Genomic DNA, 45,662 nt, shown 5'->3' with positions numbered 1-45,662 from the left:
GCTATAATCACGTTGTGTACGTTTAACTCGTTGTTCTCGTGCATGTTCCATAAAATAAGTCTCTTAAGGTGTAAACTTATTTCAGGACGGGACAAAGTACTATTAAAAAAAGCCGATGCATATACATCGGCTTTTTTCACTTTATCGGTAAATTTACAGATTTAGTTTTGACTTAGATCGCTTCAAGTGCAGCGTTCAAAGTCTCACTTGGACGCATTACAGCATTTACTTTAGCTGTATCTACAGCATAGTAGCCACCGATGTCAGCAGCTTGACCTTGAACTTGAGCAAGTTCAGCAATGATCTTGCCTTCGTTTTCAGCAAGCGCTTTCGCAAGTGGAGCAAACTTCGCTTTCAACTCAACATCTTCATCTTGTGCAGTAAGCGCTTCAGCCCAGAACTTCGCTAAATAGAAGTGGCTGCCACGGTTATCTAACTCGCCAGTACGACGTGATGGAGACTTGTCGTTATCAAGTAATTTACCAGTGGCTTGGTCTAAAGTCTTCGCAAGAAGTTTCGCCTGAGCGTTATCTTCTTTAATGCCTAGCTCTTCTAAAGAAACAGCAAGCGCCAAGAACTCACCTAAAGAATCCCAACGTAAGTGGTTTTCTTCGACAAGCTGTTGTACGTGTTTAGGCGCTGAACCACCCGCACCAGTCTCGTACATACCACCGCCCGCCATTAACGGAACGATAGACAACATTTTCGCTGAAGTACCCAATTCCATAATTGGGAACAAGTCAGTCAGGTAGTCACGTAGGATGTTACCCGTTACAGAAATCGTATCTAGGCCACGCGCTACACGTTCAAGTGTATAACGCATTGCACGTACTTGAGACATGATCTGAATGTCTAAACCAGCCGTGTCGTGGTCTTTCAAGTATTTTTGTACTTTCTTGATCACTTCATTTTCGTGCGGACGGTATGGGTCTAACCAGAAGATTGCTGGCATACCCGAGTTACGAGCACGGTTTACTGCAAGTTTTACCCAATCTTGAATAGGTGCATCTTTCACCTGACACATACGCCAGATGTCACCCTCTTCCACGTTCTGAGACATCAACACTTCGCCAGTTTCTAAGTCAGTGATGTTTGCAACACCCGCTTCAGGAATTTCGAAAGTCTTGTCGTGTGAACCGTATTCTTCAGCTTTTTGCGCCATCAAACCAACGTTCGGCACTGTACCCATCGTACGTGGGTCAAAGTTACCATTCCACTTACAGAAATTAATCATTTCTTGGTAGATACGTGCGAAAGTTGACTCAGGCATGACTGCTTTACAGTCATAAGGTTTGCCGTCAGCGCCCCACATTTTACCGCCACCACGAATCATTGCAGGCATTGAAGCATCTACAATTACGTCGTTTGGTGAATGGAAGTTTGTGATGCCTTTCGCCGAATCAACCATTGCAAGTGCAGGACGGTGTTCTTGGCAAGCATGTAAGTCTTCGATGATTTCTTCACGTAAAGATGTCGGTAAAGTTGCAATCTTCTCGTAAAGACCAGCCATACCGTTGTTTACGTTAATGCCTAGCTCATCGAACAATTTAGCGTGTTTTTCAAAAGCATCTTTGTAGTAAATTTTCACACAGTGACCGAAAACAATCGGGTGTGAAACTTTCATCATGGTTGCTTTCACGTGTAAAGAGAACAAAATGCCCGCTTCTTTACAATCATCAAGTTCTTTTTCATAGAAATCGCAAAGCGCTTTCTTGCTCATGAACATTGAGTCGATGATTTCGCCGTCTTGAAGCACAACTCTTGGCTTAAGAACGATGGTTTCACCAGACTTTGTCACGAGTTCCATTTTCACATTACGTGCACGGTCTAAAGTCATTGATTTTTCACCATGGTAGAAGTCACCTTCATCCATGTGAGAAACGTGAGTTTGAGACCATTGCTTCCACTCGCTCATAGAGTGCGGGTGTTTTTTCGCATAGTTCTTAACAGCAGCAGGCGCACGACGGTCAGAGTTACCTTCACGTAATACTGGGTTCACTGCTGAACCAAGACATTTACCATAGCGTGCTTTAAGCGCTTTTTCGTCTTCAGTAGTAGGGTTTTCTGGGTAATCAGGAATCGCGTAGCCTTTTGATTGAAGCTCTTTGATACATGCTGTTAACTGAGCAACAGAGGCACTAATATTCGGGAGTTTGATGATATTAGTATCTGGATCTTGGGTAAGACGACCTAGTTCTGCAAGATTGTCTGGGACTTTTTGCTCTTCTTTTAGGTATTCAGAGAATTCTGCGAGAACACGTGCCGCAACAGAGATATCAGTTTTAACGATCTCTACACCAGCAGGTTTAGTAAAGGTCTCAATGATCGGCAGTAGCGAATAAGTCGCTAGCAATGGCGCCTCGTCGGTCAGTGTGTAAATGATGGTTGACTTTCCACCAGCCATATATAGCCCCTTGCGTTAGATTGAGTTTTTTAGGGTGATGAGCTTCTGGCTCAATCCCTGCGAACCGATGTGCTTGAATAAAACCCTGAAAGTATCGTCCCTCAGGGCTTTACAGTCAACGTAATATCCAGTGATAACGACATTTCGCCAGAAAATACCACTACAGCCTTCGTTTTTCAAAATCACGCCTTTCCACAAGGCTTTATCTCTTGCTTAGAAAATATACAATTTTTTTAGCGACATGTGTTATTGACCTCATTTAAGCCACAACAACAGATATTTTTCATATAATACAGTCTTCAAATCGTTTTACAGTCTTGTAGCCCTACATGCATAAGCATGACTTTTCTCAGCGCTAAATTTAAATCGGCAGAGCCATTCAACATGCTGCAGCTTAAATATTGATAGATAAACCCTCTATGCGTACTCCTCAATTTTTACATTTTTAAACCTATGTTTTTTATAGGGTTGGTTAAACTGAATCTTTTTTCTGCAACAGTCAGGGGCAATTCAATGCTAAAAATGCTGCTTCCGCTCATTGGACTTGGTTTTTCTTCTTGGTGTTTTGCTCAAAATCCATTGAGCGTACATGTGCTGAATTTGGAAAATGGTCTCCCTTCTACCAATGTCAAAGTGACACTTGAAGCCCAACAAAATGATAAATGGACAGAAATCAGCTCAAGCATGACCGATGACCAAGGCCGAATCAATGATTTATATCCCAAAGATACAGCCTTACAAAAAGGTGTATACAAAGTTACCTTTAAAACGGGTGATTGGTTTCGCCAAAAAAATCAGCGCTCATTCTTTCCTGAAGTGCCCGTGGTATTCATAATTGATGGTTCATTGGATCATTACCATATTCCTCTATTAATTAGCCGATATGGCTATTCCACTTATCGTGGTAGTTAATGCACATAAATAAGCGCATAAAAAACCGATGCCTAAGCATCGGTTTTTGTCTGTACAGAATCAAATAAAGTAGCTTAGGGACTAAGCCTTGAACCACTTCTCTGCTTTCGCTTGATCTTCGACTTTCAATTCAACTTCGGTCAGTGCTGAACCAGCAGCTTTTACATCAAAGCTCAGCAACTCATCACGGCGGAATGCCAGAATGCTATAGGTATCGTCTTGCTTGGCATATTTTTCTACCAATTTCACCGTTGCTTTGAGACCATCAATCGCAATGATCACATCATGGGCAGAAAGGCCAGCTTGAGCCGCAGCGCCATCACGACGTGCGCTTTGCACCAATACACCTTCTGGCTTATCTACAAGCTTTAAACCTAACGGTAATGACTTGTCATTTTTCAGGCTATAACTTAAACCAAATTCAGGGAAAAGTTGATCCAGCGGCAACTCATCTGTGGTGTTAATGAGGTGATTGACTTGCTCAATCCAGTTATCACCCGTCAGCTCATTACACAACTCAACAATCCTACGCTCATGTACTTGTATGCCCTTTTGCGCATTTTCATAAAGTTTACGCATAAGTGCATCTAGACTTGAACCACGTAAGCGCAAACCTAAGTCTAAGCATAGGGCAACCAAACAGCCTTTATTGTAATAGCTGGTGCCTGCATTGTTCGAGTTTTCATCCTGACGGTAAAATTTCACCCATGCATCAAAGCTAGACTCAGACACAGACTGAACAAAACGACCCGGATTTTGCAAATAGCGATCAATCTGAGTTTTGAGCAGTTTGATATATGAGGCTTGGGAAATAACACCACTACGCAGCAAAATCAGGTCATCATAATAAGACGTGAAACCTTCAAAAATCCAAAGCAAAGAGGTATAGCCTTCTTTGTTGAGATCATAATTGATAAAGTTTTCAGGACGAATGAATTTGACCAACCATGAGTGGAAATATTCATGGCTACATAAACCTAAGAAACGTTGATAGTCTTCAGACGGCTCTTCAGGCTCGTTAGCTCTTGGTAAGTCTTCGCGTGGACTAATCAAGCTGGTTGAATTTTGATGCTCCAAACCACCATAACTATTTGCTGTTGCCATCGTCATAAAGGTGTAGTTTGAAAATGGCGCTGAACCGAACATTGAAATTTCTGTTGCACAGATTTTTTCAATGTCTTGCTGCATACGTGCAGCATTCATGGCATGTTTACCTGACACCACAAACTCGTGCGGAATACCATTAGCTTCAAAACCAAAACGCGTCTGTTCGGCCAACTCAAATGGTGCATCAATCAGCTCGGCATAGTTTTTGGCTTTTAAAGTAAAACGACCTTTAACGAGGCTTTTTGAAGTCATACCAGTAGCCAATTGGAAGTGTTTCAGCTCATCAGGAAGGAACAGTTCAACTTCAACTGCTTTGTCTTCTTGACCCTCCAAACCTAAGCAAGCACATGCGGGGTTTACATATAAACGGGTTTGATCTACATACGCACCGCGCACCGACAGATCATAGGCATAGACATCATACTCAACCGTAATCAGTTCATGGTCAGTATTAAAAAGACGCCATTTATTCTTTTCAAATTTTTGAATTTCTAACAAACGCCCTTCTTCATCATAAGCACGAACCGATTCTATATGCTTTGAAAACTCGCGAATGAGGTAACTACCCGGAATCCAAGTCGGTAATGAAAGTACCTGTGTTGGGTCTGCTACAAAACGTAAAGTCACGTGTATAAGGTGCTGACGATAATCGTCAAATTCGATCTGATAGTGCAACATAATGGGCGATACAAAATAAAATGAAATGAGTTATAACTTAGCTTAGCATTATTTACGCCAGTTTTGCGTCACAGTCACATTTGTCTGCATTTTTGACTGGTCATTAAGGAAAAAAAGGCATAGCATTTGCAGCTGTTTTAGGTTTAAAAGTCACGGAATGGCTTGGTTAGGGAATTTCATTGAAAGCTGTCATCTACTTCATCGCTACACTCTTCGCCTTATGTTCAAGTTTCACTCAAGCGGCATTGCTTAATATTGCTCCTGAAACAGTTGAAGCTCAAGCTTGGACAGTTTTTGACAGCCAATCGGGGCAAGTCATTGCAGAGCATAATAGTCATGTTCAACGTGCACCCGCTTCGCTCACCAAAATGATGGTGGCGTATATTGCACTCAAAGAAATCAATAAAGGAAAGCTCAATAAGAGCGAAATTCTTACCGCAACACCTGTGGTCAGTACGGTGATGTGGGATGAGTCCCAAATGTACTTAAAACAAGGCGAACAGATTTCGGTGGATCAGCTTCTAGCGGGTTTAGTGGTCATGTCGGCCAATGATGCAGCGGTGACTTTGGCAGAACGTATTTCTGGTGATATTCCTCACTTTGTGGCACGAATGAACCAAGAAGCCAAAGCGCTGGGAATGACTGAAACTCATTTTCAAAACCCTGCGGGTATCACCATGCCAGAGCACTATTCGACTGCACATGATTTAGCGCTCTTAGGCCAAGCCTTGGTGAATGAAACGCCAGACTATTTATACTATTCAAAACAACAAAGTTTTAGCTATAACCAACGCTTTCACCGTGCAACCAATGTTCTGTTAAAACAAGACCCGACAGTAGATGGCTTAAAAACAGGTTATACCAAAGCAGCAGGATACAATTTAGCTCTGACGGCAAACCGCCCGACCATGAATCTAAATAATACAAACCGTCGTTTGGTGGTCATCGTTTTGGGCACAGAAAGCGCAGCAAAGCGTGCTGAAGTTGCACACAACCTCATGAATTTGTCTTATACCTATACTCGCAATGAAGTTGCATTAAAAGATAAGCAAATTATCGCTGAACTGCCTGTCGTCAAATCCACATTGAAAATGTTCAAAGTGGAAAGTAAGCAACCGAAAATTGTGACCACATCGTTGTACGATCAACCGTATGCCATTGACTTACATGCCTTCGACCAGACCAACCAACGCATTATGCTTAATACAGGCAATGGCACTATTCAACGCATTGATCCATTAGAGTCTACAAAAACGCATTTCAACATTGAAGTGTTGCAAAACAAGCTGACCGCTCCGCTGGCTGAAGTCATGCAACTGGCAAAAGTTCAGGTTTATCAAAACAATCAGCTCATTCAAACGTTTACCATTGAAGAAGATGTACAAATTGAAGAAGCCAATATTTTCCAGCGTCTAATGTTTTGGTTCAAAAGCTTGTTTCCATTTTTATCAAGCGATGAACCTAAAGTAAAAACCTATACACTCGGTTAAGTTCGAGCAGTATCCCGAGTTTTATACTTTATGTAAATTGTAAGACAATCTAATTATCAATAAATCAAGAAGATGGCATATTCAATGCCATCTTCTTTTTTAATAATAAATAGGTTGCTTCATATGGTTATACAAACAGAACAAGTGCCACACCATATTGTTATTATTGGCGGTGGTGCTGGCGGTCTAGAGTTAGCAACGCAACTCGGTGACAGCTTCGCAAAATCCAAGTGGGTTAAAATTACCCTCGTCGATCAAAACCTCACCCACATCTGGAAACCCTTACTCCACGAAATTGCGGCAGGTACACTCAACCCAAGTGTTGAAGAAATTAATTATTTTGCACATGCTTCTAAGCATCACTATGAGTTTGTTTTGGGTCGTTTTGTCGGGTTAGATCAAGAACATAAACAAGTAAAACTTGAAGCACGCCAATATGCCAAACAAAGCACTGAAACCACACAGTTTGAACTCAACTATCACACCTTAGTCCTAGCCGTCGGTTCGACCTCTAACGACTTTGCGACCGAAGGCGCTAAACATTACTGCCACTTCCTCGACAGTCGTCAGCAAGCTGAAATTTTCCAGCAAGACCTTCTACATTTGTATTTGGATGCACAAAACCGCCCCGAAACACGCGCACTCAATATTGCTATTATTGGTGCAGGTGCCACAGGTGTTGAGCTTGCAGCCGAATTAATCCATGCGAAAAGTACCTTTTTTAAATACGGTCTCAATAAAATTGACCCAAACAAAGTCAAAGTGACCTTGATTGAGGCAGCGGATCGTATTCTTCCCACCCTATCCACCAAAATGGCCACGCACACACATACTCAATTGGAAAAGCTTGGCGTTGAAGTCCTCACCCATCACCGTGTTGCCAAGTTAGACAAAGACCATGTCTATTTTGCCGACGGCTCACACATCGATGCCGATCTAAAAGTTTGGGCAGCGGGCATCAAAGCACCTTTCGTTTTAAATGCGCTTGAAGGCTTTGAAAAAGATGCGATTGGACGTCTTAAAGTCTATGCAACTTTGCAAACCCGTTCCGACCCCGACATTTTTGCTTTTGGCGATTGTGCTCATTGCCAGCCCGAGGCCGATGAACCAGTCCTTGGCCCACGCGCTCAAGTGGCGAGCCAACAAGCTGCCTTTTTGGTTCGTGCGCTTAAAGCACGCATTCGTGGTCAGTCTTTGCCGATGTTTAAATTTTCTGACAAAGGTTCTTTGGTTTCCCTCAGTCAATATAAAGCTGTGGGCGAGCTACTGGGCCAAGTTAATGTGCAAGGCGTGCTGGCAAAAACCATGTATGTTTCTTTATATCGCCTTCATCAGGCCACCTTACATGGCTATAGCCAAGCTGGGTTAATGACCGCAAAAGACCTGATGAATAAAAAAGTCGGTCCGAAAATAAAATTACATTGAAATCTGAAAATGCGTCCCCACTAATAAAAAAACGCCATAAAAACGTGGAAAATGCAGTTTTTTTGCTAAATTTAGTCTACAAAAGCTGCTTTTCACTTTATGATATACCCCTTAAATTCTAAATGAATGGACGAAAAACATGACTGCTATCGCAAATGATCACGTGGTTTCTTTCAACTACAAATTGACTAACGCTGAAGGCGAAACGCTAGACCAATCACAAGGTGAACCACTTGCATATTTGCACGGCGCAGGTAACATCATCCCAGGTTTAGAAAATGCATTGCTAGGCAAAACTGTAGGTGAAAAATTCACTGTTACTGTTCCTGCTGCTGAAGGTTATGGCGAATACAATCCTGAACTCGTTCAAGAAGTTCCAGCGCAAATGTTCCAAGGCGTAGACAACATCCAAGCGGGTATGCAGTTCCAAGCTCAAACTGATGATGGCGTTCAAATCGTAACTGTAAAAGCAGTTGAAGGCGAAAACGTAATTGTTGATGCGAACTTCCCACTTGCTGGTCAAGACTTAACTTTCGAAGTTGAAATCGTAGAAATCCGCGATGCAACTGAAGACGAATTACAGCACGGCCATGCACACGGTGCTGGTGGTCACCACCACTAAGATTTAACATCTTAGAAAAAAGGGCGAAAGTTTAACTTTCGCCCTTTTTTATTTTGAATACTTAGTCATTCGCGACGTATTTGAAAATCTGTAAAGGTTTGCTGTTTTGAAACCAATTCTACGATGACCACATCCGTGACTACCGCATGAGTTGGCCCGACTTTAGCATGATTCACCAGTTCGGCAACCATACCATCATTTCCAAAAAGCAACGCTTCAACTGCACCTGAAGCCAGATTCTGTACATAACCCTTTAAACCTAAAGCAACAGCATATTGTGCAAACCAGCGTCGATATCCAACACCCTGAACTTTTCCCGATATGGTCAGTTTTACTGCTTTCATACTGTATGCTCTCGGTTCACGACCTTATAAATAGCCTGACTCATTTGCTGTGCTTGTAAACCACGCTCACCTTGTTGAGCCAAAAGATCGCCTGCTTGGGCATGTAAGGTCACAATTTGATGTAACGCAATGTCATCTTTCAACTGTGCTTTTAAACTGGCAATCATGCCTGCCAATACATCTCCCATACCACCTGTACCCATCCCTGGATTACCTGCGGTACAAATCCAAAGTTGCGTATCTAAAATCAAGCTTCCTGAACCTTTCAGCACCCATTGTCCTGCATATTTTTTTTGTAAAGCATAAATAGCTGCAATGCGGTCAGACTCCACCGCTGAGGTACTGATACCGAGCAAAGTCGCTGCCTCGCCAGGATGCGGTGTTGCGTAGATCTGCTCACCGAGTTTTACAGGTCTTGAGGCTAAGAACCATAAAGCATCCGCATCCAACACCACCTGTAAAGCACTGGTCTGAATGAGTGGAAACCATGCATCAAACTGCTGCTGAGCCCACGAGTCTCTCCCCAAGCCCATACCAAAACTGACTGCATCCACATGTGCCACCAACGCTTCACGCTCTTGGAGCGACATTTGGTTAATATCGCGCAGCATAATATTGGGTGCACGGGCTAAAATCGCAGTATGGTGTTTTGCATCACATACCACCGTCACCTTGCCTGCACCAGCATGAAAGGCAGCTTCTGCAGCTAACATCACCGCACCACCCATCTGCGCATGCCCCCCAATCACCAGTACATGACCATAACTTCCTTTATGTCCAAAGGCTTGACGTGGTACAAGTTGCACATACTGTGGAGCAAGTGAAGCTAAAGGTTTTAAAGCACTGTCTACAGGAAGTAGCGAAATAAGTTCAACAACTCCTGCATAAGCTTTACCCTGCCCAGTAAATAAACCCGCCTTTAAGCCCAGAGCCGTAAAGGTATAATCGGCGACAACTGCACAAGGTAAAGCTTGCCCCGTGTTGGCCTGCAAACCACTTGGAATATCAACCGCAATTTTTAAACTTGTTTGTCTATTGATCTGCTGAATCACTGTCTGCCAGTCTGAACTGAGTTCACGGTTTAACCCAATGCCAAACAAAGCATCAATATAGGCATCATATGAATGTTGAAAAGCAAAACCGCTATGAATCATTATCCCATGTTGCACAGCTGCTGCATGTGCTTGTTGCAGTGAAGTAGACTCTCCCAAAGCTGCTGCATAAATTTCAACATCATAGCCTTGCGCGGCTAGATACGATGCAATCAAGTAACCATCACCTGCATTGTTGCCTTGACCACAACACACCGCAACGCTTTTGATCTGCTGCTGTTTAAGCCTAGGCAGCATATGTTCAGTTGTTGCCCATGCGACTTGTTGCATCAGCCCATAAGCACTATTTTGCTGCGCGAACCAACGTCCTTCCCATGCTTGAATCTCACTGCTGTGGTACACTTGCTGATGCATGATTTTTCCTTTGTTCTTGGTTATGACAACATCCACATCTTCCTCAAAAATCCCTGTAGATCAATATGATCCAGAGCAGCTTAAGGCTTGGATTAAAGCTGAAGCACTGGCTTTAGGATTTTCTGATTGTGTCATCGCCAAACCAGATGCTCAAGCTGAATTGCCGCGTTTTAAAAAATATTTAGAACTTGGTTATCATGGTGACATGCATTTTCTTGCTGAAAACTTAGAAAAACGCGCAGATCCAACACTGCTTGTTCCGGGCACCAAAAGTATTATTTGTGTGCGTATGGATTATTTGGTAGCCGTTCCTGAACCACGTCTTGTGCCTTTTGCACCAAATAGCGCCATCATTGCGCGTTATGCACGCGGACGTGACTATCACAAAGTCATGCGTGGGCGTTTAAAGACCCTTTCTCAGAAAATCAAAGCCAAAGTTGGCGATTTTGAATCTCGCCCCTTTGCAGACTCAGCACCCATTTTTGAAAAATCATTGGCTGAAAATGCGGGCATGGGCTGGGTCGGTAAACACACCTTACTCATTCATAAAACATCAGGCTCATTTTTTGTTTTGGGTGAGCTCTTTACCTCTTTAGAGCTACCTTTTGACCAAGCCACCACCAAACACTGTGGTTCATGTAGCGCTTGTATTGATATTTGTCCGACCCAAGCCATTGTTGAGCCTTATTTATTAGATGCACGTAAATGCATTGCCTATTTAACTATTGAGTTTCAAGGCATTATTCCTGAAGAACTACGCCGCGGTATTGGTAACCGTGTGTTTGGTTGCGATGACTGCCAGCTCATTTGCCCGTGGAATAGCTTTGCCAAAACCACACCAATTGATGATTTTAACCCGCGTCATGGCTTGGATGACATTCAACTAATTGACCTTTGGCAATGGGATGAAAACACCTTTATGACAAATACAGAAGGGAGTCCCCTACGTCGTACAGGCTACCAAAGCTTTATGCGTAACGTCGCGATTGGTTTAGGTAATGCACCATTTTCAGATGAAATATTGCAGCAATTACAAGCTTCTCGCCCAGAGCTAAACGATATTGTGCAAGTCCATATTGACTGGGCCATCCAAGAGCAACTGATGAAAAAGCACTAAAACTTGCTTCAAACAGACTCAATCAATAAAAGTTCAATCAAATAGCCATTTGCTTGCATAATTTTATTTATTTTATCTATTTAGCTGCATTTTCAGTGTAACTCAAAATCCAAATAAATAGAATTTTGCGGCCAAATTTCCGAAAAAACGCTCAACTTTGCAACTATTTTTACAATCTCATAAAAAGATAAAATTAAAAACATAATCGGGAGATACTATTAAAACTGAGCAATAATGCCTTTTAAGTTGGCACGTTAAATGTATGATGTATACAAGTTAGAATTAAAAATGGATCGCCATTATGAACCTACGCAATGATTGGACGCGTGAAGAAATCGAAGCTTTGTATGATCAGCCCTTTCTTGATCTCGTCTTTCAAGCGCAGACCGTACATCGCCAACATTTCCAAGCCAACACCATTCAAGTCAGTACTTTACTGTCGATTAAAACAGGAAAATGTCCTGAAGACTGTAAGTACTGTTCTCAGTCAGCACGTTATGACTCAAAACTTGAAGCCGAAAAGCGAATTGCTGTAGACAAAGTTATTTCAGAAGCCAAAGAAGCTTTAGCCTCAGGCTCATCTCGTTTTTGCATGGGCGCAGCTTGGCGTAACCCACATGAACGTGACATGCCTTATGTACTAGAAATGGTTAAAGAGGTAAAAGCACTTGGTTTAGAGACTTGCATGACTTTAGGAATGCTGAATGAGTCTCAAGCTGGGCGTTTAAAAGATGCAGGTTTAGATTATTACAACCATAACCTCGACACTTCACGCGAGTATTATTCACATATTATTAGTACACGTACCTTTGACGACCGTTTAAATACCTTAGAATATGTCCGTCAAGCAGGCATGAAAGTGTGTAGCGGTGGTATAGTGGGTCTAGGTGAAAAGAAAGAAGACCGTATTGGTTTATTGCAAGAACTTGCAACGATGCCAATTCACCCAGAATCTGTGCCAATCAACATGTTGGTTCCAATTGAAGGCACGCCACTGGCAGATGTTGAAAAACTCGATGTGACGGAATGGATTCGTACCATTGCTGTTGCGCGCATTATCATGCCGCACAGCTATATCCGCCTATCTGCAGGTCGTGAAGCACTTTCCGACTCAGACCAAGCACTTGCATTTATGGCGGGTGCAAATTCGTTGTTCTCAGGTGAGAAACTACTGACCACGCCAAATGCAGGCGAAGGTAAAGATCGTCAACTGTTCACCAAATTAGGTTTAGTGGCAGAAAAGCCAAAACCAACAGTGGCAGACCTTAGCCTAGATGCCATGGCAAGCTAATTCCCAAGATTTGCTAAACACAAAAAAGCCCCTTATTCAGTATGGGGCTTTTTTAATGTCTATATATTTAACCTTCAGGCTATTTAACGTTCGGGCGACTGAGCAAAATTATGTGCCGTAATTAAAATACCATAACTGGCATTCAGATAATCACCTTGGAAGATCTCATCTTCACCATTGGCATGGCGTACGGTTAAGGTTTGTCGAATCGCGTCATAGTGAAAAGAATCAAAACACTCTTGATGCTGACACAGCCAGCTTAAGGTATCACTCAAATTATCATCAACAATATAAGTCTGTGCTTGAAAATTTTTAGTCATCATTGGAATACGCTAACAATGTTATGTGGCTATTGTAAGCCGTTCTGCGTCAATTCAGTCGAACTAAGCCATAAAAAAATACAGGCATTAAAAAGTGAGCCTACGCTCACTTTTCCTTAAGATGATTAGTCGGTTTTAGAATCACCGCACTTTCGGCATTCCATATGCTCCCCTATTTCAGTCATTTGTTCATATTCATAAACGTGGATGCAAAATAATTTTTTAAACAACTGAAGCATTTTTAACTCCTGTAAATGATTTTTTAAAAATTCGCTTCTTAAAATAGGTATATCTTCCTGAAATACCCACAACTCATATCTCATGAGCTATACACAGTTTTAAACATACTTTTTATAAATTTCAAGTGCCTTTTGTCGAATAACAACATAAAGTGATAAATGGTCATTTACTTTTTTAAATGATGCTTTTTATTTACTTGCCGTTCTACCTCACATCGCTGTTACAAATGGGGCTGAGAATGAAACAATGCTTGATTTAAATTTGGATCAAGCTAGGATAAAAATACAATCAATGCTTAAAACAGATGTTTCGAGCAACCAATAAAGAATTTGATAAAAAAGCAACGATAAGGATATTTATACATGCTTGGACGTATGATGTTTCAACCGCTATTAATTAGCAATCTTATTGATCACGCAGAACGCTACCATGCCGATACAGCCATTATTTCTAAAAATACAGACGGAAGTATTACTGAAACCAACTGGGCCAAAGTCGCAGCCAACTCTAAGCGATTTGCCAATGTACTCAAAGGCTTAGGACTTTCACAAAGTGACCGTGTGGCGACCATCGCATGGAACAATCATCGGCACCTAGAATCTTGGTATGCGATCTCTGGCAGTGGCTATATTTGCCATACCATCAACCCACGTTTATTTCCAGAACAACTGATTTTTATTATCAATGATGCCCAAGACCGTGTGGTGTTATTTGATAAAACCTTTGCGCCACTTATTGCTGCAGTAAAAGCACATTTACCCCATGTAGAGCACTTTATCTGCTTAGATGCCGCAGATGATGCTATTACAGAAAAAATTGCCGATGTGAAATTTTATGATGACTTGGTCAGTAAAGAGTCTGAACAGTTTACATGGCCAAGCTTTGATGAACAAACTGCAAGCTCTTTGTGCTATACCTCAGGCACAACGGGAAATCCAAAAGGTGTGCTATATAGCCACCGCTCTACCATTTTGCATAGTTTTGCCATCAGCCTACCCGATTCTCTTAATTTGTCTGCAAATGACATCATGTTACCCGTAGTGCCAATGTTCCATGTTAATGCTTGGGGTACACCTTATGCAGCAGCTATGGTCGGTTGTACGGTTGTATTGCCAGGGCCAGGCTTAGATGGGCCAAGTTTAGTGAATATGATTGACACATATAAAGTCACTGTGGCTTTGGGTGTACCCACCATTTGGCAAGGTTTACTGGCAGCAGCCAAACAAACAGGCAGCCAACTGGCAAGTATGAATCGTAACGTTGTCGGGGGTTCTGCATGTCCACCATCCATGTTAGCAGCCTTTAAAAATGACTATAACTGTGACACCATCCATGCATGGGGCATGACCGAAACCAGCCCACTCGGTTCTGCCAACCAGCTTAAAGCCAAACATCAACAGCTTTCTGAACAAGAGCGTTTCCAGCTGCGACTTTCTCAAGGCCGTCCGCCTTTTGGCGTGGATTTACGTCTTACCGATGAAGAAAAAGGCAGCCATGAAATTGCCCGCGATGGTGAGCAGATTGGAAATCTACAAATTAAGGGCCACTGGATTATTGACAGTTACTTTGGTAAAGATGTCTCTGCACTCACGACCGATGGCTGGTTTGACACAGGTGATATTGCAACCTTAGATGAAGATGGCTTCTTATGCATCAGTGACCGCTCTAAAGATTTAATTAAGTCTGGCGGCGAATGGATTTCATCAGTTGAACTTGAAAACCTTGCGATGGGACATTCAGATATTCTTATGGCAGCCGTTATTGCGGCCGAACATCCAAAATGGGATGAGCGTCCTATTGTCATCGCTGTGAAGAAACCCGATAGCACGGTCACTGAACAAGGTGTCTTAGACTACTATACGGACAAAATTGCGAAATGGCAGATCCCTGACCGTGTGATTTTTGTCGACAGCATTCCACTGAGTGGTACGGGTAAAATGCTAAAACGTGAACTCCGCGCCCAATATGGTCAAGTACTACTAGAACAAAATCCTGTTTAACGTTGTTGAGAATAAAAGCCTGATCATATGGTCAGGCTTTTATTTATGTTCGGATAATTTAAATACCATCAATACAATTTATTTAAAAGCACATCCAATAAAGACGCTTTAAACACCTCACCATGCTTTAGATTTGGATAGATTAAAAATTTAGACTCTATGCCCTGTTGATCGAATATAGACAAAATTTCTCTATTTTTATTGATGCCATTTGCATCAAAATTAGCGCTTTGCTGTGTTCCAGTATGTGTTAAAAGATCACCTTCCATCAGCCATACATGTTTTTGTGGCTCTTTGACTAATTTTACGGCTCTAATTTTTTGCATCATGCGCTCATCAGCCCAAGAAAGTGATGGACTTGCAGCAAAGAAATAGCTGAAATAACGACCATCGAGCAAGCTATCCAGCACAAAAAGCCCTCCATAGGAATGCCCCCATAACGCTCTTTTTTGCGCATCCAGCTTTACATTCTGCTCAACCCAAGGGGCGATATCCTTCAAAATTACATTTCTAAAATCAGCACTCCCCCCGCTCATCCGCTCTGGATTTCTTGGGTCTTGGGCTGGTTTTCCCGTTAATAAGTCTGCTGGAGTATAGTCAAGTGAACGAAAAGCTGTGGCAAATGGCAAATTGGTTTTATAACCAATGGCAACCAATACAGGGGAATCATTTGCATACAAAGACTTGAGTATTTCTTCATTCAGATGGGACATCACAGCGTTTCCATCCAGCATAAAGACCGATGCATACGCGTTCTGCGTCTTCTGTACTGTCTTTGGAATACCTAACCAAACGCGATAAGTTTTATTTTGATCTGTAGTTGCAAATTCTTTGACTTTAAAGCTGTAATAAGCCGAGCCGATTTCTGCAATATTGGCAGGTAAAGATTTCATTTCAGGTTTCGCATAAGCACTTAAGCTAGTACCCAAGATCAACAACGAACCAAAAATTCGCAAAAGCACAGTAGTAAAAATCTTTCTATAAAGATGAGTCATTTTTCGTATACACAGCCATGAGATACTGAAGCTTAGCATACAATAATAGTTATCATTATCAATTAAATAATTCTTAATCATCTCTCTTTATGGTATAGGCAACGTTTTCTTTGACCACACACTCTGAAAGATGATTTTTCCTTTTTATACGTATTCAACAAGTCTAGCAAATACCGTTCCAGCTTTTTTATCCATAAAAAAGCCACCGCACTATGAAAGTGCAATGACTCTATCGACACAATCAAAAGACTTAAAGCTTTTTCCATGTCATATTGCTCAAACCTTTCCCATCTTTTGCTGAGGCTTGTACCTTCATCTGATCTTTACCTGCATTGAGCAGCGCAGTATTGATGTTATACACACGGCCATCTTGAGGATTCAACCATTGACCTTTTACGAATTTTTGACCTGTTGCATCCCCCACTAAGCCATTCAGCACTTGCATACCAAAAATCGGTTTATCCTTAAGCCCACCCTGACACTTACTGCATACATCAATCACACGCGCTCCAGCCAAAGGATAGTACTTGGTCACCACTGCGCTATATTGTGATGTTTTAGAATTCTTACGAATCACAATATCTGAAATATAATATCCTGTCCGATCATCAATCACTTTCCATGTTCCAATAAGCGGGTCAAATGGCATGGCGAAAGCAGAATGAGACAACCCCAAAAACAGTGCTGATACACACAAAAACTTATGTTTCATAAAATAAATTACAATAAAAAATGAAGAAATAAACGGTCGCGATTATAGCAATTTTATTCTTTTTATTATCTATTATTTCATTAAAATTAAATATTTATATAAATTAATCCGTGAGAAAAATCAACAAAAAATTGCATATAAAAAAAGCCTCCCAAGAGGCTTTTTTTATAATGTATCAGAACTTCATATTAAGCCGCTGAACGCTCCTCAATCGGTACTACTTTACGCAGCTCAGGCCCAGTATAGTCCGCACTTGGGCGAATAATACGGTTGTCTGCACGTTGTTCCATCACATGCGCTGCCCAACCTGTCACACGGCTCATCACGAAGATTGGTGTGAATAATTTGGTCGCAATACCCATGAAGTGGTATGCCGATGCATGGAAGAAGTCTGCGTTACAAAATAATTTCTTTTCACGCCACATCACTTCTTCACAACGGACTGAAACTGGGTACAGTACCGTGTCACCGACATCTTTGGCTAAGCGCTCTGACCAAATTTTGATGATGCCATTACGTGGATCATTGTCTTTGTAGATTGCATGACCAAAGCCCATGATCTTTTCTTTACGTTCCAATTTGCCCAGCATTTCTCGCTCAGCCTCTTCAGGTGACGTCCAGTTTTCAATCATTTCCATCGCTGCTTCGTTTGCTCCACCATGTAGTGGACCACGCAGTGAACCAATTGCACCGGTAATGCATGAATGCATATCAGATAAGGTAGAAGCGCATACACGTGCAGTGAAAGTCGATGCGTTGAATTCATGCTCTGCATAGAGGATCAGTGAGACATTCATCACTTGTTCATGCAGTTCATTTGGTTTTTCACCACGTAGTAGGTGTAGGAATTGAGCACCGATTGAATCGTCATCGGTATTCTCTTCAATACGTACGCCATCATGACTAAAACGGTACCAGTAGCAAATGATCGCTGGAAGCGTTGCGAGAATGCGGTCTGCAACATCTTGTTGCTGTTCAAATGACTGTTCGGTTTCTAGGTTACCTAGCATTGAAACGCCTGTGCGCATCACATCCATAGGGTGTGAATCCGCAGGAATACGCTCTAGCACTTCTTTCAGTGCTTGTGGCAAGGTACGTAAAGATTTCAATTTTGCTTTATAAGCAGCCAATTGCTCTGAAGTCGGCAATTCACCAAAGAAAATCAGGTATGCAACTTCTTCAAACTGGCAGTTTTCAGCCAAGTCTTGAACGTCATAACCACGGTAGGTTAAACCTGCCCCGCTTTTGCCTACGGTTGATAGTGCTGTCTTTCCTGCGACTTGTCCGCGCAATCCTGCGCCTGTGAGGACTTTTCCTTCAGCCATTTTTAATTCTCCTGTTTAAACAGCTTGTCTAATGTGTTTTCAAAGGTGTGGTAATCCAGAAATTCGTAGAGTTCTTTGCGCTGTTGCATTTTGTCGAGGACGTTGACTTGGGTTCCGTCGTTACGGATGGCATGCATGACTTCAAGTGCTGCCTTTTGCATGGCACGTGTCGGTGACAGTGGGTACAGCACCATCGAGATGCCTTGTTCTGCCAGTTGTTCTTTGGTGTAATATGGGGTATCGCCAAATTCGGTAATGTTCGCCAGTACAGGGACACCGACTGCATCACAGACGGTTTTGTACATGGTAATGTCAGTCATTGCTTCAGCAAAGATCGCATCGGCACCGGCTTCTACACAAGCACAAGCACGGTCAATCACCGCTTGTAGACCTTCTTTTTGTAGGGCATCGGTACGTGCCATCACCACAAAGTTTGTATCGGTTTTAGCATCAACTGCGGCTTTTACGCGGTCGACCATTTCTTGTTGGGTGACGATTTCTTTATTTGGGCGGTGGCCACAACGTTTTTGGGCCACTTGGTCTTCGATGTGCACTGCGGCTGCACCTGCGGCAATCATTTGTTTCACAGTGCGGGCAATGTTAAATGCCCCACCCCAACCGGTGTCGATATCGACCAGTAACGGGGTATCTACACGTTCGGTAATGCGGCGTACATCTTCCAAAACATTATCCAGACTGGTCATGCCTAAGTCAGGCAATCCATAAGAGTAGTTGGCTACACCAGCACCCGAAAGGTAGATGGCCTTGTAGCCCACCTGTTTCGCCATCATTGCTGCATAAGCATTGACTGTACCGATAATTTGTAATGGTTTTTCCACTTCTAGTGCTTGTCTAAATCTTAAGCCTGCAGATTTTTGTTCTGTCATCGTCCTTTCCACGGCATTTACTTTAATTTTCGAGTTTTGAGTATAGCCATAATGACTGAATTGGCTATGACATTTTAGAATGAAAACTCTAAAACTTTAGTCCCATGGTTCACGCTTTTATTGTGTAATTTTCTTCCACGCACTGAGGTTTAGTGATAAACAGATAAGCCTCAAAACAACAATGTGTACATATTTTTGCTATGATAGCAACTAGAGATCTACATTTATTAGGCTGTTGTTAGTTATATGCACGACTCAGTTCAACTAGAACCCCTTACACGTGACATACCTCACACAAAACGAGGTCATGAACGCTGTCTTGCATTTTTATTAAGTGCAAACGAGTTGTTTTTGCAACATGGCTACGATGCTGTTTCACTTGATGATATTGTCAATCATGCGGGTGGTTCAAAAGCATCCATTTACAAATATTTTGGCAATAAAGACGGTCTTTTTACGGCAATTTGCGACTACCGTCGTGAGCTGTTTTTTAAAGATATTTGTATGCCTTTTGATTTCGCTAAGGACAATTTGCGCGTTTATTTAATACAAACCATTTTAAATATTCAAACGCATCTTGCACTTCCAGAAAATGCTTCTTTTTTAAGACTCATTATGGAACAAGTACAGCGTAATCCGCAGTTGGCCTTTCATATTCACAAACAAGGACCTAAACATATTGAAGATGCCGTGGCTTGCATTTTAAGCAAAGCAGATGAAATAGGCATTATTCGATGTGAACATCCAAATTATTCTGCCCAGCTTTTTTTTGGCATTGTGCGCGAGTTAGAGTGGCGAGTACTCATGAACATCTATGTTGAAGAAAATGAACAAGAAAATCTAGAATATGTTCATTATTGTGTAGATCGTTTCTTAGCAGGTCATCAAAAAGTCTAGTTTTTTTGCAATTTCCTTTGCATATAGTATATTAATCGACTCTCTTTTTTCTTTTCACCAACCAACAACTAATTGTTGTTCTATACCTATTTCGGTTTTCAGCAATTATTGTGGAGTAACAATGGCTCTACGTCACTTTCTTACCTTACGCGATTTATCTACTTTAGAACTGAACCAAGTTGTGCAACGCGGTATCGAACTAAAGCGTAAACAGCACAACAGCGAAGTCTTCCAACCGTTTGTTGGTAAAGTCATGGGTATGATTTTTGAAAAATCGAGCACCCGTACCCGTGTATCGTTCGAAGCAGGCATGAGCCAGTTTGGTGGCAGTGCAATTTTCCTCTCTCCACGAGACACCCAATTGGGCCGTGGTGAACCGATTGAAGATTCAGCACGCGTGATTTCAAGCATGTTGGATATTGTGATGATCCGTACTTTTGGACATGACATTGTAGAACGCTTTGCTTCTTACTCTAAAGTTCCTGTTATCAATGCTTTAACTGACGATCACCACCCTTGCCAACTCCTTGCAGACATGCAAACCTATGTGGAACACCGTGGTTCAATTGAAGGTAAAACTGTGGCATGGATTGGTGATGGCAACAACATGTGTAATTCATATATCGAAGCTGCGCATATGTGGGGCTTTAAGTTAAAAATTGCTGCGCCTAAAGGTTATGAACCCAAAGTAGAATTTTTAAATGAATTTGCGCATTGTGCTGAACTAGTTAACTCAGCTGAAGATGCTGCCGTAAATGCAGACCTTATCGTGACCGATGTATGGGCAAGCATGGGCCAAGAAGAAGAGCAAAAAATTCGTGAAGCTGCGTTTGCAGACTATCAAGTAAATGAACGTCTTATGGATCTTGCTCATCCTGATTGTTTATTTATGCATTGTTTACCAGCACATCGCGGCGAAGAAATTTCCGAAAAGATGCTCGACCATAAAAATTCCGTGGTTTGGGATGAGGCTGAAAACCGCTTACATGCACAAAAAGCATTGATTGAGTTTTTAATCAATGAAAATACCAAGAAAGATTAATTAATTTTCCCAACGAAAAGCACCTAAGGGTGCTTTTTTTATACTGGCAAAGCTATAATCAGAACATAATTTTTATAAGCGACACTTTCCATGCATTTCAAAAAAACTGGCCTGTGCCTTGCTACAATCCTAAGCTCTACTTTTTTTCAGGTTCAAGCCTCAGAATTTGATGACTACTTACAGTCCAAACAAATTATTGATGCAAATTTTAAAATTAAACAGCCTGAAACTCTGAACGAGATTTTAACTGTATTAACCGCAGAAGACTCACGAACTCTCCCAATTGAAATTGATAACAACACCATCATTGAACAATTTAATTTATATGCAGACCATACCGAGCTTAAAGGCTTGATCATTACCCCTGATTTTGCGCAGTTTGAACAGGATTTGGGTGCGAAAGAAGTTCAAAAAGTGATTAAAAAGAATGTTGTGCAAAACTGCAATATTTTCTTCGAGCATCAATATCAACGTCATAACCCCTACATTGTAAAATTACAGCTCAGCTCTGAGAAAAATAGCTATGATTTAGAATTAAAGCAAAAAGATTGTGGTATCAAATAGTACCTTTCTAGCGATTGGTTCTCTACTTTAGCGAACCAATCCTTGCGGTTGTAAGATAATCATGGCCGCACCAATTAATACCACTGCCCCACCCATTATGTCCCAACGGGATAAATAAACTTGATCGACATAACGCAACCATAGCAATGCGGTAAAAATATAAATGCCACCATAAGCTGCATAAATTCGCCCCGATGCCGCAGGATGTAAAGTCAATAACCAGACAAAAAAAGCTAAGGCTAAAACAGTTGGCAACCATAACCACTGTGATTTTCCCTGATTTAAAATCAAATAAGGAAAATAACAACCCAATATTTCCATCACTGCTGTTATAAAAAACAAAAGTACGGTACTGGCAATTTTTGTGATCTGAATATCCATAAGTGACTTTACTTAAAAGAGGAATACACAAAAAATAACCCATGTTCAACATGGGCTATTTTCATTCATGATGCAATATAAAAATTAAGCAGGTTCAGCAGTTTGATCTTCAAAGACTTCAAGTTTCAAACCAACCGCTTTACCATTCTCTTTCTTAACAGAAACAGCGACATTTCCACCCTGTTCAGCTAATTCACCGAATAAAATCATTTCTGCCAATGGCTTTTTCAAGTGTTCCTGAATCAGGCGTTGCATTGGACGGGCGCCCATCAGACGATCATATCCATGCTCAGCCATCCATTCACGCGCATCTTGATCAACCTCAAGAATCACTTTTTTATCATCCAATTGAGCTTGTAATTCAGTCAAGAACTTATCTACTACATTTTCAATCACGGTAGTAGGTAGAGACTTAAATTGAATCACACCATCTAAACGGTTACGGAATTCTGGCGAGAAGGCTTTTTTCATTGCTTCCTGGTTATCATTACTGTTGTCTTGATCCATGAAACCAATGCTGACTCGTGAAATACTTTCCGCACCAATATTGGTAGTCAGTACTAAAATCACATTACGGAAATCTGACGTACGACCATTATTGTCTGTCAATGAGCCATGATCCATAATTTGCAGCAATAAGTTAAATACGTCAGGATGTGCTTTTTCAATCTCATCTAGCAACAACACACAATGCGGGTTTTTATGAATCGCATCGGTAAGTAAGCCACCCTGATCAAAACCGACATAACCCGGAGGCGCGCCAATTAAACGTGAAACTGCATGACGCTCCATATACTCAGACATATCAAAGCGTACTAATTCCACACCTAACAATTTTGCCAACTGCTTGGTAACTTCAGTTTTACCCACGCCTGTAGGGCCAGCAAATACAAAACTACCCACTGGTTTGTCTGGTGTTTTTAAGCCAGCGCGTGACAGTTTAATTGCAGATGCCAAAGCTTCAATGGCTTCATCTTGCCCAAACACTACGCGTTTTAAATCACGCTCTAAATGTTCAAGTACGCTCTTGTCATCTTTCGATACTGTTTTTGGTGGAATACGTGCAATTTTAGAGACGATATCTTCAATGTTTTCCACTGTGATTAAAGTATCATCTTGCTCAGCTCTTAAACGGCGCTGCGCACCCGCTTCATCAATCACATCAATGGCTTTGTCTGGCAAGAAACGGTCATTAATAAATTTAGCCGATAGCTCTACCGCAGACACCAATGCTTTATCGTCATATTTCACATGGTGAAATTCTTCAAATTTCGATCTTAGTCCACGTAAAATATCAATTGTTTCAGAAATTGAAGGCTCATTGACATCAATCTTTTGGAAACGGCGTGAAAGTGCATGGTCTTTTTCAAATACCTGACGATACTCTTGAAAAGTGGTCGAGCCAATGCAGCGCAAAGTACCATTTGCCAATGCAGGTTTAATTAAATTCGATGCATCCATAGTGCTGCCCATGCTTGAGCCTGCACCAATAATCATGTGTATTTCATCGATAAATAAAATGGCATCAGGTTTCTTTTTTAAGGCATTTAATAGTTGTTTTAAACGCTTTTCAAAGTCACCACGGTATTTCGTACCCGCGACCAATGCACCGATATCCAAACTATACACTTCAGCATTTGCCAATGGTTTCGGTGCTTTACCATTAACAATGAGCCAAGCTAAGCCTTCAGCAATCGATGTTTTACCGACACCAGGATCACCGACCAATAATGGGTTATTTTTACGACGACGGCATAGAATTTGTGCTGCACGCTCAATTTCTTTTTCACGACCAATTAAAGGATCCGTTTTACCCTTTTGTGCCTCAATATTTAAGTTGCTTGTATACAGCTCTAAAGGGCCTGCGTTGCTTGAACTAGCAGATTCACCATCGAGATCTTCAATTTCTTCTTCCACTTGCACTTCGTCTTTACGTGTGCCGTGTGCCAAGTATTGTGTCAGTGTTAAACGGTTAATTTGATGACGTTTCAAGAGGTAGACTGCAAAAGAGTCACGTTCAGAGTACATCGCCACTAAAATATCTGCGCCTTCAACTGTACGATCACCACCACTTGATTGCACATGGAAAATTGCACGTTGTAAAATACGGTCAAAACTTTCAGTTGGATGCGGAGCTTGGTCACTGTTTTCGCCCAGTTTAGGGGTGTGCTGCTCTACATATTCTTCAAGCTCTTTGCGAAGCACAATAATATCTGCACCACAGGCTTTCAATGCATTTACGGCCGAATCATTATCGAGTAAAGCCAATAATAAATGTTCAACGGTTAGGAATTCATGTCTCTTTTGTCGAGCCATACTAACAGCCAAACGTAAGGATACTTCTAATTGACGACTGAGCATGGAACCCCCTTAATCTTTCGGCTCAATCTGACAAAGTAAAGGATGACCTTGAGACCGAGCGTAATTATTGACTTGGTTTGCTTTTGTTTCCGCGATGTCTCTCGGGTAAACGCCTGCAACACCTTTTCCTTCATAATGTACAGTTAGCATTACTTGAGTGGCTTGGTCAAGATTCAAAGCAAAGTATTGTTGTAAAATTTCAATAACAAAGTCCATTGGGGTGTAGTCATCGTTCATTAAAACGACAGCATAGAGTGGCGGGCGCTTAAGTTCTGGTGGCGCAGTTTGGACAGCGACATCCCCATTTTCTTCTTCATGCGGTTCATCATTGCTCAAGCGCGGGCTGATATGCCAATCGACATAGCCAGATTCATGAAAAGACTGCTTGATTTCATTTAAACACGTTGAACGCTTAGAGATACCCATAAACTTACAATTCACAATTATTGTGCATTCGCCTCAGCCTGAGGAATTTCAGAGACAAATGCTGATTGACTTTCTACGGCTTCACCACGTGACCAACTAAAGCGTCGTGTCACTGGTGTGCTACCTGTTAAACGGACTTCGATAAACTGTGGCGTAAAGCCTTTAGGCATCGTCCAACGCCCTGTTAAACGCTCATAGTTTTCAAAGTTAAAGTTTTTGTCTTCTAGAGGTACAACTAAAACCTCAGTACCACGAATGAGTCGAAGTTCAACGGTACCTGAAGCTGCACGTTTAGATGGACTAACTTGAACCAAGTCAAGTTGATATTCAAATGCATTTTCAGGCAAAGGTTTAATGGCAATATGCTGCACAGCCAGTGGAATACCACCGCGTTGACGCAAAACCTCACGATAAATCACAGCTGTGGTTTCAGATTGCGCTTGTTGATCCAGAGCTTTTTGCAATGACAAATACAGCTCATTTGAATTGGTTACAGCAACGTCACGCTCCTGAACAGCAGCATTATAGTTTTTATTTAAAGCATCCAAACTGGTCTTTTGCTTTTGTACCACTTCAACCAGTTGCTCAGCATCTGCATCAAAACCTACCACCGTTAACCCCTGACGATGTCCAACGGTATAGCCCAATAGTCCACTTGCAACCATCAATATTGCAGCACCAATTGCCAAGGGCTTATTGGTCTTTAAAAACGACTTTGCAGGTTCAGGCTGTTGTGACGTCATATTTGTGTCAGTGTTCGGCATCGTCATCTCTTATTTTGATTCAATTCAAAACACACATTTAAATCGAAATCTAAATGTGTGTGAAGTTTTAAAACGTTTTTTATGGTAATAAACCAATTCCTTCTAGGCCTGCAGTTTCAGCAAACCCAAACATTAAGTTCATGTTTTGAACGGCCTGACCTGCTGCCCCTTTAACTAAATTGTCTTGTACAGAAATGACCACCAACTTTTTCGGTTGTGGTTTATACAGCGCAATACGTAGTTGATTTGCACCCCGCACAGAACGTGTCTCTGGTGAACTTCCCGCAGGCATCACATCGACAAAAGCTTCATTGGCATAAAACTGTTCATATAAACTTTGCACATCAGCAGCTTCACCCGCATCGGTTAAGTCCACATAAATCGTGCTCAGCATGCCACGAATCATTGGCACCAAATGCGGAACAAACAAAATGTGGTTAAACACCTCTTTTAAGCCTGAAATATTTTCCAACGCTTCCACAATTTCAGGATGATGACGGTGACCTGCAACGCCATAGGCTTTAAAATTATCAGCATTTTCAGAATAGATCATACCAAGGCTGGTTTTACGGCCTGCACCAGACACACCGGATTTTGCATCAATAATAATACTTTCAGGTTTAACTAATGTGTCATTTTGCTTAAATAACGGCGCTAAACCCAGTTGTACTGTGGTTGGATAACAACCAGGATTACCAATGACATTGGCTTGTTTAATCTGCTCACGATTTAATTCAGACAAACCATAAACCGAGTCTTTCAACAGTTCAGGACACGCATGCTGCATACCATACCATTTTTCAAACTGTTCTAAGTTTTGTAAACGGAAGTCTGCGGCAAGGTCAATCACTTTAGTATTTGCAGCCACAAACTCTTCGGCATGCTTCATGGCAACGCCATGCGGTGTCGCAAAGAACACCACATCACATTTTTTCAGTTCATCAATATTCAAATCTGAATATTTAAGTTCGGTATGTCCACGTAGGCTTGGGAACATATCATCTACACGGCGACCGTCTTCTGTACGCGATGTTAGTACGCTTACTTGGACATTTGGGTGTCGTAGTAAGAGACGCAACAATTCAACGCCTGTATAACCTGTACCACCGACAATACCAACTGAAATCACGTGTATTACCTCAAACTTAAACTGTCCATTTCGTAACTGCCTAGTATGACAGGAAGTTTCTGCTTTCTAAACTGTTTTACTTAGAATTTCTGCGTTTTTAGTGCTATCGACAACTAATGAGGCACATCCAATATACTCTGTGCTGGCTCAAAACCAATCTGATTTCGTCCCGCATGTTTCGCCTGATATAACAATTGATCGGCAGCATGTATGGAGTATTTTAAGTTGGGTTGATGTACCGCAGCCAGTCCAAAACTTGCTGTCACGGCAATATTTTTTGAGGATAATCGTACATCGGCAATACCTAAACGAATACGATTAGCAATATTATAAGCCAGCGTGGGGTCATCAATTTGCAATAAGACAATGAACTCTTCCCCGCCAAAACGCCCCACTATAGCTGAATACTTAATTTATTATCACACCTAAAACCATAGGAAATGAGGTTTTACAGATGTTTCCATGTGCTAGTGTTTTTAGAATTAGCTATAAGTCATGATCACGGACGTTTTGCCCAATAATTTCACCGACTTGTTGTAAAATTTGATCACCCACCAAATGCCCATAGGTGTCATTAATTTTCATAAAATGATCAATATCACACATGAGCAAGAAATAAGGCTGTTTAGAGAGTTGATGCAACTTTCGTTTAGCGGCTTCGTTAAAGCCTCGTCGATTGAATAAATGCGTTAGCGGATCTCTTAGTCGCTCATCATTGAGTTGATGGATAATATCGCGCACCAAGGTTCCGAGCAGCACTATTGCAAACCACATACTTAAGATAATGCTCGCAGCAAGCATCATCAGCCACCAGACTGAGTTTGCTAGCATGTCTGCTTCAATATTTCTTAAAAAGAGAAAAATAATGATTCCGCGAACAAAGGTATACAGCACAATAAACAAGTAGGAAAAGTCGACTATTTTATTGAGCAAATCAATCCCTTGATAATGTTTAAACATTGAACACAAAATCAAAGACTCAACCAATGCAATTGAAATGTTCAGAATCAGCATTCTGATCCACAGTTGATCATCTACGTAGGAATAATAACTGAGTGAAAGTAAAGCCATCACGACCAAGGCAAGACACCAATATGGACGTGCATTGGCATTCTTTCTTAAGCCCATGGCATAAGCGCTGGCCCATGCACCAAACAAATACATACTGCCTAAAATGGGTGCCGACAAAGCCAACTGCTTATTCGACATAAAACTTTGTGCCGCCACAGAAAACGAAGGCACAATATATCCAAGCCCGAGCCACAATAAATATGAGGGGGCTCTAAAAACAAAATGACATATTGAAAGTAAGCTTCCCATTAAAATCAGGCAAGCTGGAACGATTAATATAAGATAGTGGATATCTGTAAAATTCACATTTGAGGTCTTTGGACTGAAATTGAGGAATGTTTACCTTAGATCATGAAGTTTAGAGCATTTTTTGACTCACGCTCAATCAATCAGAAGAAAATATTTTAACATTCTGCACGTAAAATTAACTTTAAACGCTTGCCCACCAATACGGCAATGCGGTTGTTTTTAAGGTTTTTCGATGCTGTTGAAAAGCGGCATCATATTTAGCAACTTCCGCCCAGAAACGTGCACTATGATCAAAATGTTGCGTATGTGCGAGTTCATGCACACAGACATAACGGGTAATGGCTTCAGGAAACAACACTAAAGCACTGTTAAGCATGATGTCGTGTTTTGCAGTACAACTCCCCCAGCGTGTTTTGGGCTGACGAATTGAACATTGTGCAAATTTTAAACCAGTTTCACGACTAATCTGTTGCAAATAAACAGGCAAGTGCTGTTTGGCATATGCAATTACAAAAGATTTTAAATAACTTTCAGGCTGACGGTCACTGATCCAAAGCTGGTGATTATCCTCATCCCAAATATATGCATTTTTTTGTGTTTTATAGCTCACCGTTAAAGCATTTTGACGATTAAATAACCGCAACTCTAAGGGAAGGGTTCGGTTTATCTGTACCAAACTGGCTTGTTGCTTCTGCCAAGTTTCAACTATCCACTGTTCAGATTGATTTAAAAAATCCTGAATTTGCCGTTTGCTACAAAACTTAGGCACGGTTAAACGAATTTGAGTCGGTTCAATACGAAGTCGTAACCGGGTCGCACGTGCATGATGGGTGATTTGAATTTCTGGTAGGTCTGCTAAGGTCATTAATATTATTCTTTTATTGAATCATCCTCCCCGGCCCTCCTTTTGAAAGGAGGGAGAAAAACATAAGATAAAAATGTTTTTGCTTTTAGCCCCTCTTTTTCAAAGAAGGGCTTAGGGAAGATATTTAAAATTAAACAGCGGTACGTTCTTCAATCCCGCTGTCTGTTGCAACAACTGCCACATCTGCTTTATTGATTGCAAAAATACCATTACACACCACACCTGGAATGTCGTTAATGGTTTTTTCAAGCTCAAGCGCATTTAAGATATTTAAGTTATAAACGTCTAAAATCACGTTACCGTTATCCGTGACCACACCTTCTCGGTAAGCAGGATCACCACCAAGCGCTACAATTTTACGTGCCACAGCTGAACGAGCCATTGGAATCACTTCAATCGGAAGTGGGAAGTCACGCCCCAATTGATCAACCCACTTAGAGTCATCAACGATACAAACAAATTTTCTCGCAATTGAAGCCACGATTTTCTCGCGAGTAAGTGCAGCCCCACCACCTTTGATCATATGCATATGACGGTCAATTTCGTCTGCACCATCTACATAGGCATCTAAACCGCCTACAGAGTTCATATCAACCACTTCAATGCCTAATTTCTTTAAGCGCTCAGCCGTTGCTTCTGAACTTGCCACAGCCGCTTCAAGCTGAAGTTCTGGTAAAAGTTCAATTAAGAAATTCACGGTGCTGCCTGTACCTACCCCTAATATGCCACCTTTAGGTAAGTGCTTTAAGGCAGCTTTTGCAGCAGCTTGCTTTTTTTCATCTTGGGTAGCATACAGACTCATAATTTGGCTCAACTATTTTTTGACATTTGTTGCTGATTTTACAGCCCAAATGTACAGGGGTTTGTTACAATGATCCTCTATTTTAAACTGTTAAATGGGAAATTAACATGCTGTCTCGTTTGGTTCGACAAATATTACAAGCAACAGTCTACGATGTTGCAATCGAAACTCCACTCGAAGCGGCACCTCGAATTAGTGAGAAACTCAATAACAACATTCGTTTTAAACGTGAAGACTTACAACCCGTCTTTTCATTTAAGCTACGCGGTGCCTATAACCGCATTAGCCAACTTCCTAGAGCTCAACTTGAGCGTGGCGTGATTACTGCATCTGCTGGTAACCATGCCCAAGGCGTAGCACTGTCAGGTAAAAAACTCGGGATTCGTGCCATTATTGTGATGCCGAAAACCACCCCTGATATTAAAGTTCAGGCAGTCAAACGCTTAGGTGGTGAAGTAGTTCTCCACGGCGACTCTTTTGATGTTGCAAACAAATATGCAATTCAACGTGCCGCAGAAGACGGTATGAGCTTTATCCCACCCTATGACGATGAACTGGTCATGGCAGGTCAAGGTACGATTGGCAATGAAATTTTGCGTCAATGGCGCGATGTAGACTACGTTTTCGTCGCTGTTGGCGGCGGCGGTTTAATTGCTGGTGTAGCAGCCTACTTAGGCGATGTTGCACCACATGTCAAAGTCATTCCTGTTGAATATGACGAATCTGCTTGTTTAAAAGCCGCATTTGAAGCTGGTGAACGTGTTGTACTTCCTCAAGTCGGTCTATTTGCTGATGGCACAGCTGTGGCGCAGATTGGTGAAAAACCATTTGAAGTAATTCAACTACAAAAGTCGGATAACTCAGGTCCGATCGTTGAGCGTGAAGTGGTTTTAGTCAATACCGATGAAATTTGTGCTGCAATTAAAGACACCTATGATGAATGTCGTAGCATCGTTGAACCATCAGGTGCAATGGCCTTGGCAGGGATTAAAAAATATGTTGAAAAACACGAGCTGATTGGGCAAAACATCGTCTCAATTGTATGTGGTGCAAACATGAACTTTGACCGTTTACGTTATATTGCAGAACGTACCGAATTGGGTGAACGCAAAGAAGCTATTTTTGCTGTGACAATTCCAGAGAAAAAAGGTTCATTCCTGAATTTCTGCCGAGCGCTACAGGGTCGTAATATCACCGAGTTTAACTACCGTGCGAGCGATGCCAGTGCAGCGCAAGTCTTTGTCGGGATTAGCTTAAAAGGCGGTGAAAAAGAGCGTCACGATATTTTTGAAGCACTCAAAACTCAGTTCGATGTCGATGACTTGTCTGATGATGAAGTGGCAAAACTGCATATTCGCTACCTGATTGGTGGTCATGCAGACCTTGAAAATGAACGTTTGTTCCGTGTTGAGTTCCCTGAACGTCCAGGCGCACTGTTAATGTTCCTCGAGCGCCTTGGCCCTACGCATAACATTACCCTATTCCACTACCGTAACCATGGTGCGGCGGAAGGTCGTGTCCTTGTTGGTTTAGAAGCAAGTGATGCGAAACAAAACCCAGATGGTTTGATTGAAACATTAGAAAGTATTTCGTATCCATATGAAGAAATTACCAATAACCTAGGTTATCAACGTTTCTTAAAATAAAAGATTCAATACATACATAAAACCGCCCTTCAAGGCGGTTTTATTCTATGAGCTGCATCGGCTCTTCATCACCAAATGTGTGGTTATACGTAACAATAATTCTATCGATCAGCTCATCATTATGCGGTACTAACAGCCAATAGGGATTTTCCCGCTCAATAACCAGTAAACTGAGTTCATAAGGCTCAATAAAAATTTTAATGTGGTTAAAAATAACATCAAAACTAAATTCAAAATCATAACCATGCATGTCTGAGGTTTCTTCTTCCTCACTGTCATACATTTGATAAAAAGACGCCATATCATCATTAATTTGGTTTTTCAGCTCATCTAAGTCAATACCCAACTGTTGGAGTCGATGGCATTCATCAATACCATTTTGTTGAAAATCATCGAGTTCTATTTTTTGAATGTTTGAATAATAGCTATTCAACCAACGTACAAAGTGCTCGAACTCATCTTGTTCTTCTGGAATTGCGGTATCATTCAATTCTGGAAACGCGAACCTCAGGGATTCATACAGTGTTTTCCGCATTTATATACTCCTTTGGATGAGTGATATATTGGTATAAGGCAAAGCGCGGTTGATCGAAAATAGCGTGTCTGTATAAAGATGACATCTTGTGAAATTTGGCACAACATTTGTTAACAATCGACGTATAAAAAAATTTAAAGGAAAGATGACATGGCACAATTTGCAGTGATTGGTTTAGGAAGCTTTGGAGCCACAGTTGCAACTCAACTCATTGAACTGGGACATGATGTCATTGGTATCGATAGTGAAAAAAAATATGTTGAAAATATTTCTGAGCGGGTGACCCATGCTGTCATCGCCGACGCAACAGATGAGCATGTCCTCGATGAGTTAAATATTAAAAACTGCGATGCCGTGGTGGTCGCAATTGGTGAAAATATTGAAGCCAGTATTTTATGTGTCCTGCACCTCAAAAATATTGGGGTTGAAAAAATTTGGGTCAAAGCCAAATCAAAGTCGCACCATATGATTTTAAGCCATTTAGGGATCAGTAAAATTATTCACCCTGAAGAGGACATGGGCGTGCGGATTGCGCAGTCTTTATGCTACCCCATGGTCAGTCGTTATATGGCACTTGAAGATAACCACTATATTGTCAAAATTGAAATTGATGAAAAACTACAAGGGACTCGCTTCCGCCAACTAATGGATCAAGCACCTGATTTGAAAACATTACTCCATAAACGTGGCAAAGACATTTTGTACAGCATTGACCCCAATTTAATTTTACAAGTGGGTGATATTCTTGTTGTTGAAGGTTTAGTTGAAACATTACGTCGTCTTTCAGCACGGTTCAAATCATGAAAAAAGTCAAAGAATGGCAAACCCCAAAAAACAGCACCATTAATTTAAGCCCGCCCAGCCTGCTGGCTTTGGGTTTTTTGAGCTTTATTATTATTGGAACTCTATTATTAAAGTTACCCATTTCACATCACGGTGAACTCAGTTGGATTCACTCTTTGTTCACCGCCAGCTCAGCAGTCACCATTACTGGACTCTCTGTGGTGAATGTCGGTGAAACTTTTACCGTAACAGGTAAAATCATCATTATGCTGCTGATTCAAATTGGTGGCTTAGGCTTTATGACTTTCGCAATTTTAGCCGCACTGAGTCTGTCGACCAAACTCGGTTTAAAGCAACAAATCATGGCGCAAGAGACCATTGGTCAAACCAGCTTATCCAAAGTATCCTTCACCATTAAAGGGGTACTGCTGTATTCCTTATTTTTTGAGGCGATCGGCACGGTTATTTTGACCATTGCATGGTTAGAAGATTACAACTTCAATCAAGCTCTGTTTTATGCGGCTTTTTATAGTGTATCTGCATTTAACAATGGTGGCTTTTCACTGTTTCCCAACAGTCTAATGAGCTTCTCGGGCCAGTATCTCATTACCTTTACCATCAGTATGCTATACATCATTGGTGGGACAGGTTTTGTGGTGTTAATGGACATTAAACGCAGCAAACGTTGGAAAGGCTTAAGTACCAATAGCAAACTGATTTTATCCACCATTGCAGGCTTGAACCTGATTGCTTTTGTTCTTTTATGGGCAATTGAATCGAACAATCCCCTCACTTTAGCGCCAATGAGCTTAGGTGACCAAGCTTTAAATGCATGGTTCCATGCCACCGTACCTCGTTCATCGGGTTTTAACAGCCTTGATTTAGCACAAATGAAAGATGCCTCGACCCTCGTGACCATGTTACTGATGTTCATTGGGGGCGGCTCGATGAGCACCGCAGGCGGGATTAAAGTAGGTACTTTTATTATTGTTTTACTTAGTGTAATTAGTTTTCTTCGACGTGAAGATGAAACTCGTGTGTTCAATCACTCTGTTTCTCAAAAAACCTCTTTTAAGGCAATGGCTGTTGTCTCTATTACTTCGGCACTTATTTTCTTAGGCATCTTTAGTTTATCTTTAATCGAACCTAATCATCAGTTTATGGATTTGTTATTTGAAGCCATTTCCGCTGCTTGTACTGTCGGTTTGTCACGCGGCATCACGGGTGAACTTCAACCTGCAAGTTTATTTATTCTGATGCTCTTGATGTTTGCAGGTCGTTTAGGTCCTTTAACACTAGCCTACCTGATTGCGACGCCAAAAAAGAGCCGTTTAAAACATCCAACTGCCGATATTCAAATTGGTTAAAACACTTAACACTTAACACTTAAACATAAAAAAACCACGTATCAAACGTGGTATTTTTATGTCTCTAAATTAGTACCAATTCATTAAGGACACACCCAAGCCGACATAAGTCGCTCGGTGGTTATAATCAATTAAGCTTTCGCCATAACCATCAAACAACTGGAAATGGCCACGCAATTTCCCTGAAATAGGAAAAGCCCAGTCAAACTGTGCAGCACCGCGCGAGTCATCGCCACCTTTTAAACTATGGCGTAGCATGAGTGAAAAATCATGTTCATTCCAACGGTAGAATGCTGTTAAATCACCCCGTCCGACATAATCCTTAATATCAGGGTTATTATCATCACCTGCATCTTCGTCTAGACGGTACCAAGGGCGCAGCATGAGCGCAAAGTTGTCTCTTTCAAAACCCACATTCAACATGATACGGTTCCAACTACGCGACAGCGGATCGGAACGACCATTAGACTGGTGGTTGAAAGTTAATCCTAATAAGCGCCCATTTAAACCCAACAGTTCATAATTGGTACGGAAAACCAAACTGGCTTCAGGCTCATAGTTGGTTTCACGGAACGGACGTGATTCTTCACCGTTATACACCTGCCAACGAGAAGACTGGGTATACCCCAACCAAACATCGCCATTGTCTCCAAATAGGTTTTCAACAGCTTTAGTTTTTAAAGACAGTTGAAATTTCGCTTCCATTGACTTTAGGTTCTGATCTTCATCTACCGTATTGGTCGGATTTGGACTTTGTGGATATTCATTTTTATCTGTCGTCCAAAAACCAGGCATTAAATACACAGGTTGATAAGCACGAATATTCCAAGTCCCTAATTTACTTTCGGGTGAAAGCTCCCAACGGCTATCCATTAAAGATAAATTTGGGGATATTTTAGGACCTTCAGAAGCGAAAACAGAGCTCACACCTTGTGCAATCTTCCCTGTGATATTTTCAGGTTCTGGCGCAATTTCCATGGCTGCACGTTGCTCAGAAACAATGCGTGGCTTTACTGCTTCAGGAATTTTGAATAATGCATCATAACAAGCCAAACGGTCTGCATTCGATGCTAATGCAACACATGCCTCGGCTGTTGCAGGAGTTGCAGGTACTTCGGAAATTTGTGCATGTGTTTTAGCGACACCCAAAGTACTGAGCACAGTTATGCTCAGTACTAAAGTTGAACGCTCAAATGATTTGAACGCCATACGACCCTCTTATTGTTTTACTGAACTTGTTGAATACTAAAACCTAACTCAATTAAAGTATCACGCTTCGCCATAGGTGCAACCACGGCTTTCGTTGGTTTTTGTTCAAGCAAGTATTGTACCGCCACACGTTGCAAATCCTCTAAACTCACAGCCAAAAGACGGCTACGTAACTGCTTACGGAAGGCTGGTGTACGTGCATGTAAAAGTGCATAACATGCCGTAATCGCTTCACCCGCTGGTGAACCTGGTTTGTCCATACCCGCAATCAAACCTAAAATTGCTTCTTCAAGCTGATGTGGTTTTTGCTCAGTATTGAGTAACCATTGCACACTGGCTTCAAAGTCATTAAAAGTTTCAGCCAAACGCGGATCACGGTAGCTATAGAAGCGGAATGAACATGCATTGCCGTCATAACTTGCACCACCACCATAAGCCCCACCTTTTTCACGAATTGCACTGTGTAAGAAACCATTACGCAAGTACGCTGCCAGTACCATTAGCGGTGCAGCATCTGGATGTGACACCTCAACAGCTTGATAAGCCGATGAACAGAATTGAACATTGGCTTGAATTAACCACGCCTCATCTGCATCGGTATCGATCTGCTCAGTAGCTTTTAAAGTCACAATTTGCTCTGGAATGGCTAACTTGTCCCACACATTTTGAACTTCTTCAACCAAGCGGTCTGACTGATGTTCTTCACACACCAGTAAGAACTGTTTTGGCGCTTGTAAAAGTTTTAAATGAATCGCTTTTAATTCATTGATCAAATCATCATAAGCTGCTGCATCTTTTTCAATACGGCTGACTAAATCGCCTAACCAGTTTAATGCACCCAAGCCTGTGTTGTGATAATCACGTTTTGCCAAAGCACTGTGGTTACGTCCTGCAATTTGCATGGCATAACTGTGTCCTGAACCTGACAGACGAGATGCCCAACGCGTTTTACGTTGTTGCAATAACTCAACAATGCGATCTTTTTCATCAAAACGCAGCTCTTCAAATGCCAACTTCAACAAAGCAATACTGTCAAAATTACTCACCAACGATTTTGTGGTCAGCGTTAACCATGCACTGATTTGATTTTTGTCATTCACTTGAGAACGTAAAGAGGCGCCCATCCCTAAACCACCACTCACCGCAGTTTGTAGTTGTTGTAGTTCAAGATAGTCATACTGACCTGCACCAACTTCACCCATCAAAATGGACAGCAAGTTAAAGTAAGGTGACTGCACTACATCTTGCGGAATCTGAATCAGTACTTGGTTGTAGTAAATACCGTTCGTACCTGCATGATAAAGATTCAACGGATAATCGATACGATTTGAGATAATCTCGCGCAACTGCCCTTGTACAATTTGCAGTTCAGCAGGCACATCTTCCAAGCCCACTTTCGGCAAAAGATTAAGGTCATCTGGGGTATCTTGACGGACTTTAAGTGCTTCAGTTTGTGCTTCAATTTCTGCTTTTTCAGCGTTTGTTAGCTGCGCACCAATTTCGGCTAAACGTGCTTTTTCTGCCGCTGCTTCCACTGCAGACTTATTAGCATCAGGCACCAAAGTCATTTGTACACGGTGTGGGTTATCAATCAAATAAGTTTTGATTAAGTTTGACAACCACATTGGATCTTTCAGTTCTTCTTTCACCGCAGCAATCGCTGAGTCCACATCCCATACAGTGACTGGGTCGCTGTGGTGAATCGCACTGCCCAAACCATTTAAAATCAGGCTTAGACCGTAAGGCATGCCATCACCATTGATTTCACGTTGGTGCAATTCAATTTGATGTAAAATCGCATCCACCATGTTTTGATCGACAGGTTTTGAAGCGACGTCTTCTAAAACCTTAAACACACCTGCTTTAAACTCTGACGCATGCTCAGGGTTTGAACCTTGTACACCACAGTAGAATGTCATTTCATAGTTAGAGTCATCTACACCTATAATCGGGCCAGTAGACTGTGCATAACCACAGGTCTCAAGGTAATGACGTAATGGAGAAGCCGAATCTTCTAACAATACACCTTCGACAAGGCGCATACCTAAGCGTAGTTTGATCTCACTGGCTTTAGGCAATAACCACGAAATAATGTGATAAGTTTTGTCTTTTAAATCTTCTGCATCTACCGCATAGGTTTCAGTCACTTCTAGCGGCGCAGTCAGACGGCGCTCTTCTTTAGAAAAGAGCGTTTCACCTTTTGAAAACTTGGCTAAGGCTAAAGTTTCAAACTGTTCTTGTAGATTGTAAGCAGGCTCATTACCAAAGGTCATGAAAACTGCGTTACTTGGGTGATAATGTGACTTGTAGAAATCCACCAACTCAGGGTAAGTCAAGTCTGGAATATCTTTAGGGTCGCCACCTGAGTTGTAGTGATAAGTGGTTTCAGGGAATAAATGATGCGCTAACTGATGATACAACTGGTCTGAAGGCGAACTCATTGCCCCTTTCATTTCGTTGAAAACTACACCTTTATAAACAGGCTCACCGTTTTCAAACTCAATGCGGATTCCTTCTTGGGCAAAATCCAGCGGATTCAAATTGGCTGCAAAAGCCGCATCTAAATATACTTCGAGTAAATTTTGGAAATCTTTTTTATTCTGAGTCGCAAATGGATACGCTGTCCAGTCCGCCGCAGTAAAGGCGTTCATAAAAGTATTCAGTGAGCGACGAATCATTAAAAAGAACGGATCACGAACAGGAAATTTTTCCGAACCACACAATGCTGTGTGCTCTAAAATATGCGCTTCGCCTTTTGAATCCATAGGTTGGGTGCGAAATGCAACTAAGAATACATTTTCATCATGATTGGTGGCCAAATGATAATGCACTGCCCCAGTGACTTTATGTTTATATTCAGACACTAAAATGTCTAAAGCTTCAACATGGTGTTGACGTACCAACTGAAACGCAGGATGTACAGTTTGTGAAATGGTTTCAGTGACATCTACAGTCATGTGATCTCCTAACAATAATTAATACACTGCCTGCATTATAGCTTTAGTTGTCAAAAGATTTCACGCTGAAAACCGGAGTAATTTGCTGGAAATTTGAAAAGCATCTCACTGCTTTCCAAATTTCAGTCTTTTTAAGGGAAGCGTTCTCAAAAGTAAAACTAGATGAGATATTTAAAATAATTATAGTTCGGATGATTTTCCACAAAAACATAGTTTTGCTTCTGATAGAAACTGGCTGCGGACAAATCCGCGGTATTTAAACACAGCGCAGAAAAGTTCGGACGTGCACATTTTTCTAAATGCGCCAACAACTGACGACCCACACCACTCTTACGGTATTTAGGATGTACATAAAAACGGCGTACGCGCCCAATACGCGCCTCGATTTCATTTTCACCCCATTGCTGATTTAAACCGCCACAGGCAATCAATTGGTCTTGATCGTAGGCCAATAACAACACTTCACCCTTTTGATCAAAACGATTTTTTCCGCTTTGATATTCTTCGATCAAGCGGGTCAACGGTTCATATCCTTCTTTTGCTGCAAGTTGTGCCAAAGCTTGTATTTGAGGAGGTAATTGTTCTGCCGCTTGAATTAAAATTTCCATCTAAACTTCCTTGAATATGAGCAAAGCCATTTCACTACATTTGCCACGTAAATAAAATGAATTTTCCTCAACAAACTACAGCAATCTTGAGCATTGGTGTAAAATGTCGCTTTATTTTCAATACGTGACGAAAAAAGACATGGCAACTGTTGATCTTTTTGCAATTGGTAATGCACTAATCGACCAAGAATTTAAAGTCTCTGACGACTTCCTTATTCAACAACATTTGCAAAAAGGCACTATGCAGTTAACTGATGGTGAAACACAAGCAGATCTTTATAAAAAATTAAAAGAAACACAGATCTATAAAGGTCAAGCTTCAGGTGGTTCAGCAGCCAACACCACCGTTGCCTTTAGTGCCTTGGGTGGTTCAGCATTTTATGCATGCCGCGTGGGTAATGATGAGCTAGGGCAAACTTACCTCAACGGTTTGCGCGAAGCAGGCATTAAAAACACTGAAAAATCAATCAGTGAAGGCGTAACAGGCACGTGTATGGTTTTAGTCAGTGAAGACTCTGAACGTACTATGCATACCTATTTAGGTATTACAGCCGAGTTAACTGAACAACAGATTGACTTTGAACCCTTAAAAACAGCGAAATGGCTCTATATCGAAGGTTATCTCTCTACCAGCGATAGCGCACGTGTAGCTGTTAAGCAGGCTCGTGAAATTGCCAAAGCCCATAGTGTTAAAATTGCATTAACCCTATCTGACCCTTCGATGGTGCAATATGCGCGTCATGGTCTAAACGAAATGATTGCAGATGGTGTGGACTTATTGTTCTGTAACCAACAAGAAGCCATGATGTACACTGAAACTGAAACAGTTGAGGCGGCTTTAGCAAAACTTAAAACACTGAGCCAGCATGTGGTTATTACTCTTTCCGCTGAAGGTGCACTTATTTCAAATGCACAGGAAACATTTAGTGTTGCAGGCCGTAAAGTACACGCTATCGATGCCAATGGCGCAGGCGATGCCTTTGCTGGTGCCTTCCTTTATGCAGTGAATGCGGGCTTAGGCTTACATACAGCTGCGCAACTTGCAATTTTGATTTCGAGTGAAGTGGTGTCACAGTTTGGCCCTCGTTTGGCTGTGGCAAATTACGCTGAATTGTTCCAACAACTGCAAAAGGAATGTGCATGATGCAAAAAATTTGCATGACAGAAGACATCCCAGAACGCGAAGCGCGCTCTTTTGAAACACCTAAAGGGGATACGATTTTTATCACCCAACGTGACGGTGCCTTCTTTGCGTACCAAAACATTTGCCCGCATTTGCAAGTTGAACTTGAATTTTTGGAAAATCAGTTTTTAGACCGCGACCAAGAATTTATTGAATGCTCGACCCATGGTGCATTGTTCATGGTTGAAACAGGTGAATGCATTTCTGGCCCATGCCAAGGCGAAGCACTTGAAAAAGTAGCAATTACCGTGCATTCTGACGGTGGGATTTATCTCACAGAAGAATAATGAAATTGGACGTTCACCATGTATGAGTTGCTACATCACCCTGACTTGATGCTCTTTCATTTCAGCTTATTGACTTTAGTCATACTCAGCATGGTGGAAACCTTAGGCTACTTTTTTAAATCCCGCCCAAGTCATTTCATCAAAAGGCTCTCCCCGCAAAAACTGACTGAATCTCCACTGCTGGACGTTAAGTTTTCTAAAGTGCTGATTGTGGTTTTTCTCTTACTTAATTTTAGTGTTGCAGGTTATTTCCTTCAGTTCTGCATCTATGCCAAAGAACAAGCCTTTACTTCGGCTTACTATCTAATCTTGCCTGCGCTAATTATTGCAATTTTCTTTACCGTTTTTATGATTCACTGTTTGGATCAAGTTATTAAACCCAGACCAGATAAAAAGCAAACCAACTTACTGGGTCGTCTGGCGACCATCTCCAGCGGGAATGCACGCCCCGGTTTTTCTGCTCAAGCTCGCGTTCGCGATGAATACGGTCAACTACACTATGTACAAGTTGAGCCTGAGTTTGGTGAGCTTGAGTTTCAGTCACAAATTATTCTCATTCGTTTAAAAAAATCGCATTACATAGCAAAAAAAATTTCAAAATCCAATCAACTTTTTAGTGGTGAAAATACGCGCTAAACAAGCACTCAATCTGACCTCGTTTCAACACTGTACGTCTTTATGAGCAAGTTTAACCTTTGCCATGGCCTTACTACCCTACCAAGATATTGATACAGCGTCAGCCTCCAAAAACGCCTCTCAACGCGCTGTTTAAATCGAACCCTCTCCTCATCTTCTTGTTCAATCTTTAAAAAGCAATCTTTCATTCATAATCCAGCTTTCTCCAATTTAAAAACATTTGCGCAAAAATTAAGCTCAGAATGATTAATTCGATTTTCAATTCCTAATTTACTTGTGATGTATGCGACAGATCAAATCATCCATGATGCATATCCGTTAAAATCCATCATTTAAAAACCCTATTAATTTTACTATCTTGAGACGAATTAACAATAAAATAACGATGAACGCTAAATATAAGCATTTTAGTCGGATTTAAAATAAATATATATAAGTGTTTTAGTCAGGTATTTAAATATAAACATAAGTAATTTGGTCAACTTTAAAATACAAAAATATTAGTTTATTTTTCATCACATCATTATTTTAAGTACATGTATTTAAACAAATTAATAATATATTTTTTATTTAAGTTTAAAGACTATTTATCTTTTGTATGTTTTTGTTTAATAATATAAAGCAAGTTAAAAAATAGGCTTTGTGAAATGAGCTTAGTCCCCAAAAATCTCAATCAAAAAGTCACCAGAGAGATTATGGCCATTTTAATCATTAAGGTGATTATTTTAATGGTCATTAAGAACATCTGGTTTGACGCCCCGACTATCCCTAAAAATTTTGACAATCAAGTTGCTGAGCGTATTGCAGGCAATCCATCCCCAATCAAGGAGACACGTTGATGATATCTGAAAGCGTGGTCGATCTTTCGCGGTTCCAGTTCGCTATGACCGCGATGTATCACTTTATTTTTGTTCCACTTACACTGGGACTTGCCTTTATTCTTGCCATTATGGAAACCACCTATGTGATTTCAGGTAAAGAAATTTATAAAGACATGACCAAGTTTTGGGGGAAACTCTTCGGTATTAACTTCGCTTTAGGGGTCACTACTGGCTTAACTATGGAGTTCCAGTTCGGCACGAACTGGGCATATTACTCACACTATGTGGGGGATATTTTCGGTGCTCCATTAGCCATTGAAGGATTAATGGCATTCTTCTTAGAATCGACATTCATCGGTCTTTTCTTCTTTGGATGGGATCGCTTATCCAAAGTGCAGCACTTATGTGTGACATGGCTGGTTGCACTCGGTTCTAATATGTCTGCCTTATGGATTTTGGTTGCAAATGGTTGGATGCAAAACCCTGTCGGTTCTGCATTTAACTATGAAACCATGCGCATGGAACTGGTAGATTTTGGTGCTCTCATTTTTAACCCAGTTGCACAGGTAAAATTTGTACATACTGTATCTGCGGGTTATGTGACAGGCGCTATTTTCGTCCTTGCTATTTCAAGCTACTACTTACTGAAAAAACGCGATATTCCGTTTGCGCGTCGTTCATTTGCCATTGCCGCAATTTTTGGTTTAGCTTCAACACTTTCAGTGATTTTACTGGGCGATGAGTCAGGTTATGAACTGGGTGATGTTCAAAAAACTAAACTCGCGGCCATTGAAGCAGAATGGGATACTCACCCTGCACCTGCACCCTTTACTTTGTTTGGTATTCCAAATAAAGAAACCATGACTACAGATTATGCAGTGAAAATTCCATATGTGATGGGTCTTATTGCAACACGTTCTTTAGACAAAGAAGTGACTGGTATTAAAGATTTGATCGTACAACACGAAGATCGTATTCGTAACGGTATGGTGGCTTACTCACAACTGGAAAAACTACGCGCGGGTGATACTTCTCCAGAGCTAAAAGCTGCCTTTGCTGAAACTCAAAAAGACTTGGGCTATGGCTTACTGCTGAAAAAATACACACCAAATGTAGTTGATGCATCTGAAGATCAAATTAAATCTGCTGCGAAAGACACGATTCCACACGTACCAAGCTTATTCTGGGCATTCCGTGCCATGGTTGTATCTGGTTTCCTTATGCTGTTGTTATTTGCTCTAGCAACCTTTGCTGTGGCAAAACGCAATGCAGAAAACAAACCATGGTTACTGAAGTTCGCACTATTCGCTCTACCTCTGCCATGGATTGCTGCACAAACAGGTTGGTATGTTGCTGAAGTAGGTCGTCAGCCGTGGACGATTGGTGAAGTTCTACCTACGCACTTGTCAGCATCAAGCTTAAGCACAGGTGATGTATGGGGTTCTATCGCTGCTTTAGCTGCGTTCTATACCGTTCTTTTGATTATTGAAATGTATTTAATGATCAAATTCTCACGTCTTGGTCCAAGTTCGCTTCACACTGGTAAATACCATTTTGAAAAACTTGAAGCAGCTCGTAATGAGGAGACTCAAGCATGATCGAATATGAATTACTCAAAATCATTTGGTGGGTTTTAGTCGGCGTCTTGCTGATTGGCTTTGCCCTCACCGATGGCTTCGATATGGGCTCTATGGCAATCATGCCATTTGTGGGCAAAACAGATGAAGAACGCCGTGCGGCTATCAACACCATTGCTCCGCACTGGGACGGTAACCAAGTTTGGTTCATTACTGCTGGCGGTGCATTGTTTGCCGCATGGCCAATGGTTTATGCAACAGCATTCTCAGGCATGTACTGGGCGCTACTGTTGGTACTGTTTGCCCTATTCTTACGGCCAGTAGGTTTTGACTACCGCTCTAAACTACAAAATACCAAATGGCGTACGTCATGGGACTGGGGTTTAGCCGTGGGTGGTGCTGTGCCTGCACTCGTCTTCGGTGTGGCGTTTGGGAACATGTTCTTAGGCGTGCCGTTTAGTTTAGATGAAACTGTTCGTTCAACTTATACAGGGAGCTTCTTTGCCCTGCTCAATCCATTTGCTTTAGTCTGCGGCTTAGTTAGCTTATCAATGCTGTGCGCACACGGCGGTGCATGGCTCATGCTTCGTACCGATGGTGACTTACGCAGACGCTCAGCTCAAGCAACCAAACTCATGGGCATTGTTTACCTCATCTGTTTCCTAGGGGCTGGTGCTTGGTTGTACTTTGGTGGAATCGAAGGTTATACCTTAGTCACTCCATTTGACACCAACGGTGTTGCTAACCCATTGGCAAAAGAAGTGTTGACCAATGCCAACCATGGCTGGATGAACAACTACTCGACTTACCCAATTACTATGATTGCGCCTATCGCAGGTATCTTAGGTGGTTTAATTGTGGTGCTTGCAGCAAGCAAGAACAAAGCAGGCTTTAGCTTCTTGGGTTCAAGTCTAGCAGTCGTAGGTGCAATTTTAACTGCTGGTTTTGCGCTGTTCCCATTCTTAATGCCATCAAGCATTCAACCTGTTGCAAGCTTGACCATGTGGGATGCGGTTTCAAGTAAAACAACGTTAACTGTAATGACAGTTGCGGCATGTATCTTTGTCCCACTCATTTTGTGCTATACCACTTGGTGTTACTACAAAATGTGGGGTGTTATTACCAACACACACATTAAAGAGAATTCACACAGCCTTTACTAAGGCTGTGTCTAAGGAGATCAAGTTATGTGGTATTTTGCATGGATTCTCGGCATTTTGATGGCTTGCTTTGCAGGTGTACTCAGTGCTCTGTATATCGAACATCATCAAGACCTTGATGAGGAATAAACCATGACAGACGTTGCTATGGAAAACCAAACTGTAGATAAAAAGCCGAACAAATTTGCGATGCTAATTTCCTGCCTATTGGCCTTTCCACTTGCAGCGGTGTTGTTAGTGCATCCTGCTGCTATGTTGGATGACAATGGTCACTATAGCCATAGTGCACTGATGTATATCATGATTGGTATCTCAGGTGGCTTTATCCACGGCGTCGGGTTTGTACCACGCCACTGGATTTGGAAATGGCTATTTAGCCCGTTTCTATCGTGGCCACTGATGATCTGGGGTTATTACACTTGGTTCTTCAGTTAAATAAAAAAGCCCTCATTGACTGAGGGCTTTTTTATGGTCCGCTATTCGTGGATTCTACATTTCAGCCATGACACCAATAATGCCATTAATAATCATATCTACCGCAATAGTCCCAATCAGTAAGGCCGACAGTCGCCCGACAATGTCCACATAACGATCAATATATTTGGCGTGTTTATAGCGCAAATGATCATGCGCAAATTTCATTAAAATCATCAACACGCAGGTCAACGCCAAAGTCAGAAAAATAATCATGGCTGCACCGCCAATTGGTAGGGATATACCGGTCACCACCGCCGCACTGATGGTTCCTGGACCAATCATAAAAGGCATCGCAATGGTTCCTGCCAAATGCTCAGGCGCACCACGCATTTCACCAATGGTATCTGCCCCTTGAAACACGTAACGATAACCAATCACCAAGAAGATCAGACCACCAAATATTTGAAAGGCTTCAAAGCGTACATTTAAATATTTACTAAAAATCGCTTCTCCGCCCCATGCGAACAGCATAAATACTATAAAAGCAATAAGACAGCCCTGAACCAAGGCCTTATTAAATACTTTAGCTT

General features: G+C 41.5%; 42 protein-coding genes and 1 pseudogene (1 of these 43 only partly in view). 21 read left to right on the top strand and 22 right to left on the bottom strand.

Going from position 1 to position 45,662, the window contains the following annotated elements; all coding sequences use genetic code 11:
- Nucleotides 1-172: 172 nt before the first annotated feature.
- Nucleotides 173-2,404, bottom strand: coding sequence for an NADP-dependent isocitrate dehydrogenase (locus tag ACG9ZB_RS10025; protein ID WP_419325588.1), 2,232 nt, complete (start codon nt 2,402-2,404; stop codon nt 173-175).
- A gap of 513 nt (nt 2,405-2,917) precedes the next feature.
- On the opposite strand from ACG9ZB_RS10025, the gene uraH reads away from it, so the two are divergent.
- Nucleotides 2,918-3,316, top strand: coding sequence for a hydroxyisourate hydrolase (gene uraH, locus ACG9ZB_RS10020; RefSeq protein ID WP_419325587.1), 399 nt, complete (start codon nt 2,918-2,920; stop codon nt 3,314-3,316).
- 81 nt (nt 3,317-3,397) lie between these two features.
- Here uraH and ACG9ZB_RS10015 read toward each other — a convergent pair whose 3' ends face one another.
- Nucleotides 3,398-5,101, bottom strand: a complete 1,704-nt coding sequence (locus ACG9ZB_RS10015) for a M61 family metallopeptidase (protein ID WP_419325586.1) — start codon at nt 5,099-5,101, stop codon at nt 3,398-3,400.
- Between the two features lie 179 nt (nt 5,102-5,280).
- Between ACG9ZB_RS10015 and ACG9ZB_RS10010 the strand changes: the two genes are divergently transcribed.
- The 3 genes from ACG9ZB_RS10010 to ACG9ZB_RS10000 all read left to right on the top strand — a co-directional run bounded on the left by ACG9ZB_RS10010 (nt 5,281) and on the right by ACG9ZB_RS10000 (nt 8,638).
- Nucleotides 5,281-6,591, top strand: a complete 1,311-nt coding sequence (locus tag ACG9ZB_RS10010; protein ID WP_419325584.1) for a D-alanyl-D-alanine carboxypeptidase PBP6B — start codon at nt 5,281-5,283, stop codon at nt 6,589-6,591.
- A gap of 123 nt (nt 6,592-6,714) precedes the next feature.
- Nucleotides 6,715-8,016: an NAD(P)/FAD-dependent oxidoreductase gene (locus ACG9ZB_RS10005; protein ID WP_419325583.1), complete on the top strand. Its 1,302-nt coding sequence runs from the start codon at nt 6,715-6,717 to the stop codon at nt 8,014-8,016.
- Between the two features lie 139 nt (nt 8,017-8,155).
- A complete protein-coding gene (locus tag ACG9ZB_RS10000; protein ID WP_058951812.1) occupies nt 8,156-8,638 on the top strand; it encodes an FKBP-type peptidyl-prolyl cis-trans isomerase in 483 nt (160 codons plus the stop codon).
- 65 nt (nt 8,639-8,703) lie between these two features.
- On the opposite strand, the gene ACG9ZB_RS09995 is transcribed toward ACG9ZB_RS10000, so the two are convergent.
- Nucleotides 8,704-8,982, bottom strand: coding sequence for an acylphosphatase (locus ACG9ZB_RS09995; protein WP_419325582.1), 279 nt, complete (start codon nt 8,980-8,982; stop codon nt 8,704-8,706).
- Entirely contained in the window at nt 8,979-10,448 is a 1,470-nt protein-coding gene (locus ACG9ZB_RS09990) for an NAD(P)H-hydrate dehydratase (protein ID WP_419325581.1), read from the bottom strand. Before ACG9ZB_RS09990 ends, ACG9ZB_RS09995 begins: the two co-directional genes overlap by 4 nt.
- A gap of 22 nt (nt 10,449-10,470) precedes the next feature.
- On the opposite strand from ACG9ZB_RS09990, the gene queG reads away from it, so the two are divergent.
- Together queG and bioB are read left to right on the top strand one after the other, a co-directional pair.
- The gene (gene queG / locus ACG9ZB_RS09985; RefSeq protein ID WP_419325580.1) at nt 10,471-11,565 is read left to right on the top strand and encodes a tRNA epoxyqueuosine(34) reductase QueG; all 1,095 of its coding nucleotides are present in this window, start codon (nt 10,471-10,473) and stop codon (nt 11,563-11,565) included.
- A gap of 301 nt (nt 11,566-11,866) precedes the next feature.
- On the top strand, nt 11,867-12,856 hold the full coding sequence (gene bioB / locus ACG9ZB_RS09980) for a biotin synthase BioB (RefSeq protein ID WP_004981788.1): 990 nt from the start codon (nt 11,867-11,869) through the stop codon (nt 12,854-12,856).
- An 83-nt stretch (nt 12,857-12,939) separates the two neighbouring features.
- On the opposite strand, the gene ACG9ZB_RS09975 is transcribed toward bioB, so the two are convergent.
- On the bottom strand, nt 12,940-13,176 hold the full coding sequence (locus tag ACG9ZB_RS09975; protein ID WP_339422988.1) for a hypothetical protein: 237 nt from the start codon (nt 13,174-13,176) through the stop codon (nt 12,940-12,942).
- Between the two features lie 602 nt (nt 13,177-13,778).
- Here ACG9ZB_RS09975 and ACG9ZB_RS09970 point away from each other — a divergent pair.
- Complete coding sequence (locus ACG9ZB_RS09970; RefSeq protein WP_419325578.1) at nt 13,779-15,416, top strand: long-chain-fatty-acid--CoA ligase; 1,638 nt, start codon at nt 13,779-13,781, stop codon at nt 15,414-15,416.
- Between the two features lie 68 nt (nt 15,417-15,484).
- On the opposite strand, the gene ACG9ZB_RS09965 is transcribed toward ACG9ZB_RS09970, so the two are convergent.
- The 4 genes from ACG9ZB_RS09965 to prpB form a co-directional block, all read right to left on the bottom strand.
- The gene (locus tag ACG9ZB_RS09965; RefSeq protein WP_419325576.1) at nt 15,485-16,411 is read right to left on the bottom strand and encodes an alpha/beta hydrolase; all 927 of its coding nucleotides are present in this window, start codon (nt 16,409-16,411) and stop codon (nt 15,485-15,487) included.
- Nucleotides 16,412-16,661: 250 nt separating this feature from the next.
- On the bottom strand, nt 16,662-17,123 hold the full coding sequence (locus ACG9ZB_RS09960; protein ID WP_419325574.1) for a DUF2147 domain-containing protein: 462 nt from the start codon (nt 17,121-17,123) through the stop codon (nt 16,662-16,664).
- A gap of 188 nt (nt 17,124-17,311) precedes the next feature.
- Nucleotides 17,312-18,448 carry a bifunctional 2-methylcitrate synthase/citrate synthase gene (prpC, locus tag ACG9ZB_RS09955; RefSeq protein ID WP_419325572.1) on the bottom strand — a complete coding sequence of 379 codons (1,137 nt, stop codon included), beginning with the start codon at nt 18,446-18,448 and terminating at the stop codon, nt 17,312-17,314.
- 2 nt (nt 18,449-18,450) lie between these two features.
- Nucleotides 18,451-19,335 (bottom strand): methylisocitrate lyase, encoded by an 885-nt coding sequence (gene prpB, locus ACG9ZB_RS09950; RefSeq protein WP_279737415.1) that lies wholly within the window; start codon nt 19,333-19,335, stop codon nt 18,451-18,453.
- Nucleotides 19,336-19,581: 246 nt separating this feature from the next.
- Here prpB and ACG9ZB_RS09945 point away from each other — a divergent pair, with 246 nt between their 5' ends.
- The 3 genes from ACG9ZB_RS09945 to ACG9ZB_RS09935 all read left to right on the top strand — a co-directional run bounded on the left by ACG9ZB_RS09945 (nt 19,582) and on the right by ACG9ZB_RS09935 (nt 21,838).
- Nucleotides 19,582-20,232, top strand: a complete 651-nt coding sequence (locus tag ACG9ZB_RS09945; RefSeq protein WP_419325570.1) for a TetR/AcrR family transcriptional regulator — start codon at nt 19,582-19,584, stop codon at nt 20,230-20,232.
- A 121-nt stretch (nt 20,233-20,353) separates the two neighbouring features.
- Nucleotides 20,354-21,274 (top strand): ornithine carbamoyltransferase, encoded by a 921-nt coding sequence (gene argF / locus ACG9ZB_RS09940; RefSeq protein ID WP_419325564.1) that lies wholly within the window; start codon nt 20,354-20,356, stop codon nt 21,272-21,274.
- 90 nt (nt 21,275-21,364) lie between these two features.
- On the top strand, nt 21,365-21,838 hold the full coding sequence (locus tag ACG9ZB_RS09935) for a hypothetical protein (RefSeq protein WP_279734365.1): 474 nt from the start codon (nt 21,365-21,367) through the stop codon (nt 21,836-21,838).
- Between the two features lie 27 nt (nt 21,839-21,865).
- On the opposite strand, the gene ACG9ZB_RS09930 is transcribed toward ACG9ZB_RS09935, so the two are convergent.
- The 8 genes and pseudogenes from ACG9ZB_RS09930 to rpiA form a co-directional block, all read right to left on the bottom strand.
- Nucleotides 21,866-22,219: a YnfA family protein gene (locus tag ACG9ZB_RS09930; RefSeq protein ID WP_279734366.1), complete on the bottom strand. Its 354-nt coding sequence runs from the start codon at nt 22,217-22,219 to the stop codon at nt 21,866-21,868.
- An 84-nt stretch (nt 22,220-22,303) separates the two neighbouring features.
- The gene (clpA, locus tag ACG9ZB_RS09925) at nt 22,304-24,580 is read right to left on the bottom strand and encodes an ATP-dependent Clp protease ATP-binding subunit ClpA (protein WP_348937873.1); all 2,277 of its coding nucleotides are present in this window, start codon (nt 24,578-24,580) and stop codon (nt 22,304-22,306) included.
- A gap of 9 nt (nt 24,581-24,589) precedes the next feature.
- Entirely contained in the window at nt 24,590-25,006 is a 417-nt protein-coding gene (gene clpS, locus ACG9ZB_RS09920) for an ATP-dependent Clp protease adapter ClpS (protein ID WP_004981811.1), read from the bottom strand.
- 17 nt (nt 25,007-25,023) lie between these two features.
- Entirely contained in the window at nt 25,024-25,770 is a 747-nt protein-coding gene (locus tag ACG9ZB_RS09915; RefSeq protein WP_419325560.1) for a DUF6776 family protein, read from the bottom strand.
- A gap of 79 nt (nt 25,771-25,849) precedes the next feature.
- Nucleotides 25,850-26,905, bottom strand: a complete 1,056-nt coding sequence (gene argC, locus ACG9ZB_RS09910; protein ID WP_419325593.1) for an N-acetyl-gamma-glutamyl-phosphate reductase — start codon at nt 26,903-26,905, stop codon at nt 25,850-25,852.
- A gap of 107 nt (nt 26,906-27,012) precedes the next feature.
- Nucleotides 27,013-28,219: pseudogene (locus ACG9ZB_RS09905) on the bottom strand (GGDEF domain-containing protein).
- Between the two features lie 181 nt (nt 28,220-28,400).
- A complete protein-coding gene (locus ACG9ZB_RS09900) occupies nt 28,401-29,084 on the bottom strand; it encodes a SprT family zinc-dependent metalloprotease (protein ID WP_286406939.1) in 684 nt (227 codons plus the stop codon).
- A gap of 130 nt (nt 29,085-29,214) precedes the next feature.
- A complete protein-coding gene (gene rpiA, locus ACG9ZB_RS09895; RefSeq protein ID WP_004696685.1) occupies nt 29,215-29,886 on the bottom strand; it encodes a ribose-5-phosphate isomerase RpiA in 672 nt (223 codons plus the stop codon).
- 107 nt (nt 29,887-29,993) lie between these two features.
- Here rpiA and ilvA point away from each other — a divergent pair, with 107 nt between their 5' ends.
- Nucleotides 29,994-31,532 carry a threonine ammonia-lyase, biosynthetic gene (gene ilvA / locus ACG9ZB_RS09890; RefSeq protein ID WP_058869786.1) on the top strand — a complete coding sequence of 513 codons (1,539 nt, stop codon included), beginning with the start codon at nt 29,994-29,996 and terminating at the stop codon, nt 31,530-31,532.
- A 40-nt stretch (nt 31,533-31,572) separates the two neighbouring features.
- On the opposite strand, the gene ACG9ZB_RS09885 is transcribed toward ilvA, so the two are convergent.
- Entirely contained in the window at nt 31,573-32,067 is a 495-nt protein-coding gene (locus tag ACG9ZB_RS09885) for a hypothetical protein (protein WP_419325559.1), read from the bottom strand.
- 150 nt (nt 32,068-32,217) lie between these two features.
- Here ACG9ZB_RS09885 and ACG9ZB_RS09880 point away from each other — a divergent pair, with 150 nt between their 5' ends.
- Both ACG9ZB_RS09880 and ACG9ZB_RS09875 read left to right on the top strand, forming a co-directional pair.
- Entirely contained in the window at nt 32,218-32,871 is a 654-nt protein-coding gene (locus tag ACG9ZB_RS09880) for a potassium channel family protein (protein WP_419325557.1), read from the top strand.
- The gene (locus ACG9ZB_RS09875) at nt 32,868-34,217 is read left to right on the top strand and encodes a TrkH family potassium uptake protein (protein WP_419325556.1); all 1,350 of its coding nucleotides are present in this window, start codon (nt 32,868-32,870) and stop codon (nt 34,215-34,217) included. The genes ACG9ZB_RS09880 and ACG9ZB_RS09875 overlap by 4 nt, the downstream gene beginning before the upstream one ends.
- A gap of 69 nt (nt 34,218-34,286) precedes the next feature.
- Here ACG9ZB_RS09875 and ACG9ZB_RS09870 read toward each other — a convergent pair whose 3' ends face one another.
- The 3 genes from ACG9ZB_RS09870 to ACG9ZB_RS09860 form a co-directional block, all read right to left on the bottom strand.
- Nucleotides 34,287-35,426: a phospholipase A gene (locus ACG9ZB_RS09870; RefSeq protein WP_286406934.1), complete on the bottom strand. Its 1,140-nt coding sequence runs from the start codon at nt 35,424-35,426 to the stop codon at nt 34,287-34,289.
- Nucleotides 35,427-35,443: 17 nt separating this feature from the next.
- Nucleotides 35,444-38,383 carry an insulinase family protein gene (locus tag ACG9ZB_RS09865; protein ID WP_419325555.1) on the bottom strand — a complete coding sequence of 980 codons (2,940 nt, stop codon included), beginning with the start codon at nt 38,381-38,383 and terminating at the stop codon, nt 35,444-35,446.
- A 158-nt stretch (nt 38,384-38,541) separates the two neighbouring features.
- A complete protein-coding gene (locus tag ACG9ZB_RS09860; RefSeq protein WP_004696669.1) occupies nt 38,542-38,991 on the bottom strand; it encodes a GNAT family N-acetyltransferase in 450 nt (149 codons plus the stop codon).
- A 139-nt stretch (nt 38,992-39,130) separates the two neighbouring features.
- Between ACG9ZB_RS09860 and ACG9ZB_RS09855 the strand changes: the two genes are divergently transcribed.
- The 8 genes from ACG9ZB_RS09855 (at nt 39,131) to ACG9ZB_RS09820 (ending at nt 45,090) form a co-directional block, all read left to right on the top strand.
- Nucleotides 39,131-40,135 (top strand): adenosine kinase, encoded by a 1,005-nt coding sequence (locus ACG9ZB_RS09855; RefSeq protein WP_419325592.1) that lies wholly within the window; start codon nt 39,131-39,133, stop codon nt 40,133-40,135.
- A 14-nt stretch (nt 40,136-40,149) separates the two neighbouring features.
- On the top strand, nt 40,150-40,461 hold the full coding sequence (locus ACG9ZB_RS09850; protein WP_010326961.1) for a Rieske (2Fe-2S) protein: 312 nt from the start codon (nt 40,150-40,152) through the stop codon (nt 40,459-40,461).
- 18 nt (nt 40,462-40,479) lie between these two features.
- Nucleotides 40,480-41,097 (top strand): OB-fold-containig protein, encoded by a 618-nt coding sequence (locus ACG9ZB_RS09845; protein ID WP_419325554.1) that lies wholly within the window; start codon nt 40,480-40,482, stop codon nt 41,095-41,097.
- A gap of 647 nt (nt 41,098-41,744) precedes the next feature.
- The gene (cydP, locus tag ACG9ZB_RS09840; protein WP_125273329.1) at nt 41,745-41,936 is read left to right on the top strand and encodes a cytochrome oxidase putative small subunit CydP; all 192 of its coding nucleotides are present in this window, start codon (nt 41,745-41,747) and stop codon (nt 41,934-41,936) included.
- Complete coding sequence (locus tag ACG9ZB_RS09835) at nt 41,936-43,516, top strand: cytochrome ubiquinol oxidase subunit I (RefSeq protein ID WP_205667950.1); 1,581 nt, start codon at nt 41,936-41,938, stop codon at nt 43,514-43,516. The genes cydP and ACG9ZB_RS09835 overlap by 1 nt, the downstream gene beginning before the upstream one ends.
- On the top strand, nt 43,513-44,658 hold the full coding sequence (cydB, locus tag ACG9ZB_RS09830; protein ID WP_419325552.1) for a cytochrome d ubiquinol oxidase subunit II: 1,146 nt from the start codon (nt 43,513-43,515) through the stop codon (nt 44,656-44,658). Before ACG9ZB_RS09835 ends, cydB begins: the two co-directional genes overlap by 4 nt.
- 24 nt (nt 44,659-44,682) lie before the next feature.
- Nucleotides 44,683-44,784: a cytochrome bd-I oxidase subunit CydX gene (gene cydX / locus ACG9ZB_RS09825; RefSeq protein WP_002120988.1), complete on the top strand. Its 102-nt coding sequence runs from the start codon at nt 44,683-44,685 to the stop codon at nt 44,782-44,784.
- Nucleotides 44,785-44,787: 3 nt separating this feature from the next.
- A complete protein-coding gene (locus ACG9ZB_RS09820; RefSeq protein WP_004696655.1) occupies nt 44,788-45,090 on the top strand; it encodes a cyd operon YbgE family protein in 303 nt (100 codons plus the stop codon).
- Nucleotides 45,091-45,144: 54 nt separating this feature from the next.
- On the opposite strand, the gene ACG9ZB_RS09815 is transcribed toward ACG9ZB_RS09820, so the two are convergent.
- Nucleotides 45,145-45,662, bottom strand: partial view of a MarC family protein gene (locus tag ACG9ZB_RS09815; RefSeq protein ID WP_419325550.1) — the 3' portion only. It continues 97 nt past the right edge of the window; 518 of the gene's 615 nt are visible here — the last part of the coding sequence; its start codon lies beyond the right edge, outside the window; its stop codon occupies nt 45,145-45,147.

Origin of the sequence: Acinetobacter johnsonii (assembly GCF_048551975.1) — a bacterium.
Taxonomy (GTDB): domain Bacteria; phylum Pseudomonadota; class Gammaproteobacteria; order Pseudomonadales; family Moraxellaceae; genus Acinetobacter; species Acinetobacter johnsonii_A.
Note: the sequence above shows the minus strand (reverse complement) of the source record. Positions and strands in the feature narration are given on the sequence as shown.

What these genes read in the sequence shown, in the direction of transcription:
- argF (WP_419325564.1), top strand. Translation starts at nt 20,354, where the DNA reads ATGGCTCTACGTCACTTTCTTACCTTACGCGATTTATCTACTTTAGAA.
- ACG9ZB_RS09835 (WP_205667950.1), top strand. Translation starts at nt 41,936, where the DNA reads ATGATATCTGAAAGCGTGGTCGATCTTTCGCGGTTCCAGTTCGCTATG.
- ACG9ZB_RS09965 (WP_419325576.1), bottom strand. Translation starts at nt 16,411, where the DNA reads ATGACTCATCTTTATAGAAAGATTTTTACTACTGTGCTTTTGCGAATT.
- ACG9ZB_RS09875 (WP_419325556.1), top strand. Translation starts at nt 32,868, where the DNA reads ATGAAAAAAGTCAAAGAATGGCAAACCCCAAAAAACAGCACCATTAAT.
- ACG9ZB_RS09865 (WP_419325555.1), bottom strand. Translation starts at nt 38,383, where the DNA reads ATGACTGTAGATGTCACTGAAACCATTTCACAAACTGTACATCCTGCG.
- ACG9ZB_RS10000 (WP_058951812.1), top strand. Translation starts at nt 8,156, where the DNA reads ATGACTGCTATCGCAAATGATCACGTGGTTTCTTTCAACTACAAATTG.
- queG (WP_419325580.1), top strand. Translation starts at nt 10,471, where the DNA reads ATGACAACATCCACATCTTCCTCAAAAATCCCTGTAGATCAATATGAT.
- ACG9ZB_RS09935 (WP_279734365.1), top strand. Translation starts at nt 21,365, where the DNA reads ATGCATTTCAAAAAAACTGGCCTGTGCCTTGCTACAATCCTAAGCTCT.
- ACG9ZB_RS09970 (WP_419325578.1), top strand. Translation starts at nt 13,779, where the DNA reads ATGCTTGGACGTATGATGTTTCAACCGCTATTAATTAGCAATCTTATT.
- ACG9ZB_RS09880 (WP_419325557.1), top strand. Translation starts at nt 32,218, where the DNA reads ATGGCACAATTTGCAGTGATTGGTTTAGGAAGCTTTGGAGCCACAGTT.
- ACG9ZB_RS10025 (WP_419325588.1), bottom strand. Translation starts at nt 2,404, where the DNA reads ATGGCTGGTGGAAAGTCAACCATCATTTACACACTGACCGACGAGGCG.
- uraH (WP_419325587.1), top strand. Translation starts at nt 2,918, where the DNA reads ATGCTAAAAATGCTGCTTCCGCTCATTGGACTTGGTTTTTCTTCTTGG.
- ACG9ZB_RS09915 (WP_419325560.1), bottom strand. Translation starts at nt 25,770, where the DNA reads ATGCCGAACACTGACACAAATATGACGTCACAACAGCCTGAACCTGCA.
- ilvA (WP_058869786.1), top strand. Translation starts at nt 29,994, where the DNA reads ATGCTGTCTCGTTTGGTTCGACAAATATTACAAGCAACAGTCTACGAT.
- ACG9ZB_RS09860 (WP_004696669.1), bottom strand. Translation starts at nt 38,991, where the DNA reads ATGGAAATTTTAATTCAAGCGGCAGAACAATTACCTCCTCAAATACAA.
- clpA (WP_348937873.1), bottom strand. Translation starts at nt 24,580, where the DNA reads ATGCTCAGTCGTCAATTAGAAGTATCCTTACGTTTGGCTGTTAGTATG.
- clpS (WP_004981811.1), bottom strand. Translation starts at nt 25,006, where the DNA reads ATGGGTATCTCTAAGCGTTCAACGTGTTTAAATGAAATCAAGCAGTCT.
- ACG9ZB_RS10005 (WP_419325583.1), top strand. Translation starts at nt 6,715, where the DNA reads ATGGTTATACAAACAGAACAAGTGCCACACCATATTGTTATTATTGGC.
- cydB (WP_419325552.1), top strand. Translation starts at nt 43,513, where the DNA reads ATGATCGAATATGAATTACTCAAAATCATTTGGTGGGTTTTAGTCGGC.
- ACG9ZB_RS09995 (WP_419325582.1), bottom strand. Translation starts at nt 8,982, where the DNA reads ATGAAAGCAGTAAAACTGACCATATCGGGAAAAGTTCAGGGTGTTGGA.
- ACG9ZB_RS10015 (WP_419325586.1), bottom strand. Translation starts at nt 5,101, where the DNA reads ATGTTGCACTATCAGATCGAATTTGACGATTATCGTCAGCACCTTATA.
- ACG9ZB_RS09900 (WP_286406939.1), bottom strand. Translation starts at nt 29,084, where the DNA reads ATGACCTTAGCAGACCTACCAGAAATTCAAATCACCCATCATGCACGT.
- ACG9ZB_RS09870 (WP_286406934.1), bottom strand. Translation starts at nt 35,426, where the DNA reads ATGGCGTTCAAATCATTTGAGCGTTCAACTTTAGTACTGAGCATAACT.
- prpC (WP_419325572.1), bottom strand. Translation starts at nt 18,448, where the DNA reads ATGGCTGAAGGAAAAGTCCTCACAGGCGCAGGATTGCGCGGACAAGTC.
- cydX (WP_002120988.1), top strand. Translation starts at nt 44,683, where the DNA reads ATGTGGTATTTTGCATGGATTCTCGGCATTTTGATGGCTTGCTTTGCA.
- cydP (WP_125273329.1), top strand. Translation starts at nt 41,745, where the DNA reads ATGAGCTTAGTCCCCAAAAATCTCAATCAAAAAGTCACCAGAGAGATT.
- ACG9ZB_RS09850 (WP_010326961.1), top strand. Translation starts at nt 40,150, where the DNA reads ATGACAGAAGACATCCCAGAACGCGAAGCGCGCTCTTTTGAAACACCT.
- ACG9ZB_RS09845 (WP_419325554.1), top strand. Translation starts at nt 40,480, where the DNA reads ATGTATGAGTTGCTACATCACCCTGACTTGATGCTCTTTCATTTCAGC.
- ACG9ZB_RS09975 (WP_339422988.1), bottom strand. Translation starts at nt 13,176, where the DNA reads ATGACTAAAAATTTTCAAGCACAGACTTATATTGTTGATGATAATTTG.
- ACG9ZB_RS09820 (WP_004696655.1), top strand. Translation starts at nt 44,788, where the DNA reads ATGACAGACGTTGCTATGGAAAACCAAACTGTAGATAAAAAGCCGAAC.
- ACG9ZB_RS09990 (WP_419325581.1), bottom strand. Translation starts at nt 10,448, where the DNA reads ATGCATCAGCAAGTGTACCACAGCAGTGAGATTCAAGCATGGGAAGGA.
- ACG9ZB_RS09945 (WP_419325570.1), top strand. Translation starts at nt 19,582, where the DNA reads ATGCACGACTCAGTTCAACTAGAACCCCTTACACGTGACATACCTCAC.
- rpiA (WP_004696685.1), bottom strand. Translation starts at nt 29,886, where the DNA reads ATGAGTCTGTATGCTACCCAAGATGAAAAAAAGCAAGCTGCTGCAAAA.
- ACG9ZB_RS09855 (WP_419325592.1), top strand. Translation starts at nt 39,131, where the DNA reads ATGGCAACTGTTGATCTTTTTGCAATTGGTAATGCACTAATCGACCAA.
- prpB (WP_279737415.1), bottom strand. Translation starts at nt 19,335, where the DNA reads ATGACAGAACAAAAATCTGCAGGCTTAAGATTTAGACAAGCACTAGAA.
- bioB (WP_004981788.1), top strand. Translation starts at nt 11,867, where the DNA reads ATGAACCTACGCAATGATTGGACGCGTGAAGAAATCGAAGCTTTGTAT.
- ACG9ZB_RS09930 (WP_279734366.1), bottom strand. Translation starts at nt 22,219, where the DNA reads ATGGATATTCAGATCACAAAAATTGCCAGTACCGTACTTTTGTTTTTT.
- ACG9ZB_RS09960 (WP_419325574.1), bottom strand. Translation starts at nt 17,123, where the DNA reads ATGAAACATAAGTTTTTGTGTGTATCAGCACTGTTTTTGGGGTTGTCT.
- ACG9ZB_RS09885 (WP_419325559.1), bottom strand. Translation starts at nt 32,067, where the DNA reads ATGCGGAAAACACTGTATGAATCCCTGAGGTTCGCGTTTCCAGAATTG.